Below are 56,332 nucleotides of genomic sequence, written 5' to 3' on the forward strand. Positions count from 1 at the left end.
GTCGGCGGGCGTGCCCGCCCAGCCCTCGAGCAGCACGGCACCGATGAGCGCGCCGCGGACCGGGCCGCACATGTCCGCCAGGTCGATCGGGGGGCCGGCGTGCAGGAGCGTGCGCCCGTCCCCGAGCCCGGGGACGACGTCCCGGGCGGGGCGCACACCCACGAGCTGCGGGCGCACGGCGTGCACCGCGGCGAGTGCGCGGGCGTTCGCGGCGTGGGTGACGTCGTCGTCGAGCGCGACGGCCAGGCGCGCGCACTCGACGTCGCCGAACGCCGGCGGGCGCCAGTCGAGCTGCACGACGTCCGGTGCCGCCTCGACCACCGCGGGCAGCCCGACGTTGAGGACCCGCACCCCGCCGGCGATCACGTCGACGCCCCGGCGACGACGGCGGCGGTGCGCGCCGCCCCCGCGGTGGACGGGTGCACGAGCACCCCGGCGTCCGCGAGCGCGCTGCGGGCCGCGTCGAGACCCTGCGGGTCCGCCTCCGTGCCGCACACCGAGCCGAGCACGACCAGGTCCCGGCCGTCGTCGCGCGCCGCACGGACCGCGTCCTCGACCGCCCGGGCCAGCGGGGTGACGGGGTCCGCGGCCGCACCGAACCCCAGGACGACGTCCACCAGCAGGATCCCGACGTCGCTCCGCCCGCCCGCCGCGACGACCTGCGCGGCGCGGGCCGACGGGTCGATCATCGGGTGCGGGCGGCCCACGGTGTACTCGTCGGCGCCGAGATCGAGCACCTGCCCGGCCACGCCGGCGCGCGCCAGGACCACCCGGGCCTCGGCCGCCAGGGTCCCTCCGGTGTACAGGCCGAGCACGCCGCGCGCCGCCGGTGCCCGCGGCGCGGTGACCGGCGCGGCGAGGTCGACGTCCAGGGTGGCGCCGACCAGCCGGGCGGCAGCGCGCGCGGCGCCCTCCAGCGTGCCGCGGACGGGCACGGCACCGTCGGTGTCCGCCTCGCCCAGCAGGCAGGCCACCGCCGGCTTGCCGAGGTCCGCGAGCCGGGCCAGCAGCGAGCGCGCCACATGCGGCGCGGGCGGCTTGGAGATCACGACGACCGCCTCGGTGGCCCCGTCCGCACCGAGCAGGTCCAGCGCCGGACCCGTCATCGCGCCGCCGACCTCGGCGGACAGGTCCCGCCCCCCGACGCCGACGAGCTGGGACACCCCCGTGCCCGAGCGGTGCAGCAGGCACGCGACCTCCTGCGCGCCGGTGCCCGAGGCCGCGACGATGCCGAGCGGGCCCGGCCGCACCGCGTTGGCGAACCCCAGGGGCACGCCGTCGAGGATCGCCGTGCCGCAGTCCGGGCCCATGAGCAGCAGCCCGCTGCGCACGGCCAGCCGCTTGAGGCGCACCTCGTCGGCCGTGCTCACGTTGTCCGAGAAGCACAGGACGTGCAGCCCGGCCCGCAGGGCCTGCTCCACGACGACCGGCGCGTAGCCGCCCGGGGTGGACACGACCGCGACCGTCGCGCCGTGACCCACGGCCAGCCCCTCGGCGACCGTCCGCGGCGCGTGCTCGCGCCGCGTGCCGCTGTCGTCCGCCACCGCCACGAGCCCCGCCTCGCCCGCGTCCAGCGCACCGGTGACGGAGCCCGCGTCCAGCCCGCGCACCACCAGGACGAGGTCGTCCGGTGCCGGGGCGAGCCCGTCGGGTCGCATGCCCGACCGCTCGAGCACGGCGAGGTTGCCGGGCGTTCCCATGACCGCACCGACGCGCGTCACCCCGTCGCGCCGCTCGAGCGACGACGCGAGCGCCATGAGCGTCACGGAGTCCCGGTACAGGCGCGGGAGCACCCGCGCCGCCAGCGTGCCCGTCGCCGTCGCGGTCATGCGCTCCTCCGGCGGGCGTCGGCCGGGCACGAGGACGCCTGCGCCGGGCCGGCGAGCGCACCGGCGGCGACGCCCGCGGCGAGGTCGAGACCCGACGTCGCGCCCCACGTCCGCGCCGCGGCGAGCGTCGCCGGCACGAGGCCGACTGCGGCGGTCGCCTCGACGAGGGTGTGGACGCGCTCGGCGACCTGCCAGCGGAGCGCCGCCACCAGGGTGTGGCGCGACAGGCTGGTGGTCCGGTCGAGCAGCACGGGCAGCGCACCGCGGACGACGGCGGCGGCGGCCCCCGCGGAGCGGCGGTCGAGGCCCGCCAGCACCCCGACCACCACGTCGTCACCGCTGGGGGTCGATCCCGGCCCCACCCCGACGAGGCGACGCAGCGCCGTGCGCACCCGCCGGGGGTCCTGGGCGACGGCCGCGGCGACGAGCTCGCCCGCGCGGCGCCGCGCCGGGCGCGGGTCCATGACGTCGCGCCCCGCGCGGGCCGGCTCCGCGCCGAGCGCCCCGGCCAGCAGGGCGCGGGCGGCGTGGGCGTCCACGGCACCCACCGGCACCGCGAGGTCCACCCGCGGCGCACCGTCCAGGTGCGCCGCCCACGGCCCGGGGTCGGGCGTCGTGCCCGCACGCGGTGCCAGACCCCGCAGGCCGCCGCCCAGGCACACCCCGCCGGGCACGAGCCCGTGCTCCGGGGACGTCACCGGCACCAGTGCGCCGCCCGCGGTGCGGAGCACGACCAGGCTCCGCCCGGCACGGACGACGGTCGCCCGCAGCAGCGCGTGCGGCGGGGGTGCGTCGGCCGCGAGCCGCGTCCGCCCGGCGTCCGCATTGTGGGTGTTCGGCATACTGTGACCGTAGGGATCGCGGCCCCGGCCCCGCAGCGTCCGAACCGGACGACGTCGGGCGGCCGCGTCGTCCGATGTGGACAAGGGGCAGCCCGTGGCGACACTGACCGTCCGCGACGTGCTCACCCTGGCCCCGCTGCGGGGCGCCTACGTCCTGGCGGGTGACGCCGGCGTCGACCGGCTGGTCAGCGGGGTCAACGTCATGGAGGTCCCCGACATCGAGCCCTACATCAAGCCCGGCGAGCTGCTCCTCACCACGGCGTACCCCGTGCGCGAGACCCCCGACCGCCTCGTCGAGCTGCTGCGGCTCCTGCACGCGCGCGGGCTGGCCGCCCTCGCGATCAAGCCGCTGCGCTACCTCGACCGGCTGCCGGACCGGTTCGCCGACCTCGCCGACGAGCTCGCGTTCCCCGTGCTCGTGGTCCCCGGCGACACGTCGTTCAACGAGGTGATCGCCGCGGTCCTCGCGGTGGTGCTCGCCGAGCACGACGCCGAGCCCGCGCACGACGAGGTGATCCGCGAGCGCCTCACCGGCATCGCGCTGGCGGGCGGCGGCCTCGACGAGATCGCCCGCACCCTGTCGGGCGCGCTGGCCCGTACCGTCACGGTCCTGGCCGACGACCCGCTGGCCCTGGGTCGCTCACCCCAGGTGCCCGAGCAGTCGCGCGGCGCGGGCGCCGCCGCGCCGCCTGCGGGCCGGTGGGAGTTCCCGGTGACCGTGGCGGGGGTGCGGCGGGGCCGCGTCCTGGTCGGCGGGGAGGCCGAGCCGACGCTCGCGCAGCGGCGGCTGGTCCGGCAGGCCTGCTTCGCCGCCGGGATGCACATCGCCCAGGCGCTGGCGAGCATCGAGCTCGACCGGCGCCTGCGCGTCGTCTTCCTCGAGGAGCTCGTCACCGCGCCCGGCGCGGACCCGGACGCGCTCGCGCAGCGGGCTCGTCTGTTCGGGTGGGAGCTCGCCGGCACGTCGGTGGTGGTCGTCGCCGCGTGCACCACCGCACCGTCGGAGCGGGACCTGCAGGCCGCGGCACGCCGGGCGCTCGGACCGCACGCGGTGGCCTGGCAGCGCGGCACGCAGGTGGTCGCGATCATGCCCGCCCGGGGGCAGCCGGAGGAGGCGTTCCGGCAGGCCCTCGTCCGTGCGGGCGCCGGTGCCACGGTCGTCGCGTCGGGGCGCCCCGCCCCCGCCCTGACGGCGCTGCCGGAGAGCCACGCGACGGCGCAGGAGGCCCTGCACATCGCGGGGGTCACGCGCCGCACCACGGCGCGCCACGCCGACCTCGGCTTCGAGCGGCTCGTGATGAGCCTGCCGCCCGACCGGCTGCGGGACTTCGTCGAGGACCAGATCGGCCCGCTGCTGCGGCACGACGCCCAGGTCGACGGCGACCTGTCGCGCACCCTGGAGGTCTTCCTCGGGCTGGGCAACGCCGCGGAGGCCGCACGGCGGCTGTTCGTGCACTACAACACGATGAAGCACCGCCTCCAGCGCATCGGCGACCTGCTCGACGCGGACCTCCACGACCCGCGGACGCGCACGGCCCTCGCACTGGCCCTCGAGGCGCACCGGCTCCTCGGGCCACCCTGACCCCGGCGGTCGCCGAGGCGTCCCCCTCACTCGCCGTGCAGCGAGCGCTGCCACTCGGCGTGCAGCTCCGCGAACCGACCGCCCGCGGCCACCAGCTCGTCGGGGCTGCCGTCCTCGACGACCCGCCCCGCGTCGACGACCAGCACGCGGTCCGCGTGCATGACGGTCGACAGCCGGTGCGCGATCACCACCGCGGTGCGGCCGGTCAGCAGCGTGCGCAGCCCCTCCTGCACGAGCTGCTCGCCGGGGATGTCCAGCGAGCTGGTCGCCTCGTCGAGCACGAGGACGGCGGGGTCGGCCAGGAAGGCCCGCGCGAACGACACGAGCTGCCGCTGCCCGGCGGACAGCCGGACGCCACGGGTGTCGACGTCCGTGTCGTACCCGTCCGGCAGGGCCGCGATGAGGTCGTGCACGCCGACCGCCCGCGCCGCCCGCTCGATCTGCGCGGGGCTGGCACCCGGTCGGCCCAGCGCGATGTTGGCGGCCACGGAGCCGGAGAACAGGTACGCCTCCTGGGTCACCATGACCATGGCCGCGCGCAGGTCCGTGGGTTCCGCGTCGCGCAGGTCGACCCCGTCCACGCGCACCGCCCCGCTCCGGGGGTCGTAGAACCGGGCGAGGAGCTTGGCCACGGTGGACTTGCCCGCACCCGTCTCGCCCACCAGGGCCACGGTCTGCCCGGCGGGGACGTGCAGGTCGAGGCGCGGCAGCACCGACGGCCCGTCGCCGTAGCCGAACTCGACGCCGTCGAAGCGCACGTCGCCGCGGGGCTGCTCGAGGCGCACCGGCCGGGTCGGGTCCGGGACGGTGGGCTCCTGGGCGAGCAGCCCGGACAGCTTCTCGAGGGCGGCCGTGGCGGACTGGAACGAGTTGTAGAACATCCCGATCTGCGCGAGCGGCGCGAAGAACCGCCGCGCGTACAGCACGGCCGCGACCAGCACGCCGACCTCGAGCCCGCCGTCCAGCACCCGCAGGCCACCGACCAGCAGCACCGCGGCCACGGTGACGTTGCCGATGAGGACCAGACCGGTGTCGAAGACGCCGTTGACGCGGATCGCCTCGGCGTTGGCGGCGCGGTACTCCTCCGCCTCGGCCTCGTAGACCCCCGCGACCTGCGCCTCGCGGCGGAAGGCCTGCACCGCGCGGACGCCCGTCATCGTCTCGACGAACCGGACGATGACCCGGGCCGCTGCCGTCCGCGAGCGCCGGTACTGGGCCTGCGAGCGGCGCTGGAACCAGCGCGTCAGGACGACGCCGGGCACGACGGCGACGAGCAGCACCAGCCCGCTGCGCCAGTCGAGCAGCGCGAGCCCAGCCGCGGTGAAGACCATGGCCAGCCCGCTGGCGGCGAGCGTGGTCACGCCGCCGTCGAGGAGCTCGCGCAGCGCCTCGAGGTCGGACGTCTGGCGCGAGATGATCCGCCCCGACGTGTACCGCTCGTGGAACTCCAGGCTGAGGCGCTGGGTGTGCCGGAACACCCGCCGTCGCAGGTCGAGCAGGACGGCCTGGCTGACCGTCGCGGCGAGCCGGACCGTCGCCGCGGTGAACAGCCCTGCGACCAGGGCCGTCAGTGCGTACCCGCCGGCCACGAGCAGGGCCGGTGCGGCGTCCCCGTCCCGCAGTGCCGGGATGCCACGGTCGATGCCGATCGCCACGAGGGCCGGCCCGGCGACGAGCGCGAGCTGGGCCACCACGACGACGACCGCCGTCAGCGCGGCGCGGCGCGCCACGGGCCGCAGCAGCGAGCGGAGCAGGGCCAGCGAGCGGCCGCGGACCTCCCCCGCGTCCTCGTCCGCGCCGGGTGCCGGCGCGACGGCGGTCGCCGCGGTCATCGGCGCACCTCCTCGGCCAGGCCGCGCGGATCCGGGACCGTCGGGTGAGCACCTGGCCCGGGACCGTCGGGACCGCCCTCGGCGGTCAGGACGTACCGGTAGTGCGGGTGCGTCGCCAGCAGGTCGGCGTGGCGGCCCACACCGGTGACCCGCCCGTCCTCGAGGACGGCGACACGGTCCGCCAGCGCGACGGTGGACGTGCGGTGGGCGACGACGAGCGTGGTGGTGCCGGTCAGCACGCGCCGCAGACCCGCCGTGACCTCCGCCTCGGTGGCGACGTCGAGCGCGGACAGCGGGTCGTCGAGCACGAGGACACGGGGCCGTCCGGCGATCGCACGGGCCAGCGCGACGCGCTGGCGCTGCCCGCCGGACAGGCTCATGCCCTCCTCCCCGATGACGGTGTCGAGACCCTGCGGCAGGCGGTGCACGAACCCGGCGCGGGCCACGTCGAGCGCGACGCGCACGGCCTCGTCCGCCTCCTGCGGGCTCATCGCCGCCAGCCGCTCCACCGGCACCCCCATGAGCACGTTGTCCCGCACGGACGCGGAGAACAGGATCGGGTCCTCGAACGCGACCGCCACGGCGCCGCGCACGTCGCGGCGGGTCAGGTCGCGCACGTCGACCCCGTCGAGGAGGACGGCGCCACCGGTCACGTCGTACAGCCGGGGCACGAGCTGCAGCAGGGTCGTCTTGCCGCTGCCGGTCAGACCCACCAGCGCCGTCGTCAGGCCCGGCTCGAGGACGAGGTCGACGCCCCGCAGCACCTCGCGCGTGCCGGCGCCGTGCGCGAACCGCACGTCGCGCAGCTCGACCCGCGTCCCCTCGGCGGGCACCGGCGGCAGCGCCGTGGGCGCGGCGGGGTCGCTCAGCGCCGGGGCCGTGTCCATGACCTCGAGGAACCGGTCGGTGCCGGCGCGTGCGTCGAGCGTCATGCCGAGCAGCTGCCCCAGGCTCTCGACGGGCCGGGTCATGACGGCCGCGGTGGCGAAGAACGCGACGAGCGCGCCGACGCTCACCCGGTCCGTCGCCGCCAGCCACACGCCGAGACCCAGCGCGACGGCGAGCGTCGTCTCCGGGATCCACGCCAGCGCGAACGACATGCGCGACTGCGCGCGCGCCTTGTCCAGCTCGGTGCCGCGCAGCTCGTCGGCCTGCCGCACGAAGTCCTCGAGCGCGTCCTCACCGCGCCCGAAGGCCTTGAGCACCCGGATCCCGTGCACGGACTCCTCGACGCTCGTCGCCAGGTCGCCCGCCTGGTCCCGGGCGCGCCGCGCGACGACCTTGTAGTCCTGCCGGAACCGGAAGCCGAGCCAGACCACCGGCACCGCCCCGCACAGGTAGACCGCCCCGAGCAGCGGGCTCGTCACCAGCAGCAGGACCGCCCCGACGAGCACGGTGGTGGCCGACACCACGAGCTGCACCAGCCCGAACACCATCCACCGGCGCACGGTGTGCAGGTCGCCCATCGAGCGCTGCAGCAGCTGGCCGCCGGACCACCGGTCGTGCACGGCCACCGGCAGGTCCAGCAGGTGCCGGAAGAGGTCGGTGCGCATGGTCCGCTCGACGCTCGTGCCGGGTGTGGCGATGAGGGCGCGTCGGCACCACACGAGCACCGCCTCGAGGACGCCCAGCAGCAGCACGAGGAGCGCAGCCTGGACGACCGCCGCCCGGGACCCGTCGGTCAGCAGCGGACCGTTGACCACCCAGCGCAGCACCTGCGGCACCGCGAGCGCGATGAGGCTGGCCACGAGCGTGGCGCTGCCACCGGCGACGACGCGGGGCAGGGCGGGACGCGCCCACCGGACCAGACGCAGCAGGGCACGCGTCGTCGACGCGTCGGAGGGTGGCATCCGTCCAGCGTAGGACGCACCACCGACACCGCACGCGGACCGGCGCTCAGACCCCCGTCCGGGCGATCGTGGTGTTGTTCGCCTGCGCGCGAGGGCGCACGACGAGCAGGTCGACGTTGACGTGCGGCGGGCGCGACAGGGACCAGGCGATGGTGTCCGCGACGTCCTGCGCGACCAGCGGCTGGTAGCCCTCGTAGACCTTCGCGGCCCGCTCGGCGTCCCCCGCGAACCGCACGAGCGAGAACTCCTCGGTGGCGACCGCACCGGGCGCGATCTCGATGACCCGGATCGGCTCGCCCACCAGCTCCCAGCGCAGCGTCGTCGCGAGCATCCGCTCGGCGTGCTTGGCGCCCGTGTAGCCGGCGCCCCCGGGGTACGCACCGTGCGCCGCGGTCGACGTGACGACGAGCACGTCGCCCTGCCCGCGCTCGCGCAGCAGCGGCAGCACGCCCTTGGTCACCCGCAGCGTGCCCAGCACGTTGAGCTCGTACATGGTGCGCCAGCCGTCGAGGTCGGCGTCCTCGACGGTGTCCTGGCCCAGGGCGCCGCCGGCGTTGTTCACCACCGCGTCCAGCCCGCCGGTGCCGCGCACGTGCGCGACGAGCGCCTCGACGTCCTCGTCCCGCGTCACGTCCGCGACGACGACGTCGGCGCCGGTCTCGGCGGCCAGGGCGGCGAGCCGGTCGGCGCGGCGGGCGGTGGCGACGACGTCCCAGCCGTCGGCGCGCAGGCGTCGCACCGTCGCGGCGCCGATGCCGGACGAGGCGCCGGTCACGAGGGCGCGGCGGGGACGGTCGACGGAGGTGGTCATGCGGGCTCCTGGGGTGGGTGTCGGACGAGCATGGCACGCGGGAGGGCGGCGGCAGGTGGCCCCGGGCGGGCGGTAACGGGCTGCGGTCACGGGCTGCGGTCACGGGCTGCGGTCACGGGCGGGTCGTCACAGGCCGGTGGTGACCTCGGTGAGGGCCTCGTCGAGCACGGCCAGCCCCTGACGCGCCTCGTCGGGGGTGACCACGCACGGCGGCACGACGTGCACCCGGTTGTCGGCCACGAACGGCAGCAGCCCGCGGGCCAGGCACGCCGCCTTGACCGCGGCGACGACCGAGGCGGGCACCGGGGCGCGCGTCGCGCGGTCGGCGACCAGCTCCACGGCCCAGAACACGCCGGTGCCGCGCACCTCCCCCACCAGGGGCTGCCGTGCGGCGATCGCGGCCAGGCCCGGACCGAGCACGTCGCGCCCGACGGCCTCGGCGTTCTCCACCACCCCCTCGTCGGCCATCGCCCCGAGCGTCGCGACGACCGCCGCCATGGCCAGCGGGTGGCCCGAGTACGTCAGGCCGCCCGGGAACACCCGGTCGTCGAATCCTGCGGCGATCTCGTCGGAGATGAGCACGCCCCCGGCGGGCACGTAGCCGGAGTTCACGCCCTTGGCGAAGGTCACCAGGTCGGGGACGACGTCGTGCCGGTCGAACGCGAACCACGCCCCCGTGCGCCCGAACCCTGCCATCACCTCGTCGAGGATCAGCACGATGCCGTACCGGTCGGCCACCTCGCGCACCCCCGCGAGGTACCCGGGCGGCGGCACGAGGACGCCGGCCGTCCCGGGCACCGTCTCCAGCAGGATCGCGGCGATCGACTCCGGCCCCTCGCACTGCACCACGCGCTCCAGGTGCCGCAGCGCACGCTCGCACTCCTCCTGCGGGGTGCTCGCCCAGAACTCCGAGCGGTACAGGTACGGCCCGAACACGTGGACGTGGCCGGTGGCGTACTCGTTGGGCACGCGCCGCCAGTCGCCCGTCGCCACCACGGCCGCGCCGGTGTTGCCGTGGTACGAGCGGTAGTGCGAGACCACCTTGGGGCGCCCGGTGTGCAGACGGGCCAGGCGGATCGCGTTCTCGTTGGCGTCCGCGCCGCCGTTGGTGAAGAAGACCTTGGTGAACCGGTCGGGCGCGTGCCCGAGGACGGCCTCGGCCGCCTGCCCCCGGACGAGGTGGGCCGTCGACGGCGCGACGGTCGTCAGCTGGGCGGCCTGCGTCCGGATCGCCTCGACCACACGCGGGTGCTGGTGCCCGATGTTGGTGTTGACGAGCTGGCTGGAGAAGTCGAGGTACGTGTGGCCCGCGTGGTCCCAGACCGTGGAGCCGCGCCCCCCGGCCACGACGAACGGGGCGACGTGCGCCTGCGCGGACCACGAGTGGAAGACGTGCGCGCGGTCCAGCGCGACGGCGCGCGCGTCCAGGTCCGGGACGTCGGCCCGCAGGGGTGCTGCCATCGTCGTGCCTCCTCGGGGTACGGGTGGTGCACCGCAGGCTACGGGCGGGTGCGTGCCGCAGGGCACGGGCGTGTGCGCGCCGCGCCGTCCCCGGGGCGGCGCCGCGACCGACGCCCCGGGGACCGCCGGATGCCCCTCAGCTGCCGCCCTCCTGCAGCTCGACGTCGACGGGCTCGAAGTCGGCGCCGGTCACGTCGACACCCTCGTCACGCAGCTCCGTCAGCGCCTGCTCGACGTACGTGCCGTCGTGCGCGGTGCTCGGCGGCTCGGCCGTGATGAGGGCCGCACCCGTCTCATTGTGGGTCTCCAGGGCGAGCCGGACCGTGCGGTCCCAGGCCTCGGGGTCGATGCGACCGATCCCGGCGGTCGACGGCCAGATGAGCTTGTTGACCTCGTTCGTCATCCACAGCTGGTGCGACGTGCCGAGCGTGGAGCCGGCGGCGGTGACCACGTCCGCCGCCTCCTGCGGGTTGTCCCGGGCGTACACCCAGCCCCGGATCGTCGCCTTGAGGAACCGGACCGTCGTGTCCTGGTACTCCTCGTCGTCCGCGAGACGCCTCGCGTCCGCCCAGACGGCGTCCTGCAGCATCGCGACACCCTCGTCGTTCCAGTCGATGACCGTGAAGTCGTCGGGCGTGTACAGCTCGCCGGTGTCGGGGTCCACGGTCTCCAGCAGCTGGGCGTACTCGTTGTACGTCATCGCCTGGGCGGCGTCGATGTCGCCGCTGAGCAGGCCGACCATGTCGAACGCCTGGGTCACGAGCTCGAAGTCCTCGACCCCCGCCTGGTCGAGACCGGCGAACAGCTCCCACTCGTTGCCGTAGCCCCACGACCCGATGCGCTTGCCCTCCAGGTCCGCCACGGACGAGATGCCGGCGTCCGCGAACGCCACCTGCAGGGTCGCCGAGCGCTCGAAGACCTGCGCCACGTTCGTGACCTGCGCGCCCTGCTCGATCGACCCCAGCACCTTGGGGACCCACGCGATCGCGTAGTCGACCTCGCCGGCGGCCAGCGCGTCCTGCGGCACGACGTCGCCGCCCGACGGGAGGATCTCGACCTCCAGACCCTCGTCGGCGTAGTAGCCCTGGTCCAGCGCGGCGTAGTACCCGGCGAACTGCGCCTGCGTCAGCCACTGCAGCTGCAGCCGCACGGGCGTCAGGTCGTCACCGGCGTCCGGGCCGCCCCCCGACGCCTCCGCCCCGTCCGTGCTCGAGCAGGCGGCGAGCAGCAGGCCCGCCGCCGCGGCGGCCGTGACCGCCGCCCACCGGCGCGTCGTCGTCCTCATGTGAACTCCCTCGGGTGGTGCGCACCGGCGCGGCGCGCGCATGCGGGAACAGCGGTCGGGTCGTCCTGGCGGCGTCGGCAGGAGGACGTGCGGGGGCCGGGCCTCATGCGCCGGCCCGACGGTTCACCAGGTGCTCGGCCGTCGCGGTGACGGCGTAGAACGCCAGGCCGACGGCGACGCCGCCGAGCACGTACGCCCACGCCTGCGCGTAGTGCGAGCCCGCGGCGGCGGTCGTGATGAACGACCCGATGCCGGAGCGCGGCCCGCCGAAGTACTCCGCGACGATCGCCGAGATCACCGCGAGCGACGCCGCCATGCGCAGGCCGGTGAACACGAAGGGCACCGCGGTGGGCAGCGTCACCGTGGCGGCGGCCTGCACGGGGCCCGCCGCCAGCGCCCGCATGAGGTCGCGGTGCACCGGGCGCACCTGGCGCAGGCCGCGCAGCGTCGTGACGTGCACGGGCACGAGCACCGCGAGGGCGGCCACGATGACGCGGGCCTGCTCCGAGCCGGCGCCGTACATCGCGTACAGCACGGGGGCGAGCGCCACGACGGGCACGACCGACAGGGCCGCCACCACCGGCTCCGCGAGCAGGTCGACGAGCCGCACGACCGCGGCCACGACCGCCCCGAGCACCCCGAGCACGGCACCCAGGAGCAGACCCAGGGCCGCGTTGCGCCCGGTGACGAGCGCCGCCGAGGAGATGGGGCCGGCGTACGTGACCGCCTGCTCGGCGATGGCGGCGGGTCCGGGCAGCACGAACGCGGGCACCTCGCCGAGCACCACGACCGCGTGCCAGGCCGCCACGAGCGCGACGAGCAGGACGAGCGGGGGCAGGACCTGCCGCGCTGGACCGAGCGCCCTCGCTGCCCGGGCACCGGGCACCCCGCTCACCGGACCTCCGCCCCGCGACCCGCCGCGGTGCCGCGCAGCGCGTCGCGCACCGCCGCGACGGTCCCGAAGAACGCGGGGTCCGTGCGCAGGTCGTCCCCCGCGTCGTCGTGGGGCCCGGAGCCGGGCGTGGCGGCACCCGCGCGGTCGAGCACCACCGGGACCACCGCCTGCACCCGCCCGGGACGCGGTGACATCACCACGACGCGGTCGGACAGGAACACCGCCTCGGGGATCGAGTGGGTGACGAAGACCACCGCGGCCCGCGTCTCGGCGCAGATCCGCAGCAGCTGCGCCTGCAGGTGCTCGCGCGTCATCTCGTCGAGCGCGCCGAAGGGCTCGTCCATCAGCAGCAGCGACGGCTCGTCGGCCAGCGCACGGGCGATGGCGACGCGCTGCTGCATGCCCCCGGAGAGCTGGTCGGGGTGGTGGTCAGCGAACTCCGCGAGGCCCACGAGAGCCAGCAGCTCGTCGGCCCGTTCGCGACGCCCGGCCCGCCCGGTGCCCGCGAGCGCGAGCGGCAGCTCGACGTTGGCCCGCACCGTGCGCCACGGCAGCAACCCGGCCTGCTGGAACGCGATCCCGTAGTCCCGCCCCAGGCGCGCCTCGCGCGCGCTGCGGCCGAACACCCGCACGGTGCCGGACGTCGGCTCGTCGAGGTCGGCGACGAGCCGCAGCAGCGTGGACTTGCCGCACCCGGACGGCCCGATCAGGGAGACGAACTCCCCGGCGGCCACGCGCAGGTCGACGTCCTGCAGGGCGACCACCTCGCCCGTCCGCCCGCCGAACACGCGCGTCACGCCCTCGACGTCGACCGCCGCGGCCCGGCGCGGTCCCGTGTCCGGCGGCACAGCGGGCTGCTCGCGCACGGCGCTCACGCGCTCACCTCCGCACGCCGGTACCGGCGCAGCGCGCGGCCCAGCAGGGCCACCAGCGCGGCGGTCGACAGCCCGAGCAGCACCGCGCCGAGGATCGGCGCCCACGGCTTGGGCGGGTCGCTCGCCGCGAAGTTCGCGAACTCCAGGACCATGCGGCCCAGCCCGCCGGGCAGGCCGGTCGCCACCTCGGCTACCACGGTGCCCACCACGGCGTTGGCGGCGGCCAGCCGCAGCGCCGGCAGCAGGTGCGGCACCGCGGCCGGCAACCGCAGCCGCAGCAGCGTCGCGCCCCACCCGGCGCCGTAGGCGCGCATGAGCTCCACGTGGATGGTGTCGGGCGACTGCAGCCCTCGCAGCAGGCCGACGGCGACCGGGAAGAACGCCAGGTAGCTCGCGATGACGGCCACCGACATCCACGGCTCCCACTCCAGGGCGCCGACGGCGAGCCGGGACCCCCACGAGCGCACCAGCGGCGCGAGCGCGACCAGCGGGACCGTCTGCGAGAGGACCACCAGCGGCAGCACGGCCCGCTCGGCCAGGGTCACGCGCTGCATCGCCAGGGCGAGGACCGCACCCACCAGGACGCCGATCGTCCACCCGACGACGGCGACGCCGAGACTCGCGCCCGCGGCCCGCAGCACGGCCAGCCACAGCGGGTCCGCGCCCGTGCCGCCCGAGACGGGCTCGAGGAGCCGCGCGAGGGTCTGCCAGGTGTGCGGCATGGCCAGGTCGGTGGTCCGCGGCAGCAGCCTCGTCTCCCCCAGCGCCCACCCCTGCTCGGGGCCGAGCCACTTGTACGCCTCCCACACGGTGACCAGGACGAGCACGGCGAGCACCGCGGCCAGGGGACGCGCCCGCGTCAGGCGCTGCACGGCGCCGACCCCGGGGGACGCGGCGACGGGACGGGCCGTGCCCGGCACCACCGCCGGCGGTGCGGTGGTCGCGCTCACGGCGTCACCGCTGCCGCGCTGGGTGCCGGCGCGGTGGGTACCGTCGCGGGCGCGGTCGCGACGACGGGCTCGGCCAGCGCGGGGATCACGCGCTCGCCGTACAGCCGCAGCGTCTCCTCCTTGTTGTCGTGCTGGAGGTACACCGCGAACTGGTCGCACCCGAGCGCCTCGAGCTCCCGCAGCCGCTCGACGTGCTCGTGCGGGGACCCCAGCACGCAGAAGCGCTCGACGATCTCGTCCGGGACGAACGCCGCGTGGGTGTTCCCGGCGCGCCCGTGGGCGTTGTAGTCGTAGCCCTCCCGTTCGCGGACGTAGTCCGTCAGCGCCCGCGGGATCGCCGAGTCCGTGCCGTACCTGCGCACGATGTCGGCGACGTGGTTGCCGACCATCCCGCCGAACCACCGGCACTGCTCGCGCATGTGCGCCCGCGCCGCGGGCGAGGCCCCGTCTCCGACGTAGGCGGGGGCGGCCACGCAGATCCGCACGTCGTCGGGGTCGCGGCCCGCCGCCTCGGCGGAGTCGCGCACGGCGCGGATCATCCAGCGCGCGATGTCGGGGTCGGCGAGCTGCAGGACGTACCCGTCGCCCACCTCCCCCGCGAGCCGCAGCGCCTGCGGCCCGTAGGCCGCGACCCACACGTCGAGCGTCGAGCCCCGGGACCACGGGAACCGGACCGTGCGCTCACCGAGGTCCACAGGGCGGGAGTTCGCCAGCTCCCGGATCACGTGGACCGCCTCGCGCAGCGTCGCCAGGTCCGACGGCCGGCCGTTGAGCGTGCGCACCGCGGAGTCGCCGCGCCCGATGCCGCAGACGGTGCGGTTGCCGTACATCTCGTTGAGCGTGGCGAACAGCGAGGCCAGCACCGTCCAGTCCCGCGTGGCCGGGTTGGTGACCATCGGCCCGACCACCACCCGGCGGGTAGCGGCCAGGACGGCGGAGTAGATGACGAAGGGCTCCTGCCACAGCAGGTGGGAGTCGAAGGTCCACACGTGCGAGAAGCCGTGGGTCTCCGCCTGCCGCGCCAGGTCGACCGTGCGCCAGGCGGGCGGGTCGGTCTGCAGGACGACGCCGAGGTCCATGCCGGTCCCCTCTCAGACCAGGTACTGCGACAGGTCGCGGCGCAGGTAGCGGCCGTGGCCGGGGCGGCCGTGGTACCCGTCGGCGTCCACGAGCACCTCACCGCGGGACAGGACGACGTCCACGTGCCCGTCGACCTCGAACCCCTCCCAGGCGGAGTGGTCCATGCTCATGTGGTGCGTCGCGCCGACGCCGATGGACGTGTGCCCGGCCGGGTCGTAAACGACCAGGTCGGCGTCCGCGCCCGGCGCGACCACCCCCTTGCGGCCGTACAGGCCGAACATCCGCGCGGGAGTGGTCGACGTGATCTCGACCCAGCGCTCGAGGGTGATCTCGCCGGTCACCACGCCCTGGTACATGAGGTCCATCCGGTGCTCCACGGACCCGATGCCGTTCGGTATGGCGCGGAAGTCGCCGAGGCCGAGCTCCTTCTGACCCTTCATGCAGAACGGGCAGTGGTCGGTCGAGACCATCTGCAGGTCGTTGGTGCGCAGGGCCTGCCACATGTGGTCCTGGTGGCCCTCCGCGCGGCTGCGCAGCGGCGTCGAGCACACCCACTTGGCACCCTCGAAGCCCGGGGCGCCGAGCTGCTCCTCGAGCGAGAGGTACAGGTACTGCGGGCACGTCTCGCCGAAGACGTTGCGGCCGGCGTCGCGGGCCCACGCGAGCTGCTGGACGGCCTGCTTGGCGGAGACGTGCACCACGTACAGCGGCGCCTGCGTGACGTCGGCCAGCATGATCGCGCGGTGCGTCGCCTCCTCCTCGAGCTGCCACGCCCGCGCGACGCCGTGGAAGTAGGGGGCCGTGCGGCCCTGCTCGACGAGCTGGGCCGCGAGCACGTCGATCGCCGGGCCGTTCTCGGCGTGCATCATCGTCAGCAGCCCGAGCTCGGCGGCCTTCTGCATCGCGCGCAGGATCTGGGCGTCGTCGGAGTGGAACACCCCCGGGTAGGCCATGAAGAGCTTGTAGCTGGTGATGCCCTCGTCGCCGAGCGTCTCCATCGCCTTCAGGGCGTCGTCGTCCACGCCGCCGACGATCTGGTGGAACGCGTAGTCGACCGCGCAGCGCCCGGCGGCCTTGGCGTGCCAGGCGGCCAGCCCGTCCTGCACGCGCTCACCGGCGCGCTGGACCGCGAAGTCGATGATCGTCGTCGTCCCGCCCCAGGCGGCCGCGCGGGTGCCGGTCTCGAAGGTGTCCGACGCCGCCGTCCCGCCGAACGGCAGCTCCATGTGGGTGTGGGCGTCCACGCCGCCGGGCACCACGTACTTGCCGGTGGCGTCGACGACGCGGTCGACGGACGCGGCGAGGTCGTGGCCCAGCAGCGTGGAGCCGGGGGCCAGGACGGCGGCGATCCGCTCACCGTCGACGAGCACGTCGGCCGCGGACCGGCCGGTGGCCGTCACGACGGTGCCGCCGCGCAGCAGCGTGGTGGTCATGGCAGTCCTTCCGCCGTGGGGTCAGGGGGCGACGATCGGGCCGTACGCGTCGGGGCGGCGGTCGCGGAAGAACTGCCACCGCTCGCGCACCTCGCGCACCTGCTCGAGGTCCAGGTCCCGGACCAGCAGCTGGTTCTCGCGCGACGAGCCGACCTCCCCCACGTACGCCCCGTCGGGTCCCACGGCATAGGACGATCCGTAGAACTCGACCGCCTCGTCGCCGTACTCGTCGTCCTCGCGCCCGACCCGGTTGTTGGCGACGACGAAGTACCCGTTCGCCACGGCGGCCGCCGGCTGCTCGATCTCCCACAGCCGGTTGGAGATGCCGGGGGCGGTGGCGTTGGGGTTGAAGACGATCTGCGCCCCGTGCAGCGCCAGGACGCGCCACCCCTCGGGGAAGTGCCGGTCGTAGCAGATGTTCACGCCGATGCGGCCGGCCGCGGTGTCGAAGACCGGGTACCCGAGGTTGCCGGGGCGGAAGTAGAACTTCTCCCAGAACTTGGGCAGGTGCGGGATGTGGTGCTTGCGGTACCGGCCGAGCACGGTCCCGTCGGCGTCGATGACGACCGCGGTGTTGTACAGGACGCCGGGCTGGTCCTCCTCGTAGATCGGCAGCACCACGACGATCCCGAGGGACGCCGCCAGCGCGGAGAACCGCTCGGTCGTGGGCCCCGGCACCGGTTCGGCGTAGTCGTAGTACGCCGTGTCCTGCGTGATGCCGAAGTACGGGCCGTAGAACAGCTCCTGGAACGCGATGACCTGCGCCCCGGCGGACGCGGCCTCGCGGGTCCACGCCTCGTGCAGCTGGATCATCGACTCCTTGTCGCCGGTCCAGGTGGCCTGGGTGAAGGCGACGCGCACGACGGTCATGGGTCCTCCGGGGTCACGGCGGGGCGGTCCGGCGACGACGGTGGGGCTGCGTCGCGTGGAACGTGACTGTCGACCTTGGACATTTCTGCGGCGTCACCGGGCCTTTGCCGCGGCGGAACTTCCCGGCCCGGTCCGTGAACATCCGTCGCCACGCCGTCGATGAGGGTCCGCTCATCCCCCGGACACGCGGCCGCAACACCCGCGCGCGACGATGCGCCCATGTCACCGCAGGAGCTGGCGGACCTCGTCACCGACCGCACCCCGCGCGGGATCGCCGCGACGATCGCCCGCCTCGTCCACACCGGCGACCTGCTGCCGGGGCACCGGCTGCCCACGGTGCGCCAGCTCGCCCTGGCCCTCGGCGTCAGCCCTGCCACCGTCGGGTCGGCGTGGCAGTCGCTCGCGTCGGCAGGGCTGGTCGTGTCGCGCGGCCGCGCCGGCACGTCCGTGCTGCCGGAACCTGCCGGGCGGCTGCCCCCGCGGTACCGGGACCTGGCCGACGGGCCGGCGGCACGCCTCCACCTGGCCGGCGGCACGCCGGACCCCGCCCTGCTGCCGGACCTCGCCCCCGCGCTCGCCCGGGTCGCACTGCGGGCGCCCACCCTGGCGACGAGCGGCTACCTGGACGACCCGGTGGTGCCGGAGCTCGAGCGGCTGCTGCGGGCGTCGTGGCCCTTCCTCGCCCAGCGCCTCACCGTCGTCGACGGCGCCGTGGACGCGATCAGCCGGGTGCTCGAGCAGGTCTCGCGGTTCGGCGACCGGGTCGCGGTCGAGGACCCCGGCTTCCCGCCGGTGCTCGACCTGCTCGACCACCTGGGGCTCGAGCGCGTCGCAGTAGCGCTCGACTCCCACGGCCCCCGCCCCGACGCCCTGGCCGAGGCCGTGCGCGCCGGGGTGCGGGTGGTGCTGCTGCAGCCGCGCGCGCAGAACCCCACCGGGGTGTCCACCTCGCCCACCCGGGTGCGGGAGCTGGCCGCGGTCCTGCGCCCGGCCGCGTCCCGGCTGTGGGTCGTGGAGGACGACCACTCCGGGGAGATCGCGTCGTCGCGCGACGTGAGCCTGGGCCCGCTGCTGGCCGACCGCGTGGTGCACGTGCGCTCGTACTCCAAGTCGCACGGCCCGGACCTGCGGATCGCCGCCGTCGGCGGCCCGGCCCTCGTGCTCGACGGACTCGTGGCCCGGCGCATGCTCGGCCCGGGCTGGACGAGTCGCCTGCTGCAGCACGTGCTGGCCGACCTGCTGACCGACGCCCAGGCCGTGGAGGCCGTGGCTCACGCGCGCCGGGTCTACCACGGACGACGCCGTGCGCTGAGCGCCGCCCTGGCGCACCACGGCGTGCACGTGCCGCCCGGCGACGGCATCAACGTCTGGATCCCGGTGCACGACGAGCAGACGGCCCTGGCCCGCCTGGAGGCCGCGGGCGTGCGGGTCGCACGCGGGCGGCCGTTCTTCTCCGTCCCGCCGGGGCCGCACGGGTTCGTGCGGGTGAGCGTCGGGGCGCTGCGCAGCCAGGACGTCGAGGCGGTCGCCGCCGCGCTGGCCGCGGCGGCCGCTCCCTGACGCCGGCGGCCCGCCACGCCGGCGTGGGACGGGCCGTACGGCGAGACGGGCGTGCGGCGACACCGTGCGCCCGGCCGCCCGAATGGTTTCGGCCCTGGCCGCGCCGCGAGCGGGGCCGCCATGGTGAACGTCACCACCGTGTGAGGGGAGCCACGTCATGACCAGGACGCGCAGCAGGACCGCCGCATGGCTGGGGGTGGTGGCGCTGGTCGCGGGGGGTGCGGTCGCCACGCTCGGCACCGCCGCCCAGGCCCAGACGATCACGAACATCGCCTACGCCCAGGCCGATCCGGCCGGCAGCCGCGGCCACCTGCTCGACCTGTACGTGCCGGACGGCCCCGGGCCCTGGCCGCTCGTCGTGTGGTCCACCGGGTCGGCGTGGACGTCCGACGACGGCAAGTCCGGTGCGGCGGCCATCGCCCAGCAGCTGAACCCCCGCGGCATCGCGGTGGCCGGGGTCAGCGTGCGGTCCAGCTCGCAGGCGAAGTTCCCGGCCCAGGTGCACGACGTCAAGGCCGCGATCCGGTACCTGCGCGCCTACGCCGACCGGTACCGCCTGGACCCGGACCGCTTCGCCTCCATGGGCGACTCCTCGGGCGGCTGGGTGGCCGCGATGGCTGCACTGACCGGCGGTGTCGAGTCGCTCGAGGGGCAGGTCGGCCTCTACGGCGTCTCGAGCGCCGTGCAGGCGGGCGTCGACTTCTTCGGGCCCACCGACTTCCAGCGGCTCAGGGAGCAGGACCCCGGCGGCTTCATCGACCACGACAGCCCGAGCGCCCCGGAGGCCCAGCTCCTGGGCTGCGCGATCCCCACCTGCCGCGACAAGGCGCAGCAGGCCAACCCCCTGGCGTACGTCGACGCGCAGGACCCCCCGATGCTCCTGCTGCACGGGCTCAGCGACAACGTGGTGCCCCACGCGCAGACCCAGATCCTCTACGACGCGCTCAAGGCCGCGTGCGTCGACACCCGGTTCTTCTCCGTGCCCGGCGCCGGCCACAGCCACACCGACGTCACGAGCGCCTCGCGCTACGGGCAGCAGACCGTCCGCACGGTCGAGGGCTGCCGGGAGACCGTCACGCAGGGCACCCCGAACCCGAGCTGGGACACCATCGCCGCGTTCCTGAAGGACGCGTGGGGGGACGCCGGACCGGGGCCCACGCCCTCGGTGACGCCATCGGTCACCCCATCGGTGACCCCGTCGGTCACGCCGTCGGTCACGCCCACGCCGTCGGTGACACCCTCGGTGACCCCCACGCCGTCGGTGACGCCCTCCGTGACCCCCACCCCGGGTACCGGCACCGGCTGCACCGCGACCTACCGGCTCGCCAACAGCTGGCCCGGCGGGTTCGTCGCGGACGTCACGGTGACGGCCGGCAGCGCCCCGCTCACGGGGTGGCGCGTCACCGTCACCCTCGCCACGGGGGCCGGCGCGACGCAGGTGTGGAACGGCCAGTCGACCGGCGGGTCGGCGTTCACGGTGACGAACGCCCCCTGGAACGGGCGGGTCGACGCCGGCGGGAGCACGACGTTCGGCTTCCAGGGCACCGGGAACGGTGCGGGCGCACGGGTGACCTGCTCGGCCGCCTGACCTCCCGCGAGCCACCGGCGCGAGCCGACCACGAGCGGTGTGCGTGACACGTCACGCACACCGCTCGTGGCGTGGGCGCACGGTTGCGGGGGCGGTTGCGCGGGTGGCGCCCGGAGCGCCTAGGCTTGCCCGTCGGAACCCGACCGTCGCTCTGGTCGGGTCGCACCGCCCCGTGCTGGGACGGTCCTCCGCGGCGCGACGTGCGCCCGTCCCCCTCCCTCCCGTGCCCGACGGCGTGCGCGGCAGCGACCTCCCGGAGAGACCATGCCCCGCGCCCGTCGTCACCTCGTACCCGTCCCGCGCAGCGCTGCCCGCTGTGCCGGCGACTCCCCCACCCGCACGACGTCCCCGCGCCGCGTGCCCCGCGCCGTGCTCGTCACCGGCGTCGCCGTCGGCGTGCTCGCCCTCGCCGCGTGCTCCACGGGCGCCCCGGCCGCGGCACCCTCGGCGACCCCGTCGGACGTGCCCACGACGTACGCCCCCGTCACCCTGGACAACTGCGGGACCGAGGTCACGTTCGACGCCCCGCCGCAGCGCGTCGTGACCATCAAGTCGTCGACGACCGAGATGATGCTCGCGCTCGGCCTGGCCGACGCGCTGGTCGGCACCGCGTTCGCCGACGGGCCCGTCCCGGAGCAGTGGGCCGCGGACGTCGCCGACGTCCCGGTCCTCTCGGACAAGGTGCCCGGCCAGGAGGCCCTGCTCGAGGCCGAGCCCGACCTGGTCTACGCCGGCTGGGAGTCCAACCTCAGCGCGGACGGCGCGGGCGAGCGCTCGACGCTCGACGCGCTGGGCATCGCGACGTACGTGTCGCCCAGCGCGTGCAAGGACCCCGCGTACCAGCCGGACCCGCTGACGTTCGACGACGTCCTGGGCGAGATCCGCGAGGTCGGTGAGGTGTTCGGGGTCCCCGAGGCCGCGCGGGAGGTCGTCGCCGCGCAGCAGGCGACGCTCGACGCGATCGAGCCGGTGGACGGCGCCACCGCGGTGTGGTGGTCGTCCGGCACGGACACGCCCTTCGTGGGCGCCGGGATCGGTGCACCGCAGATGCTGCTGGAGACCGCGGGGCTCACCAACGTGTTCGCGGACGTCGACGACACCTGGACGTCGGTCGGCTGGGAGCAGGTCGTGGCGGCGGACCCGGACGTGCTGGTGCTCGTGGACTCCGCGTGGAACTCGGCGCAGAAGAAGAGGGACTTCCTCGCGGCGCACCCGGCGGCCTCCCAGCTCACCGCGGTGCGCGAGCAGCGGTACGTCGTGGTCCCGTTCGCCGCGTCCGAGGCCGGCGTGCGCAACGCGCAGGCCGCCTCCGACATCGCGGACGCGGTGCGGGCGCTCGACGCCGGCACGCCGGCCGCCACGAGCGAGGGCTGACCTGCACCGATGCTGAACCGACGCCTCCGTGCCCCGCGCAGCGAGCCGCCCGCCGGCCCTCTGCTCGCGGGCGACGCCACCGGGCGGGCCCCGCTGCGCCCACCGCTGGCGCTGCTCGTCGCCGTGGGGTCGGCGGCGCTCGTCGTGACGCTGCTGGTCGCCGTGACCATCGGCCCCGCGGACGTCGCGGTGGGCGAGGTGGTCCGCTCGGTGCTCGCGCACCTGGGCCTGCGCGCGCCCGACGTGCCGCGCCTGCACGACGCGATCGTCTGGGACCTGCGCCTGCCGCGGGTCCTCACGGCGGCCGCCGTCGGCGCGGGCCTGGCGGTCGCCGGGGCGGTGATGCAGTCGATGACGCGCAACCCGCTGGCGGACCCGTACCTGCTGGGGCTCTCGTCGGGGGCGTCGCTGGGCGCCGTGGCGGTGCTGGTGCTGGGCGTGGGGCTGCTGCTGCCGGTCGCGGCGTTCGTCGGGGCGCTGGCGGCGCTGGTCGCGACGCTCACGCTGGCCCGCACGGGCGGCACGCTCACCCCGACGCGCGCCGTCCTCGCCGGTCTGGCGATCTCCCAGCTCGCGGCCGCGGCGACGTCGTTCGTCATCTTCTGGACCGCCACCGGTGACTCGTACCGCGAGATCCTCTCGTGGCTCATGGGGTCGCTGGCGGGGGCCACGTGGTCGTCGGTCGCGATCGCCGGCGGTGCGCTGGTCGTGGTCGGCACGGTCGTGCTGGTCACGGCGGGACGGCTCGACGCGTTCACCTTCGGCGACACCGCGGCCGCCGCGCTGGGCGTGGACGTGGAGCGCACCCGGTGGGCGATGATGACGCTCGTCGCCGTGCTCACGGGGGCGATGGTCGCGGTGTCGGGCGCCATCGGGTTCGTCGGCCTGGTGCTGCCGCACGCGGTGTCGGTGGTGACGGGCCCCTCGCACCGCCGGCTGCTGCCCGTCGCGGGCCTGGCCGGTGCGGTCCTGCTGGTCTGGGCGGACACCCTGGCGCGCACGGTGTTCGACCCGCGCGAGCTGCCCGTGGGGATCGTGACCGCGCTCATCGGCGTACCCGTGTTCGCGGTGCTGCTGCTGCGGGGACGGGGTGGCACATGGAGCTGACGATCGCCGGCGTCGGGACGCGCCTGGGAGGCCGCTGGGTGCTCGACGGCGTCGACGCGACCCCGCCGCCCGGGGCGCTCACCGGGCTGCTCGGCCCCAACGGTGCGGGCAAGACGACGCTCCTGCGCCTGGTGGCGGGCCTGCTGGCGCCGGACGCCGGGGCCGTGCTGGTGACCGACCCCGGTGCGGCGGACCCCACACCGGCGGTGCCGGTCCATCGCATGGATCGGCGTGTGCGCGCGCGTCACGTGGCGCTGCTGGAGCAGGACTCCGGCGCGACGGTGCCGCTCAGCGTGCGCGAGGTCGTGGCGCTGGGCCGCATCCCCTACCGCACGCTGTGGGGCACGGACGACGACGCCGGTGCGGTGGACCGGGCGCTGGACGCCGCGTCGGCGACCCACCTGTCCGACCGGGCGTGGTCGACGCTGTCGGGCGGTGAGCGTCAGCGCGTGCACATCGCCCGGGCGCTCGCCCAGGAGCCGCGGCTCCTGCTGCTCGACGAGCCGACCAACCACCTCGACGTCGCCGCACAGCTCTCGATGCTCGCGTTCGTGCGTGACCTCGGGGTCACGAGCGTGGCCGCGCTGCACGACCTCAACCTCGCGGCGGCGTTCTGCGAGCACGTGATCGTGCTGTCCGCCGGTCGCCTCGCGGCGGCCGGGCCGCCGTCCGACGTCCTGACCCCCGCGCTGCTGCGGGCCGTCTACGGCGTCGACGCCGAGGTCCTGACGCACCCAGGCACGGGCCGTCCCGTCATCGCGCTCACGGCGCCGGCCGGCACGTCCCCGCAGGCCAGGGACCCGCGGCCTGCCGGGGCGTAGGACCCGCGCTCCACGACGTGCTCCCCGCGCCGGGATCGCGACCTTGCTTGCCAGCGGCTCACTGCCAGCACATAGGGTCGAATCCGGTGGCGGTCGAGGTGGACCGCCCCCAATCCTCGGAGGCACAGGCATGAAGGCGACAACCCGTGGGCATACCCACGCACACCCCCGCACAGCGGCACTGGCAGCGGTCGCCGCGACCGTCGCTGTCGTCGTCGCCCTGGCGTCGAACGCCCAGGCCGCGGCCGTCCCGGTGCCGCTCGCCACGGCCGGGAGCTTCGCGATCCTCGCCGGTTCCGGCATCACGAACACCGGACCCACCACGGTTGCGGGTGAAATCGGCACGTTCCCCACGCCGGCCATCTCCGGGGCGGGCTCGATCACGCAGACCGGGGCGACCCACGCCGCGGACGAGGTCGCGGAGCGGGCCAAGAGTGACCTCGTGACCGCGTACGACGACGCCGCGGGGCAGGGTCCCGTGCTCGCGGCACCCGTCGAGCTCGGTGGGCTGACGCTGACGTCGGGGGTGTACTCCTCGGGCGGCGAGCTGGGGATCACGGGCACCCTGACGCTGGACGGCGAGGGCGACCCGAACGCGGTGTTCGTCTTCCAGACGCCGTCGACGCTGATCACCGCGACGGACAGCGCGGTCGAGCTGATCGGTGGCGCCCAGGCCTGCAACGTCTACTGGCAGGTGGGCAGCTCTGCGACGCTCGGCGTCCGGAGCGCTTTCACCGGCACGATCCTGGCGCTGACCTCCATCACGCTCACCACCGGGGCGACGGTCGACGGCCGGGTCCTCGCCCGCAACGGCGCGGTCACGCTGGACTCCAACACCATCACCCGTCCGCTGTGCACGTCGCCGAGCCCGAGCGCCTCGCCGAGCACGAGCACGAGCGCCTCTCCGACGCCCGGTGCGACACCCGGCCCGAGCACCGCCCCCGTCCCGGGTGGCGACCAGACCACCGCTCCCGACGCAGGTTCCGGCGACGGCCCCGACGCGGGATCGGGCGACGACCCCGGCGCGGGATCGGGCGACGGGCCCGGCGCGGGATCGGGTGAGGACGCAGCCTCCTCCCCGCAGGTCGGCCGTGTGCCGATCGGGGGTGTCGCGACCGGCGACGGCAGCAGCATCGACGCCGGGTCGACCGGGAACGCTCTCCACGGCGCCGCACTGCTCGGCGGTGCCGTCGTCGCCGGGGCGGCCGGACTGCGTGCCCGTCGTCGGCTGCCCGCCGCGTGACGGGACGGACGGGTGCGATCGCCTGGGCGGTCGCACTCGTCCTGACGACCGCCGCGTGCAGCTCCGCGCCGGCCGCGGCGCCGAAGGCCCCTGACCCGGCCACCCCCGCGACGGCCCCGGCGGTCACCGCGGTGCCCGCGACGGCTCCGGCCCGGACGGCCGGGCCGGTCAGGATGGCGGCCTCCGCCCCCGTGCGCCTGCAGATCCCCGCGATCGGCGTCGACTCCGAGCTGATGAGGCTGGGCCTGCAGGACGACGGCACCCTGGAGGTTCCCCCGGCAGGCTTCCCCGCCGGGTGGTACGACGGCGCGCCGACACCCGGTGAGCTCGGGCCCGCGGTCATCGCCGGCCATGTCGACTGGGCCTCCGGCCCCGGGGTGTTCTACGAGCTCGCGAACCTCGCCGCGGGGGACGAGATCCGGGTCACCCGCACGGACGGAACGGTCCCGGTGTTCCAGGTCACGGCTGTCGAGGAGCACCCGAAGGACCATTTCCCGACGGACGCGGTCTACGGCGACATCGACCACGCCGGGCTCCGCCTCATCACCTGCGGCGGCGAGTGGGACCGGGCCGTCCGGCACTACGAGGCGAACGTGGTCGTCTTCGCGGAGCTGGTCCGACCCGGCTGAGCGCCCGGGACGGTGCGACCACCCTGCCGCGCGGGCACGCCGTCGACGTCGACGAACCGGTCCCGCAGCTCCCCCACCGTCCACGCCGGGTGCACCGGCACGACGCGGACGTGCGTCGTGGAGACCATCGGGTCGGTGAGCCGCCCGTCGCTGTGCGGCCCGCGCCCGACGGTCGTCGTGCCGCGCGGCAGGTGCAAGGCGAGCGTCACCTGACCGGTCACGACCGTGCCGGCCACGCGCCCGGCCCGGACGGACGGGGCCGATGTCCGGTTCGTCCGGAACCGGACGGCGAGCCGGTCTCGCGCCCGCGTGACCACGCCCGCCACGATGGGCTCATGACGCCACCGACGCCGACCGACGACGCGTCGACGGACGGCTCGGTCACCGACCTCCGGGCGTGGGACCGGTCGGCGCGCGCCTACGCCGCCACCGTGGGCGGCCCCGACGACTCGTTCTGGCGGCGGTTCGAACCGTTCCTGGACCGCTGGCTGCCGACCGGCCGACCGCACGTGCTCGACCTCGGCTGCGGACACGGGTGGCTCGCCGGGCTGCTCGCCGAGCGCGGGGCCCACGTCGTCGGCGTGGACGGCAGCGCCGAGCTCGTGGCACGGGCGCGGACCGACCACCCGACGCTGAGGTTCGAGGTCGCCGACCTCACCGCGGGCGTCCCGAACGGGGCAACCGGCCCCTTCGACGCCGTGGTGAGCCACATGGTCCTCATGGACGTGCCGGTCCTCGACCGCCTGCTGGCCGACGTCGCCTCGCTCCTGACGGACGACGGGGTGCTGATCGCCACCCTCCTGCACCCCGCGTTCTTCCACCAGCAGCCCGTGTACGACGACGAGCGGCACCGGCGCGTCACGGGCTACCTGGAGCACGAGGAGCGGTGGATCGACACGTTCGGCGGCCACCGCCACTACCACCGGCCGCTCACCTGGTACGTCCAGCAGCTCCGTGCCGCCGGCCTGGTTCTCGTCGACCTGGACGAGCCGCCGTCGCTCCCCGCCCGCCGCGTCCCCGAGCACGGGTGGACCGACGACGAGCGCTGGTTCGCGACCATCCCCACCATGCTGTCGCTCGCCGCCCGCCGCGGCTGAGGCCGCTGCGTGGACAATGGCGTCATGGCCGACAGACTCTGGATGACGGGCGACGCCGCCGCCGACCGCCTGCTCGACGACGACCCGTTCGCGCTGCTCGTCGGGATGCTCCTCGACCAGCAGGTGCCCATGGAGACCGCGTTCGCCGGGCCGGCGAAGATCGCCGACCGGATGGCCGGCTGGGACGTGCACCGCATCGCCGAGGCGGACCCCGACGAGTTCACCGCGCTGTGCGCGACGCCGCCCGCGGTGCACCGGTACCCCGGGTCCATGGCGGGCCGCATCCAGGCCGTCGCGCGGGCCGTCGTGGAGGAGTACGACGGCGACGTGACGCGCATCTGGACCGACGGCGACCCCGACGGCCCGACGGTGCTGCGCCGCCTCAAGGCGCTGCCCGGCTTCGGTGACCAGAAGGCGCGGATCTTCCTCGCACTGCTGGGCAAGCAGCGCGGCGTGCAGCCCGCGGGGTGGCGCGAGGCCGCGGGTGCGTACGGCGACGACGAGTTCCGGTCGATCGCGGACGTCCGCGACGCCGCGTCGCTCGGGAGGGTCCGCGAGACCAAGCGCGCCGCCAAGGCCGCGGCGAAGGCCGCTCGCTGACCTCGCCGCCCTTCCGGACGGCGGGCCCCCAGCCGGGCCTCCGTCGCGCGACGGAGGCCCGGGCCGTCCCCGAGACCGACGCGCCGGCACCTACGGGCACGTGACGATGAGCCCATGACGACGCCGCCTCCCGCCGTGCTGCCCCACGCCGCACCGGTGACGCTCCCGCCGCCGCCCCGCCCCCGTGTCGGGCCCGTCCCGGTCGCGAGCCGGGCCGTCGCCCCCGACGTCGCGCGCGGGCTCGCGCTGCTGGGCATCGCGATCGCCAACGCCGTGGTGCACCTCGCAGGCGGTGCCGTGGGCCTGGGCCTGCGGCCCGTCGACTCCTCGACGCTGGACCGCACCGTCGACGGCGTGGTGTCGCTCCTCGTCGACCGGCGCACGATGCCGATGTTCGCGCTGCTGTACGGCTACGGCATCGGTGTCGTCGTGCGCCGCCGGGCGGCCGCGTGGGTGCCGTGGCCCGCGTGCCGCGCGGACCTGCTGCGCCGCGCCGCGCTGCTCGTCGCCTTCGGCGTGGCGCACGTCCTGCTGCTGTTCGAGGGCGACATCCTCGGCGCCTACGGGCTGACCGGCCTGCTGGCGGTGGCGTTCGTCCGGGCGTCCGACCGCGCGCTGCTCGTCACGTCCGCGACCGTGCTGGTCGCCTCCGGGGTCGTCGGTGGCGCGATGAACGGCGCGATCGTGCTCCAGGAGGTCTTCCTGGGCGAGCCGTTCGTCATCCCCGTCGAGGAGTCGCCCCTGGCGGCGCTGGCGACGCGGGCACTCAGCGGACTGTTCGGCGCACCGTTGGGCGCCTTCATCGCGCTGCCGCTCGTGCTCCTGGGCATGTGGGGTGCGCGTCGCTCGGTCCTCGAGCGTCCGGCCGACCACGTCCGGCTGCTGCGCCGCACGGCGGTCGTGGGGCTGGCCGTCAGCGTGGTCGGTGCCGTGCCGTTCGCCACCGCCGTCGCGCGGCTGCGCGACCCGTCCACCGGCGACGCGATCGGGTCGGCGATCCTGCACGAGGTCACCGGCGCCGCCGGTGGCGTCGCGTTCGCCGCGCTGGTGGGCTGGGTCGTCGCCGCCCGCGGCACGACGACCGCCACGCTCGGGCCCGCCGGCCGCGCGCTGCGGGCCGTCGGCACCCGGTCGCTGACGTGCTACCTGCTGCAGTCGGTGCTCTTCGTGCTCCCGCTCGCCGCGTGGGCCGGAGGTCTCGGACGGGACATGGGCTCGGCGCAGGTGGTCGCGTGGGCCGTCGGCGTGTGGCTCGTCACCGTCGCGGTCGCGGTCGCTCTCGAGGCCGCGGGGCGGCGCGGGCCGGCGGAGTGGCTGTACCGCAGACTGGTCTACGGCCGGGCCACGGCGTCCACCCGGCCGACCGTCACGGTTCGTCCAGGACGGTGAAGGCCACGGGGCTCGAGGCTACGGGCCGTCCGCGCCGCGGTCAGGGCCTTGACGATCCTCGGCCACCACTCCCGGCGGCGCCGGTACCGCACCGCTCGCGATGAGCAGGGCCGCGACGTAGACCGGAATCACGACGACGTTCTTGACGGCGAACGTCACGGCGACAGCCACGCGCCGCGCAGGTGCGCCGTCCGGCACCAGGGCGCTCAGCACGGTACGCACCGACGACTCCGTCACGACCGCCTCGACCCCGGCTCCTACGGCGAGCGCGGCGCCTGTGACCACGCCCAGTCGGACGAGGATGCCGAACCAGCCCACGCGGTACGCGTGGGCCACGTCGGCCCGCACCTGCCGCCACGGGTGGCCCGCGACGCCGCGCCACCGCCGGCCGACCACGACCATGGCGACGACCAGGACCACGCGCAGGAGCTCGACCACCAGCTCCAGCAGGACGTCGGGGTCGCCGCTGTACAGCTGGTAGCTGCGCAGGGCCGCCGGCACCACCGCGATCCCGAGCAGGAGCGGCGCCGTGAGGTACAACGCCGCCGCCGAGCCCAGCAGGTCCGCGACGCCGCGCACATGGCGCGACACGGCGGTCATCGCGTCGACCGGGTCATCACCCGGCCCGCCAACGTCTGCGCCCACGGCCGGTACCGGGTGTTCTGGAACGCCGTCACCACCCATCGGTCCCCGTCGCGGACGAGCACCGTCGTGTTCGCCGAGACCCGCTTCGCCGACGGCGTCGCGCGGTCGCCCTGCCACCGCATGATGATCCCGCCCTTCTGCGTGGCGACCGCGACGTCGGGCGAGACCAGCCGCACGTGACGGTCCCAGCTGACGAGCCGCGAGCCGCGCATGATCCCGCGGAACAGCGGCGCGTGCCCGCTCTCGATCTCGTGCCTCCCGATCATCAGCGTGCCGTCGAACGCGAGGTAGGTCGCCGTCGGCGCGTGCAGCGCAGCGAAGGCCCGCGCGTCCCCCGCGGACCAGGAAGCCTCGATCCCGCTCATCGTCACGTCGATCGCCTCGGTGGCATCCATGCCGAGCCCCCTGATGTACTTAGATCGGGCGTAGTGATTACTACGATTGATCTAAGTGATTGGGAGGTCCCGTGTCAAGCAGTCCCGACCTCGGCCGCGAGCTCAGCAGCGCCGTCGTCCTGTTCCACCAGGCGGTCGCCGCACGCGTCGGCCTGTCGGCGGGCGACCTGAAGACCCTCGAGCTCATCGAGCGGGAGGGACCCTTCAGCGCCACCGAGCTCGCCCGGCGGACCGGCCTCACCGGTGCGGCGATCACCAGCCTCGTCGGCCGCCTGGCCGCGGGCGGGCACGTGCTGCGCGAGACGGACCCGGCAGACCGGCGGCGGGCGATCATCCGCGCCGTGCCCTCGACCAACCCGGCGCTCGCCGAGGCCTTCACGCGTCTCGGCGGAGCGCTCGGCGGCCTCCTCGCCGAGTACACGCCCGACCAGCAGGCTGCGATCGTCGAGTACCTCGGTCGCATGATCACCACCCTGCGCGAGCAGACGGTCCTCCTGGGCGCCACACGGCACGGGCACGGCCGACCCGACGCACGCGCAGCACCCTGAGCCGCGACGGCCGCGACCGGTTCACGACGTGACGTCGGCGCCGCATCCGCCGCCTGTCCGGTCGAGCAGCGCGAGCAACCACCCCGGACCTGCCACCGTCGCGTCGCCGAGCCGTGCGCGCAGTCCGCGGTCAGCGCTCACGACGAGCGCCGCCGGTACGGCAGCCGCAGCCCGTGCGACGACCTCGGTGTCGCCGTCGCGCCGGGCGAGGTGGACGACGAGACCGGGCACACCCGGGTCCGACGCACCGCGCGCCTGGCCCTCGAGCACCACCTCGACGCGCAGCACGCGTACCGGATCGCCGCCCGGACCCGTCGCGCAGACCCCGACGAGTCCCGCCAGCCGCCCCAGCAGTGCGGTCGCCGCGCCGGCGCGGTCCCGCCACCAGCCGTCCGGGCGCGAGCCGACGACGTTCGCGGCGTCGACGACGAGCACGACCTCGTCGGCCACGGGCCCGGTCATCGTCCCGGCCGCTCGAGCGCGTCCTTCCACCCCTGGGCGTACGCCTCGGCCGACCCCTGGTGGAACATGTCGTCGGGGCCGGTGCGCACCAGCACGCGCGCGCCCGGCCCGTCGTCGTCGGTCACGACGTGACCGACACCGCGCACGACGGCAACAGGCCGCCCCGACGCCTTGCCCTTGACGAGCTCGGCGGCGCTCGCGATCTCGTCGGCGACGGCCGCGACGGTCATGGTCAGCGGCCGGCCGAACGTGTCGAGCTGCCCGCGCAGGTCGTCGAGCACGTCGACGCCCGCCGCACCGATGGCGAGGTCCGTGACGCCCTGCCGCCAGGGCCGGCCCGCCGTGTCGGTGACGATCACCCCGAGGCGCACGCCGAACACCGCGACCAGCCCGGCCCGCAGCGCACGGGCGGACGCGTCGGGGTCGGCCGGCAGCAGCAGCACGGTGCCCTCGGGCGTGTTCGACGCGTCGACGCCCGCCGCGGCCATCACCAGGCCGAGCCGGTTCTCGACGATCCGGGTGACGCCCCCGGCGTGCTCGCGGGTCGCCACGACCCGCACGGTCTCGTCCGTGATGGCCTGCTCGCGGTCGTCGGCGGCGACCACGCGCCCCTCCGCCTTGGAGACGACCTTGCTGGTGACGACCACGACGTCACCGTCGGCGAGCGCGTGCCCCGGCTCGTCGAGCGCGTCGGCGCGCAGCACCGCCACGAGCAGCGCGACGAGGTCGTCGCCCGGGACGACCTCCGGGACGCCGTCGGGCGCCCAGACGCGCAGCTCGCCCGCGCTCACCGCGACAGCTTCGGCAGCACGTCGCGACCGAAGACCTCGATCCACTCGCGCTGGTTGCGGCCGACGTTGTGCAGGTAGATGCGGTCGAACCCGAGGTCCACGTACTTCTGGATCTCGGCGCGGTGCACGTCGGGGTCGGCGGAGATCACCATGCGGCCGGCGAAGTCCTCGGGACGCACCAGCTTGGCCATCTGCTCGAGGTCGAACGGGGAGCGGATGTCGGCCTTGGGGAACTTCATGCCGCCGTTGGGCCACTCGTGCATCGCGTTGGCGAGCGCCTGCTCGTCCGTCTCGGCCCACGACATGTGGAGCTGGAGGACCTTCGGCATCGCGTCCGGGTCCTTGCCCGCCTCGCGCGCGCCCTCGGCGAACTTGCCGAACAGGCCGCTGATCTTCTCCAGCGGCGCACCGACGGTGATGATCCCGTCCGCGTGCTTCCCGGTGCGCTTGGCGGTGACCGGGCCGGCGGTGGCGACGAGGATCTCCGGGGCGACCTCGGGCATGGTCCACAGGCGCGTCGACTCGAGCTTGTAGAACGGACCGGCGTGCTTGACGTCCTTGCCCGCCAGCGAGGCCGCGAAGAGCTTCTTGATGATGTCGATCGCCTCGAACATCCGGTTGATGCGCTCGGGCGCCTCGGGCCAGTAGCCCGCCACGACGTGCTCGTTCAGCGCCTCGCCGGAGCCCAGACCCAGCCAGTGCCGGCCGGGGTACATCGCGGCGAGCGTCGCCGACGCCTGCGCGACCATCGCGGGGTGCCAGCGGAACGTCGGCGCCGTCACGCCGGGGCCCATGTCCCCCGTCGTGCGCTCCCCGACGGCCGTGAGCACGTTCCAGACGAACGAGGACTGCCCCTGCGCGGGCACCCACGGCTGGAAGTGGTCGGCGGCCATGACGCCGGAGAACCCGTGCTGCTCGGCGTACGCGGACAGCTCCACCGCCTCACGCGGGTGGAACTGCTCCAGCATCGCCGCGTACCCGATCGTCAGCCCTGCCACCTGGTGCGCCTCCTGGTGCTCGTCCCCTGTGCCGTCGAGCCTAGCCCGCACCCGGTGGTCCGCCGCGGGGTGCACGACGGGCGCAGCGGGCTCAGCGGGCTCAGCGCACGACGAGTGCCGGGTGCCGCGGGTCGTCCACCCGCACCACCACGTCCGCGACGTCCTGCGGGGCGACCTCCTGCTCGTACCGCGCGAACGCGGGCAGCATCCAGGCGTCCTGCGGGCCCAGCCGCCGCGCCAGCGTCGCCGGGCGCACGGTGAGGTGGACCGTCAGCTCGGCGTCGAGCCACCTGCCGAGCAGCAGCTCGCCGTCCACGACGAGCACGGCCCCCGGTGGCGCCTGCCGGCGTGCCGCCCGGGTGGCGCGGTCCCGCACCGCGTCCCACAACGAGGGCAGGTACGTGCCGTCGGCGGCGAACGGGTCGAGCACCTCGCGCGCGAGCGCGCCCACGTCCAGCCGGTCCTCGAGGTACGCGTCCGGGTCCTGCCGGCCGTGCTCGTACCGCAGCGACGCGGGCCGCAGGAAGTCGTCGGCGTGCACGCGGACGACCGGCCGGCCCGCGGCCCGCAGCGCGTCGACGAGCGCGTCGGCCGGGTCCTGCGGGCGCAGCGGCGCGGCCCCGTCGAGGAGCACGCGGCACCGACCGGGGACCGCGGCCGCGAGGTCGGCCACGTGCGCGACCAGCGCCCCGGGCGTCGTCGGCCGCACCCGCGCGGGCACGGCGCTCACGTCCGAACCGTTTCGGCCGTGCGCCCTGCCCTGGCGCGACTCGTCCGGATCGGGCAGATTCGTCCCAGCGTCGGCGATTGGAACCCCATGACTCGCACCCGTCCTGCCCTCGTCCTGGTCCTGGTGGCGGCGCTGGCCGTGACCCTCGCACCCGCGGCGACGGCCGCCCCCGTGGCCCCGCACGCGGTGGCCGCCGACACCACCGCCCCGACACCACCGTCCGGCCTGCGGACCAGCGAGCTGAGCTGCACCGCCGTGCGGCTCACGTGGTCCGCGTCGAGCGACGACGTGGGCGTCGTGGCGTACGACGTCTACCACGACGGGCAGCACATGACGACCGTCGCGGGCACCACCACGCAGGCGCTCCTCACCCTCGTGCCCGGCGTCACCTGGGGCCTGTACGTCAACGCCCGGGACGCCGCGGGCAACGTGTCGCAGGCGAGCGGCACGCTCGATCTGCGCGTGCCGGCGTGCCAGGTCGACACCACCGCGCCGACCGCGCCGTCGGGCGTCGCCGTGCGGGCCACGGGCACCACGGTCACGGTCACGTGGCAGGCCGCGACCGACGCCGTCGGCGTCACCGCCTACGACATCCTGCGCAACGGCTCCGTGGTCGGCAGCACCTCCGGCTCGGTCCTCACGTTCGTCGACTCGGGGCTGCGCGAGCGCTACACCTACGCGTACCGCGTCCGGGCGCGCGACCAGGCCGGCAACCGGTCCCCCAACTCCGACGCCGTGCGCGTCACCACGGGCGGCACCTGCACGGACGCCATCTGCTCCGTCACCCAGGCGGCCACCGAGCGAGACCTGCCGTGGGGGCTGGTCGAGCTGCCGGACGGCTCGGTGCTCTACGGGCGGCGCGACACGTTCCAGGTGGTGCGGCTGGACCCCGCGACGGGCGCGACCCGCGTGGTCGGCACGGTGCCCGGGGTCGCCGGCACGGACGGTGAGGGCGGGCTGCTGGGCCTGGAGGTCGCCGACGACTTCACGACGTCGCCCTGGCTGTACGTCATGCACACCACGACCACCGACAACCGGGTCGTGCGCATCCGCTACTCCGACGGCGCGCTGTCCGGCACCCCGCAGGTGCTGGTCAGCGGCATCCCGCGCAACAAGTACCACAACGGCGGGCGGCTGCGGTTCGGGCCCGACGGCATGCTCTACGTCGCGACCGGCGACGGGCAGAACCCGCAGTGGGCGCAGGACACGTCGAACCTGGCGGGCAAGGTGCTGCGGATCGCACCCGACGGGTCGGTCCCCGCCGACAACCCGTTCGGCAACGCGGTGTGGAGCTACGGGCACCGCAACCCGCAGGGCCTGGCGTTCGACGCCCAGGGCCGGCTGTGGCAGCAGGAGTTCGGAAACTCCGTGATGGACGAGACCAACGTGGTGGTCCGCGGCGGCAACTACGGGTGGCCGCAGTGCGAGGGCACCAGCGGCGACTGCTCCGGTCCCGGGCTCGTCGCGCCGCGCCTCACCCTGCCCGTGGCGTCCGCGTCGTGCAGCGGTCTGGCCGTGACGGGGAACTCGCTGTGGATCGCGTGCCTGCGCGGCACCCGCCTGTACCGCGCGACGATCACGGCGGACGGGCAGCTCACGGACCTGCGGACCCTGCTGTCGGGGACCTACGGCCGGCTGCGCACGGTCGAGCCGTCGGCCGACGGCTCGCTGTGGCTGACGACGAGCACGCGCGGTGACAAGGACTCCGTCGCGAACAACAGCAACGAGCGGATCCTGCGGGTCCGGCCCGGCGGATGACGCCCGCCGGGCCGCCGGCTCAGCCGGGCCCGGACGTCGCCTGCACGTCGACGGCCGGCGGCGGGGCCGCGCCCCGCCGCACGTCACGGTCCGCCCCGGTGCGCACCAGTGCGACACCGGCGACCACCAGGACCGCACCGAGCCCCTGCACGACCAGCGGCTGCTCGCCCAGCAGCACCCAGGCCAGCAGCACGGCCAGCAGCACCTCCGACAGCGCGAGGAACGACGCGAGCCGCTCCCCCAGCAACCGCACCGACACGGCCGACACCCCGTACGCGAACGCCGTGGGCACCGCGGCCACCACGAGCAGCGGGACCGCCCAGTGCATCCGGGTCCCCAGCACCTCGACGCGGACGTCGGGCGCCTCGACCGGCAGCACGCCGACGGCCGCCAGCAGCCCCACGACGGCCGCGCCCACGGCCATCGCGGCCCCCGCCAGGCTCACGGGCGGCAGCGTGACGGGTCGCGCGGTGAGGGCGAAGTACGCGGCGTTGCCGACCGCCGCCCCGGCGGCGAACAGCAGGCCGAGCGGATCGAGCCGCAGGGTGCCGGTGAGGTCGAGCACGAGGACGAGCCCGCCCATGGCCAGTGCGGCACCCGCCAGGGTCGCCGGGGCGGGTGCGCGCCGCGTGCGCACCCACGACCAGAGCACCAGGAGCAGCGGGCCGGTGTACTCGACGAGCAGCGCGACCGCGACCGGCAGCCGGTCGACCGCGAGGAAGTACAGCGTCGACGCCCCGGCGACGCCCAGCAGGCCGAGCCCGACGACGGTGGCCCAGTCGGCACGCAGCGCGACCCAGCGACCCCGTAGCGCCCACAGCGCCGGGCCGGCCAGGAGCAGCGCGCCCGCGGTGAGCCGGACGACGATGGCGGCTCCGGGGCTCCAGCCCGCCGCCAGCAGCGGCTTGACCACCGGCCCGCTGGTGGCGAACGCGAGGGCGGCGACGAGCCCCGTGACGATCCCGATGCTGCGCGCGCCGGAGCCCTGCACCGTGCCTCCCGCTGGTCGGCCCGCAGGCTCCTCGGAGGGTCACGCTAGCCGCGGCCGACGACCCGGTCGAGAGCGTGGTGCGGGCGGGGTGCGGCCGGCGCACCGCGAGGCACCCCCGCACCTTGGTTGACGGTTCAACTTCGCGTAGCCTGACCGACCACGCCCCCGACCGACCACAGCCGCACCGGCCCACCGAGACGGAGACCCCGCATGAGCACGTCCTCCCAGCGCGAGGAGCGGGCCGCACGGCTCGCGCAGATCCAGGCGGCGCAGCGCCGCTCCTCCCGTCGGCAGACCGCGATCGTCCTCGGCGTCATCGGCACGCTCGTCACGGGGCTGATCGCGGCGACCGCGGTCGTGCTGGTGGGCGAGTCCCGCCGGACCTCGCAGCTCGAGGCCCAGGCGGGACAGGAGATCGAGGGCGTCGAGACGTTCGACGGCCTGTCGTTCGACCACGTGACGACCGAGGTCGACTACCCGCAGACGCCCCCGGTGGGCGGTGAGCACAACGCCGTGTGGCAGAACTGCGGCGTGTACGACGCCCCGGTGGTCGACGAGCACGCCGTGCACTCCCTCGAGCACGGCGCCGTCTGGCTCACGCACTCCCCCGACCTGCCGGCCGACCAGGTCGCGGCGCTGCACGCGCTCGCCGACGGCCGCCCCTACGTGATGGTCTCCCCGTACGAGGGCCAGCCGTCACCCGTCGTCGCGACCGCGTGGGGCGTCCAGCTCCAGCTCGACGACGCCGAGGACGAGCGGCTGCCGGTCTTCGTCCGCAAGTACCTGCTGAACCCCGAGCTGCCCGAGGCCGGTGCGCTGTGCAGCAACGGCGTGGGGTCGCCCGCGTGACGGACGTCCCGGCGCCGGCGCCTGCCCCGGCGGACCGCACCCGGTCCGCACTGGGGCAGGCGTTCGTCGGGCTGTCCGGGACCGGCCGCGCCGTCGTGGCGCTGCTGGTCCTGCTGGCACTGGTGGTCGGCACGGCCGTCGGGGCGACGCTCGTCGCGCGCCCCGACGCCGCGACCCCGTCCGACGGCTCGGTCGAGGCCGGGTTCGCCCGCGACATGCAGGCGCACCACGCGCAGGCCGTCGAGCTCGCGGTGCTGGTCCGCGACCGGTCGGACGACGAGACGCTGCGCGCGATCGCCCTCGACATCCTCACGATCCAGCAGCAGCAGATCGGGCAGATGGCGGCCTGGCTGCGCCTGTGGGGCCTGCCGGCGGCGTCCCCCGACGGCCCGATGGCCTGGATGAGCGAGGACGGGGAGCACGCGCACGCGGCGGGGGCGGGAGGCACGGGCGGGCTGCCCGCGATGCCCGGGTGGGTGCAGGCGGCCGACATGGCGGCGCTGCGCGACGCCGACGGCACCGACGCCGAGCGCCTGTTCCTGTCGCTGATGATCGACCACCACGTCGGCGGGGTGGAGATGGCCGGGTACGCCGCCGAGCACGCGCGGCATCCCGAGGTGACGCGCCTCGCGCAGGGCATCGTCGACTCCCAGAGCCGCGAGCAGGTCGTGCTGCAGGACCTCCTCGACGCCCGCGGCGGACCGCTCGACGACTGACGCCCCGGCACCGGCAGGGCTGCCGGCGCCCCCGGTGCGGCGTCGACCGCGTGCACGGCCGGGTGCCTCGATCTGGGAGGATGGGTGACATGAGCGACCTGACCCCCAGCCCCGAGACCCCGACGAGCGCACGCGCCGCCCGCCAGGTACCGGACAAGGTCACGGTGGACGGCCTCGAGGAGCGCTGGTCACGCACGTGGGCGGACGACGGCACCTACACGTTCGACCGGACGGCCGAGCGCGAGCAGGTGTACTCGATCGACACCCCGCCCCCGACCGTGTCCGGGTCGCTGCACGTGGGCCACGTCTTCTCGTACACCCACACCGACGTCGTCGCCCGCTTCCAGCGCATGCGCGGCCGCGCGGTCATGTACCCGATGGGCTGGGACGACAACGGCCTGCCCACCGAGCGCCGGGTGCAGAACTACTACGGCGTGCGCTGCGACCCGTCCCTGCCGTACGTCGAGGGCTTCGTGCCCCCGCACGAGGGCACGGACGGCAAGGCCGTGAAGCCGGGCGACCAGGTGCCGGTCTCGCGCCGCAACTTCATCGAGCTGTGCGAGCGGCTGTCGGCCGAGGACGAGGTGCAGTTCGAGGCGCTGTGGCGCCGGCTCGGACTGTCCGTCGACTGGTCGATGACCTACCAGACGATCGGCGCGACGGCCCGCGCGGTGTCCCAGCGCGCGTTCCTGCGCAACCTGCAGCGCGGCGAGGCCTACCAGGCCGAGGCGCCCGGCCTGTGGGACGTGACGTTCCAGACGGCCGTCGCCCAGGCCGAGCTCGAGGCCCGCGACTACCCCGGGGCGTTCCACAAGGTCGCGTTCCACCGCCCCGACGGTGAGCCGGTCGTCATCGAGACCACCCGTCCGGAGCTGCTGCCGGCCTGCGTCGCCCTCATCGCGCACCCCGACGACGAGCGGTACCAGCACCTGTTCGGCACCACCGTGACCAGCCCGCTGTTCGGCGTCGAGGTGCCCGTGCTGGCCCACCCGGCGGCCGAGCCGGACAAGGGCGCCGGCATCGCCATGTGCTGCACCTTCGGCGACCTGACCGACGTGCAGTGGTGGCGCGAGCTGCGCCTGCCGACGCGATCGGTCGTCGGGCGTGACGGCCGCATCCTGCGTGACACCCCGCAGTGGCTGACGTCCGACACGGGCCGCGCGCTGTACGGCGAGCTGGCCGGCAAGACGACGTTCAGCGCGCGCGAGGCCGTCGTGGCGGGTCTGCGGGAGTCCGGCGACCTGCTCGCCGACCCGGTCCCGACCCAGCGCAAGGCCAACTTCTACGAGCGGGGCGACAAGCCCCTCGAGATCGTCACGAGCCGCCAGTGGTACATCCGCAACGGCGGCCGCGACGAGGGCCTGCGCGAGGAGCTGCTGGCGCGCGGCCAGGAGCTCGCGTTCCACCCCGACTTCATGCAGGTGCGGTACGAGAACTGGGTGGGTGGCCTCAACGGCGACTGGCTCGTGTCGCGTCAGCGCTTCTTCGGTGTGCCGATCCCCGTGTGGTACCCGCTCGACGCCGACGGCGAGCCCCGGTACGACGCGCCGATCGTCCCCGACGAGTCCGCGCTGCCGGTCGACCCGTCGAGCGACGTGCCTGCCGGCTACACCACCGACCAGCGCGGCGTGCCGGGCGGGTTCGTCGGCGATCCCGACGTCATGGACACCTGGGCGACGAGCTCGCTGACCCCGCAGATCGTGTGCGGGTGGCTCGACGACCCCGACCTGTTCTCCCGGACGTTCCCGATGGACCTGCGCCCGCAGGGGCAGGACATCATCCGCACCTGGCTGTTCTCGTCCGTGGTGCGCGCCCACCTGGAGTCGGACTCGCTGCCGTGGAAGCACGCGGCGATCAGCGGGTGGATCCTCGACCCCGACCGCAAGAAGATGAGCAAGTCCAAGGGCAACGTCGTCACGCCGATGGGGCTGCTCGAGGAGCACGGGACGGACGCCGTGCGCTACTGGGCGGCCAGCGCCCGGCTCGGGACGGACGCCGCGTTCGAGGTCGGCCAGATGAAGATCGGCCGTCGCCTGGCCATCAAGGTCCTCAACGCCTCGAAGTTCGTCCTGTCCTTCGGGCCGGCCGACGAGCCCGTGTCGCTGGACGCCGCGCTGGTCACGCAGCCGCTGGACCGGGCGATGCTCGCCGGGCTGGCCGACGTCGTCGACCAGGCGACGGCCGCCCTCGAGGCGTACGACCACACGCGCGCCCTGGAGCTCACCGAGACGTTCTTCTGGACGTTCTGCGACGACTACCTCGAGCTGGTCAAGGACCGCGCGTACGGTGCGGGCGCCTCGGCGGCCGAGGTGACGCCCGGCACGGCGTCCGCGCGCGCCGCCCTGGGGCTCGCGCTCGACACGCTGCTGCGGCTGTTCGCCCCCGTGCTGCCGTACGCGACCGAGGAGGTCTGGTCGTGGTGGCGCGAGGGCACGGTGCACCGCGCGCCGTGGCCGACCAGCGACGCGCTGCGCGCCGCCGCGGGCGACACCACGCCCGGTCTGGTGGCCGGTGCGGGCGCCGCGCTCGCCGCGCTGCGCAAGGTCAAGTCCGAGGCGAAGGTCTCCATGCGCACGCCGGTCGAGCACGCGGTCCTCGAGGTGCCGGACGCCCTGCGTGCCGGCGTCGAGGCCGCCCTCGAGGACGTGCGCAACGCGGGCCGGGCCACCGGCACGCTGGAGCTCGTCACCGGCACCGGCGAGACCGTGGTCGCCCGTGAGGCGCTGCTCGGCGAGGCGGTCGCCCGCTGAGGCACCCGCTCGTGCGCCCGCCGGCGCCCTCGGGGCGGCGGCGGGCGCTCCCGTGCCGCCGCCCGGCCGGGGACGGAGGTCCCTGGCGCCGGCGTGACGGATAGGAATGATGTGAGGCGTATAGTTATGCGCGCACAGATCCGTTCGGAAGGACCCCCCATGCGCCACCACCTGCCCGCCGCCGCGCTCGCGGCCGCCGCCCTGCTCGCCCTGAGCGCCTGCTCGGGCTCCGGCGACGACACCGCCGCGGCGGCCGACGGCGAGCTCGCGCTCGTCACGCCCGGCACGCTCACCGTCTGCACCAACCCCCCGTTCGAGCCGTTCGAGTTCGAGGACGAGAACGGTGAGATCGTCGGGCTCGACATCGACATCACGCGTGAGGTGGCCGAGGACCTCGGCCTCGAGCTCGAGGTCGTCGTCTCGCCGTTCGACACGCTGGAGTCCGGCGCGTCGCTCAACACCGGCGCCTGCGACATCAGCGCGTCCGGCCTGACGATCACCGACGAGCGCGCCGCGAAGTTCGACTTCTCGCAGCCGTACTTCGACGCCGACCAGGGTCTGCTCGTGGCCGCGGGCTCGGGCATCGACGACGTCGACTCGCTCGCCGGCAAGAAGATCGCCGTGCAGATGGCGACCACGGGCGAGACCTGGGTCGAGGAGCAGGGGCTGACCCCGGTGCAGTTCGAGGACCTGGGGCTGCAGATCCAGGCGCTGCAGACCGGCCAGGTCGACGCCGTCGTCAACGACATCGCGGTCCTGGGGGCGTTCGTCTCCGAGGGCCTCGAGGTCACGAGCACCTTCCCGACCGGAGAGCAGTACGGGCTCGGCGTGAAGAAGGGGAACACCGCCCTCCTCGAGGCCGTCGACGCGACGCTCGAGCGCATCCACGAGGACGGCACGTACGACGCCATCTACACCGAGCGCATCGGTACCGCGCCCCTCGCCGACTGACGCCCGCGTGGTGCGGGGCCGGCCGGCGCCTGCCCCGCACCACCACGACCCGGGAGTGCGCATGACCACCGCCCCGCAGACCTTGCAGATGCCACCCGGCCGCCGCCGGACGAGCCCACGCACCCGCGCCCGGATCACCCGGGTCGTGCAGTACGTGGTGCTCGCCGCCGCGGTCCTCGCCGTCGTCACGCTGACGGACTGGGCCAACGTCACCACGCAGCTGTTCGACCCCGCGGTCGCGGCCGAGCTCGCCGACCGCATGCCGCGCGGGCTGTGGAACACCGTGAAGTACACCCTCGGCGCCTTCGCCGTGGGCCTGCCGCTCGGCGCGCTGCTCGCGTTCATGAAGCTGTCGTCCGTCGCGGCGTACCGGTGGATCGCGACCGCCTACATCGAGTTCTTCCGGGGCATCCCCGCGCTGCTCGTCGTGCTGTCGGTCGGCTTCGCCGTGCCGATCGCGTTCGGCGTCAGCATCCCGTCGATGCTCGCGAAGGCGTCGATCGCGCTCGGCGTGGTCTCGTCCGCGTACATCGCCGAGACGCTGCGCGCGGGCATCCAGGCGGTCCCCCGGGGCCAGATCGAGGCGGCGCGCTCGCTGGGCATGTCCCACGGGCGCACCCTCGTCCAGGTGGTCATGCCGCAGGCGTTCCGCATCGTGCTGCCGCCGCTGACCAACGAGATCATCCTGCTGACCAAGGACACCTCGCTCGTGTTCCTGCTGGGCATGCAGGTCGCCGAGTACGAGCTGACGAAGATCGGCCGCGACGCGCTGAGCACCGCCCAGGGCGGGCTGACGGCGCTGTTCGTCGCCGGCGCGTGCTACCTCATCATCACCCTGCCGCTGGGCCAGCTGACACGTTGGCTGGAACGGCGCACGGCAGCGAAGGGACGCGGCAAGTGAGCGAGAGCCCCACCGACGGCACGGTCGTCGTCTCGGTCAAGGACCTGCACAAGTCGTTCGGCGAGCGTGAGGTGCTGCGCGGCATCGACCTCGAGGTCGCCGCCGGCGAGGTCGTGTGCGTCATCGGGCCGTCCGGGTCCGGCAAGTCCACCCTGCTGCGCTGCGTGAACCTGCTCGAGCAGCCGACCTCCGGGCGGATCGACGTGCTCGGCGTCGAGGTGACCGACCCCGACGTCGACATCGACCGCGTCCGCACGCACGTCGGGATGGTGTTCCAGCAGTTCAACCTCTTCGGGCACAGGTCGGTGCTCGAGAACTGCACGATGGCCCAGCGCGGCGTGCTGCGCCGCTCGCGCGAGGACGCGGAGCGCGTCGCGCTGGCGAACCTCGAGCGCGTCGGCCTGGCCGACCGCGCCCACGCGGTGCCCGGGCAGCTGTCCGGCGGTCAGCAGCAGCGCGTGGCGATCGCCCGCGCGCTGTCGATGGACCCCCAGCTCATGCTGTTCGACGAGCCCACGTCCGCGCTCGACCCCGAGCTGGTCGGTGACGTCCTCGGCGTCATGCGCGACCTCGCCGACGCCGGCATGACCATGATCGTCGTCACCCACGAGATGGCCTTCGCCCGCGAGGTGGGCGACCGCGTCGTGTTCATGGATGACGGCCTCGTCGTCGAGTCCGGCCCGGCCGACCAGGTCATCGGCGCGCCCCGCGAGGAGCGGACCCGGTCCTTCCTCCAGCGTGTGCTCGATCCCACGCACCAGCACCCCCAGGGCTGACGGTCGCGCGCACTAGTGTCGTGATGTCGTCCGTCCGCCCTCAGGAGCCCCTCCCCATGCCCGAGTACACCTCCCCCACTCTCGTCGAGCCCGACCCGAGCGCCTCCATCTGCACGCTGCTCGCCGACCGGCTGAAGCGCGACGCGAAGGGGGTGCTCGCGGAGCGGCAGACCGGGCTGGGCGGGACGTGGCAGCCCGTCACGGTCGCCACGTTCGTCGCCGAGGTCCGCTCCATCGCGAAGGGCCTGGTCGCCATCGGCGTGCAGCCCGGCGACCGCGTCGCGATCATGTGCCGCACGCGCTACGAGTGGACGCAGCTCGACTTCGCCATCTGGACGGCGGGGGCGGTCGGGGTCCCGATCTACGAGACGTCGTCGGCCGAGCAGGTGCGGTGGATCGCGTCGGACTCCGGGGTCCGCCTCGCCCTCGTCGAGACTCCCGCGCACGCCGCCGTCGTGACGCAGGTCCGCGACGACCTGCCGGGGCTGAGCGAGGTGCTCGTCATCGACGAGGGCGCGATCGACACGCTGGTCACGCGGGGCATGGACGTGTCCGACACCGAGATCGACCGGCGCAGCGTCCTCGCCCGAGGCGCCGACCTGGCGACGATCATCTACACCTCCGGGACCACGGGCCGGCCCAAGGGTGTCGAGCTGACGCACGGCAACTTCGTCGACCTGGCCCGCAACGGTGCGATCGGCCTGGGCGAGGTCGTGTCCAAGCCCACGTCGCGCACGCTGCTGTTCATGCCGCTGGCGCACGTCTTCGCGCGGTTCATCGAGGTGCTCTGCGTCGAGTCGGGCGCGGTCATGGGTCACACCCCGGACACCCGCAACCTCCTGCCCGACCTCGCCTCCTTCCGGCCCAGCTACCTGCTCGCGGTGCCGCGCGTGTTCGAGAAGGTCTACAACTCCTCGGAGCAGAAGGCCGGCCACGGCGCGTCGCTGCGCATCTTCCGCTGGGCCGCCAAGGTCGCCATCGCGTACTCCCGCGCGCTGGACACCCCGTCGGGCCCGGGCGCGGCCCTGCGCGCCCAGCACCGCGCGGCCGACGCGCTCGTGCACCGCAAGCTGCGCGCCGCGCTCGGCGGCAACGTGGAGTACGCCGTGTCCGGCGGTGCCCCGCTCGGTGAGCGGCTGGGGCACTTCTACCGCGGCATCGGCGTGCACGTGCTCGAGGGCTACGGGCTGACCGAGACGACCGCCGCGACCACGGTGAACCGGCCCGGTCTGACGAAGATCGGCACCGTCGGCCCGCCGCTGCCCGCCACCTCGGTGAAGGTCGACGACGAGGGCCAGATCTGGATCTCCGGCCCGCACGTCTTCCGCGGCTACCGGCACATGCCCGAGGAGACCGCCGAGGCCCTGGTCGACGGCTGGTTCAGGACCGGCGACATCGGCACGCTCGACGAGGACGGGTACGTCCGGATCACCGGGCGCAGCAAGGAGATCATCGTCACCGCGGGCGGCAAGAACGTCGCACCGGCGGTCCTCGAGGACCGTCTGCGCGGCCACCCGCTGGTGAGCCAGGTCGTCGTCGTCGGCGACCAGCGCCCGTTCATCGGCGCCCTGGTGACCCTGGACGCAGAGATGCTGCCGGGGTGGCTGGCGATGCACGGCCTGCCCCCGATGGACGTGCCCACCGCTGCGGCGAACCCCCAGGTGCTCGAGGCGCTCGACCGCGCCGTCGCCCGGGCGAACGAGGCGGTCTCACGGGCCGAGTCGATCCGCAAGATCGCGGTGCTGACGACCGACTTCACCGAGGCGAACGGCTTCCTGACGCCGTCGCTCAAGGTCAAGCGGGCCGCCGTGCTGCAGAGCTTCGCACCGCAGATCGAGCAGCTCTACGTGGACACGCGCGGCGAGCACTGACGGGCGGGGCGGGTCACGCCCCCGAGCGCAGCCGACGGGTGTCCGCCGACTGCGTCGGGACCGACTCGCTGGGCGTCGACCCGTCCGCCCAGCGCAGCACGGCCCCGACACCGTCGACCAGCTCGACGTCCCCGTCACCCAGGAACGTGATGCCGGCGTCCTGGCCCAGCACCGCCCGGACCAGGGCCACGTCGGCGGGCAGCTCACGGCACTCCCCGTCGACCACGCCGATCGTCGTGAGGTCGGCCCGGGACGTCGCGAGCTGCAGCGGTTCGGGCCCCACCCACAGGGTGCGCTCCGCCAGGCCCGCGTCCAGCGCGTCGACGGAGACGACGAGCTGGTCGACCTGCCCGCGGCGCAGCACCTCGACCACGTCGTCGATGCCCGTCACGGCGCCCTCGCCACGGCCGCGCGCCTCGCGGTAGCGCTCCACCTGCGCCGCGCGGCGTCGGGCGCGCAGCGCGTCCACCGCCTCGGCGAGCCGCGCGGCGAAGGCGCCGGCCTGGATGCCCTCGCCCCGCCCGCCGCCTGCGACCTCGACGACGAGCCGCCGCGTGTGCTGGTCCAGGGCGTCGCGCACCAGCGGGACGGTGCGCACGTCACCGGTCAGGACCACGAGGCCGGGTGCCGTCTGCGTCACGCGTCGGTCGACCGCCGCGGCGACCGCCTCGGCGTTGCGCTGCCAGGAGTCCTCCGCCCGCGTCTGCCCGCGCCGCTCGATGCCGCTCTCGCGCACCTTGTGGACGTCGTCGTGACCGCCCTCGACGGTCTCGGTGGACCGGACCGGACCGACGGCGGCGTCCACGTCGAGCCACCGCAGGTCGGCGCCGCTGCGGTCCACCGCCACGACCAGGACCTGCACCGACTCCTCCGCCGCGCGCACGACGGGCGAGAGCGCCGGCACCGGTCCGTACACGCCCCGCGACGCCGGTGGTGCGACCCGCAGGACCCGGTCGACGAGCACACCCTCGGCGTCCGCCACGACGACGCGGCCGTGGGCGTCGCGGCACCCGTCCGGCCGGCCGAGCACCTCGGCCACCTGGTCGAGCACCGCAGCGGGGGCACCGTCCCGCTCGAGGTCCCGCCGCACCGACCGCCAGCGGTCCATCGGGCCGGACTCGCCGGCCACCTCCGCGGGCGACGCGTCGAGGTGGACGGTGACGAACGGCGCCGGACGGCCGAGCAGCGGCTTGAGCCAGTGCAGGTGCATGGGGTCGGACTCCTCCTGCGTGGGCACGTCCCCGGCGACGTCACCGCGCGACCGGTGCGGACCACCGGGGCTGACCCCTCTACCATCGGTCACGCTCCCGGCCCACGCCAACGGTCACCGGTCGGGACCGGAGCCGGACGGGCGTCCGTCAGGGCCGCTGCGCGTGACCCTGGGCGATGGCCTCGTGGTGGTGGATCACCTCGGCCACGATGAACGCCAGGAACTTCTCCGCGAACACGGGGTCCAGCTCCGCCTCCTGGGCGAGGCGACGCAGCCGGCCCACCTGCTCGGCCTCGCGGGCCGGGTCCGACGCGGGCAGCCCCAGCTCGGCCTTGAGGACGCCCACGCGCTGCGTCGCCTTGAACCGCTCCGCCAGGATGTGCACGAGCGCGGCGTCGATGTTGTCGATGCTGCCGCGCAGCCGCGCCAGCTCCGACGGGACGGCGGGGGCTCCGGAACCGCTCACGCGCTCTTCTCACGCGGTGCGCGCTTGTCACGCGACGCCTCGCGAGGGACCAGCGTGGGGTTGACGTTGTCCAGCACCACGTCACGCGTGATGACCACGCGGGCCACGTCGTCGCGGGACGGGACCTCGAACATCACCTGCTGCAGGACCTCCTCGAGGATGGCGCGCAGACCGCGCGCACCGGTCCCCCGCAGCAGCGCCTGCTCGGCGATGGCCTCGACCGCCGCGGTGTCGAACTCCAGCTCGACGCCGTCGATCTGGAACATGCGCTGGTACTGCTTGACGAGCGCGTTGCGGGGCTCGGTGAGGATCCGCACGAGCGCGACCCGGTCGAGCGGCGAGACGGTCGTGATGATCGGGACGCGGCCGATGAACTCGGGGATGAGCCCGAACTTCAGCAGGTCCTCCGGCATGACCTCGCCGTAGACGTCGACGTCGTCGGCCGAGTGGATGGGCGAGCCGAACCCGATGCCGCGGCGTCCTGCGCGCGAGGTGATGATCTCGTCGAGCCCGGCGAAGGCGCCGGCCACGATGAACAGGACGTTCGTCGTGTCGATCTGGATGAACTCCTGGTGCGGGTGCTTGCGCCCGCCCTGCGGCGGCACCGACGCCGTGGTGCCCTCGAGGATCTTCAGCAGGGCCTGCTGCACGCCCTCGCCCGAGACGTCGCGCGTGATCGACGGGTTCTCGCTCTTGCGGGCGATCTTGTCGATCTCGTCGATGTAGATGATGCCGGTCTCGGCCTTCTTGACGTCGTAGTCAGCGGCCTGGATCAGCTTGAGCAGGATGTTCTCGACGTCCTCGCCGACGTAGCCCGCCTCGGTCAGCGCAGTGGCGTCCGCGATGGCGAACGGGACGTTGAGCATCTTGGCGAGCGTCTGCGCGAGGTACGTCTTGCCGCAGCCGGTCGGGCCGATCAGCAGGATGTTCGACTTCGCGATCTCGACCTGCTCCTCGCCGGTGGTCGTCGCGCGCGCGGACTCCCCGGCCTGGATGCGCTTGTAGTGGTTGTACACGGCGACGGCGAGCGACCGCTTGGCGGGCTCCTGACCGACGATGTACTGCTCGAGGAAGTCGAAGATCTCCTTCGGCTTGGGCAGCTCGACCATGCCGACCTCGGTGGCCTCGGCGAGCTCCTCCTCGATGATCTCGTTGCACAGGTCGATGCACTCGTCGCAGATGTAGACGCCCGGCCCCGCGATGAGCTTCTTCACCTGCTTCTGGGACTTGCCGCAGAACGAGCACTTGAGAAGGTCCGCACCGTCCCCGATACGCGCCATGTGCGTCCCCTTCCCTCGTGTCGCCCTCCGCCGTGCCGGCGGTGCGCCGTCGTCGTGACCTCGCGGTCCGCGAGTCACGTTCCCCCATTGCACACCACCGGCGGCCCCGTGTCAGCCGAACCCGACGGGTGCGTCGCGGCGTGTCGGAGCCGACACGCCGTCCGATGCGTCCCGATTCGCGCGGATGACCCAACCATGGCCCATCGTTTGCCGCGGTCCCGCCGTCGGGCGGGACCGCGGCACCCGGACGTCAGCTGGGCTGGACCACCGTGGGGTGCACACCCTTGCGGCTCTCGAGCACCTGGTCGACGATCCCGTAGTCCTTGGCCTGCGCCGCAGTGAGGATCTTGTCGCGCTCGATGTCCTGACGCACCTGCTCGATCGGGCGTCCGGTGTGCTGCGCGAGCGCCGCCTCGAGCCACTCGCGGATGCGGATGAGCTCGTTGGCCTGGATCTCGATGTCCGACGCCTGCGCGTAGCCGCCACCCTCCATCGCGGGCTGGTGGATCAGCACGCGGGCGTTGGGCAGCGCGAGGCGCTTGCCCGGCGAGCCGGCGGCCAGCAGGATGGCCGCCGCCGAGGCCGCCTGCCCGAGGCAGACGGTCTGGATGTGCGGCTTGATGTACTGCATCGTGTCGTAGATCGCCGTGAGCGCCGTGAAGGAGCCACCGGGCGAGTTGATGTACAGCGTGATGTCGCGGTCGGGGTCCGTGGACTCCAGCACGAGCAGCTGCGCCATCACGTCGTCCGCCGAGGCGTCGTCCACCTGCACGCCGAGGAAGATGATGCGGTCCTCGAACAGCTTGGTGTACGGGTCCTGGCGCTTGAAGCCGTAGGCGGTGCGCTCCTCGAACTGCGGCAGCACGTACCGGCCCGCCGGGGACGCGGGCGCCGCGCCGCCGGCCAGCCGGCTGGCACGGGCGATGAACTGGGACTCCATGCTCACGAAGGTTCTCCTCGCTGGTTCTCTGCGCGTCGCCGGGCCGTCAGGCCGGGGTACCGGGGTCGGTGCCCCCGCCGCCGGTCACGGAGTGGCTCTGCGTCACCACGTGGTCGATGAAGCCGTACTCGAGCGCCTCGGGGGCGGTGAACCAGCGGTCACGGTCCGAGTCGGCGTTGATCTGCTCGACGCTCTTGCCCGTCTGCTCGGCGATCAGCTCGGCCAGCACCTTCTTCATGTGCAGGATCAGCTGGGCGTTGATGCGCACGTCGGTGGCGGTGCCACCGATGCCGCCGGACGGCTGGTGCATCATCACGCGGGCGTGGGGCGTCGCGTACCGCTTGCCCTTGGCCCCGGACGACAGCAGGAACTGCCCCATCGACGCCGCCATGCCCATCGCGATCGTCGCGACGTCGGGCTTGATGTACTGCATGGTGTCGTAGATCGCCATGCCGGCCGTGATCGACCCGCCCGGCGAGTTGATGTAGAGCCAGATGTCCTTGTCCGGGTCCTCGGCCGCCAGCAGCATCATCTGCGCGCAGATGGCGTTGGCGTTCTCGTCCCGGACCTCCGAGCCGAGCCAGATGATCCGCTCACGGAGCAGTCGGTTGTAGATGTGGTCGTTGAGACCGAGACCCGGAGAATCTGCCCGGGCCACGGCCGGCACCTGCTCGTTCACGAAGGCTCCCTCGTCTGGCTGCGTCCTACCCTGCGCACCGGTCCGCTCCCCTGCCGGGGGCGACGGACGGCCACGCGTTGCAGCGACCCTAACGCCCGCGTGCGCCCGCCCACGTCCCGCCCGCGCGCCGTTTCGCTGACGGCGCAGCCGTGGCGGGCGCCCCGCCCACGGCGGGACGACGACGGCCCCGCCGCACCCGCGAGGGGCACAGCGGGGCCGTCGTCGACGTGCGGGGACCTGGCCGGTGTGTCAGGCCTTCTCGTCGGCGCTGTCCTCGCCGAACGCGACGGACGACACGTCGGTCGCGGGGTCGGCGGCGACGGCGGCCTCGGCGGCGGCGTCGGCCTGGTCGGCCGCCGCGTCCTCCTCGTCCGTGCCGATGAACTCCGACAGGTCGACGGCCGCACCGGAGCCGTCGACGACGGCGACGCGGCGCAGCGCGACGGCCAGCGCCTTGGAGCGTGCGACCTCGGCCACCATCGCCGGGATCTGGCCCTGCTGGTCCAGCGTCGTGATGAACGTGTTGGGGTCCATGCCGTACTGGCGCGACGCGCTGACCAGGTAGTCGAGCAGCTCGCTCTGGCTGACCTTGATGTCGAGCTGCTCGGCCAGCGTGTCGAGCAGGATCTGGTTGCGCAGCGCGGTCTGGGCCTGCTCGGTGACCTCGGTGCGGTGCTCGTCGTCCTCCAGGCGACCCTCGGACTCGAGGTGACGGTGCACCTCGGCCTCGACGACGCCGGCGGGGACGGGGATCTCGACCTCGGCCGTCAGCTTCTCGACGAGCAGGTCGCGCGCCTGCACGGCCTGGTTCGACGCCTTGATGCGGCCCGCCTGCTCGCGCAGGTCGGCCTTGAGCTCGTCGATCGTGTCGAACTCGCTCGCGAGCTGCGCGAACTCGTCGTCGACCTCGGGCAGCTGACGCTCCTTGACGCCGGTCGCCGTGACGCTGACCAGGGCCTTCTCACCCTTGCGGTCACCACCGGCGAGCTCGGTCTCGAACGTCGTGGTCTCGCCGGACGACAGCCCGACGAGCGCCTCGTCCAGCCCCTCGAGCATGTTGCCCGAACCGATCTGGTAGCTCGTGCCGGAGACCTGGTCGATCTGCTCGCCGTCGATCGTCGCGGTGAGGTCGATGACGACGAAGTCGCCCGACTCCGCCGGACGGTCGACGCCCACGAGCGAGCCGAAGCGCTCGCGCAGCGCGTCGAGACGCGCGGCGACGTCCTCGTCCGAGACCTCGACGTCGTCGACCGTGACGCTCAGGCTGTCGAGCTCGGGCAGGGTGATCTCGGGGCGCACCTCGACCTCGGCGGTGAAGTGCAGCTCGCCCTCCTCACCGGCGGCGGCGGGGACGAGGCCGGGGACCTGCGTGACCTCGACGGCGGGCTGACCCATGGGGCGCAGCTTGTTCTCACGGACGGCCTCGGCGTAGAAGCCCGACAGGCCCTCGTTGACGGCGTGCTCGATGACGGCAGGACGACCCACCCGCTGGTCGATGATGCGCGGCGGCACCTTGCCCTTGCGGAAGCCCGGCACGGTCACCTGCTCGGCGATGTGCTGGTACGCGTGGTCGATGCTCGGCTTGAGCTCGTCGTACGTCACCTCGACGGTCAGCTTGACCTTCGTCGGGTCCAGGGTCTCGACGGCGCTCTTCACTTCGATGATCTCCAACTGGTCATGGCCGGGCGCCGGCGGGTCCGACGTGGTGGCACGCTTCGATCTCACGCTCTGGGAGGCGCTGCACGCTGCGGGCCGGGCGACGTCGTGACCGCCCCGAGGTCCAGCCCGGGGTGGCGACGTGCGAGTGCCCGACGGCGCGTACGCGCGACCCTCGATGCTACGCCACGCGTGGGACCGGCCGCCAAGGCGGGCGCCGCACGGGGCGGGCTGCACCGCGCGACGACGGGCAGGAGCACGGGTGTGGGGCGACGACCGCGGCGGAACCGGTAACCTTGCTGCGCCGCCACGGTCGGAGCCCGCTCGGGCACCCGCACCGGGCGCGTGCGGACGTAGCTCAATGGTAGAGCCCCAGTCTTCCAAACTGGCTACGCGGGTTCGATTCCCGTCGTCCGCTCTCTCCCCACCGTCCCCCCGGGCGGACGTCCGGCACGTCCCGCTCGTCACGACCACGGACGAGCCGCTCACCCGTCGGGCCCTCCGGGCCGACCGTCTCCCGCAGCCACCCGGCGAGCGGCTCCGGCAGCCCGGACGCCTGGAGCAGCGGCCTCGACGGACGCGACGGTCCCGTCGTACAGGGCGACGCCGTCGGTGGCCCCCGCGCGCGCCAGTCAGCCGGCGGCGCGACGCACGAGGTCCGCGAGCGTGCGTCCGACCCCGTCCGTCCACGCGGTCAGGGCGTACGACGTCGGCCACAGCGGGCCGTCGTCGAGCGCGGCGGGGTCCTCGAACCCGATGGTCGTGTAGCGCGACCCGAACTTCTCGGACGGCTTGAGGAAGCACAGCACCCTGCCGTCCTTCGCGTAGGCGGGCATGCCGTACCAGGTCCGCGGCGCGAGGTGCGGCGCGTGCTCGCGCACGAGCGCGTGGAACCGCTCCGCGAGCGCGCGGTCGGCCGGCGGCATCTCGGCGATCTTCGCCAGGACGTCCGCCTCGAGCCGGTCGGCCTTCGCCTGCTTCCCACCCCGTGCCGAGTCGGCCCTGAGCTCGGCCGCGCGCTCCTTCATGGCGGCGCGCTCCGCGGCGCTGAACGTGCCCTCGGTGGCCTGTGCCTTCGACGCGGTCATGACGCTCTCCTCGTCGTCGATGCGGACGACTCGACGCTAGGAGGCACCGGAGGGGTGGCGCTTCTCGGATCCTGACCGATCGGCGGATGGTGTCGGGCTGGCGGGATTCGAACCCGCGACCCCCGCGTCCCAAACGCGGTGCGCTGACCAAGCTGCGCTACAGCCCGTGCACCGCCGGCGGGCGGCACGCGCTCACCCTACCGGCGGACCCAGGGCCCCGGACGCCCCGTGGCGCCGCACCCGGCACCACGGGCCCGTCCTCGTGCGACTTCCGTCGGCCGTGCCGGTCGTGATGGGGTGGCGCCGTGACGACGACGTACCTGCAGCCCGGCGACCGCGTGCTCCTGACCGGTGACTCGATCACCGAGTGGGGGCGTGACCACGACCAGCCCGACTCGCCGTGGGGGCTGGGGCACGGGTACGCGGGCATCGTGGCGGCGCTCGCAGGGGCGCGCCGACCCGACCTGGGGCTCACGTTCCACAACCGCGGCGTCGGCGGTGACACCACGCGCATGCTCCGCGACCGCTGGCACCCCGACGCGCTGGCCCTCGAGCCGACCGTGGTGTCGGTGCTCGTCGGGGTGAACGACACCTGGCGGCGCTTCGGCTCCGGGGACGTCACGACCACCGCCGAGTACGAGGAGCACTACCGCGCGATCCTCGACGCGGCGCGCGAGCGGCTCGACCCGCGGTTCGTCCTCGTCGAGCCGTTCGTGCTGCCCGTCCCGCCCGTGAGCCCGGCGTGGCGCGAGGACCTCGACCCCCGGATCCACGTCGTGCGCCGGCTCGCGGCCGAGTACGACGCGGTGCTGGTGCCCGCCGACGGCCTGTTCGCGGCCGCCGCGTCCCGCACCGCGCCCGAGCGGTGGGCGTTCGACGGGGTCCACCCGACCCCGGCGGGCCACGGGCTGCTGGCCGAGGCGTGGCTCGCGGCGGTCGGCCTGGCGGCCCGCTGAGGGTCCGCCCCACCACCGACGTCCGCATGGCGGGACGCCCGTCTCGCGGGGAACCTTTGCGCGTGTCGTCGTGTTGGGACTACCGTCGGCTCGACCACGGGTCGACACCCGTGCCCGGCCCGCCTCTCGCGGGCCCCGGACGAGGAGAGCGATGCGCGTGCCCACCGCCGCCGTAGCCCCCGTCCTGCGCGCCTGCGTGGCGCCCACCTGTTGTCGGTGTCGGTAGAGCGCTGGCGCGCCCGCACGCACCCGTCGTGCACCGCACCGTCCCGGTGCACCCCCGGCCAGCGCTCGCCCCGTCGCCCCGTCACGGCGGGGACCCGTCACCACCGCGCCGCACCGCCGGCGCCCCCTGGCACCGCAGATCCCCCGCACCCGCCGCCCCCTCGGGGCCCGGCGCCGACCGAAGAGGAACCATGGCACGCATCTACGAGGACGCCACCGCGCTCATCGGCAACACCCCGCTCGTCCGCATCAACAAGATCACCGACGGCGCCCCCGCCCGGGTCGTCGGCAAGCTCGAGTTCTACAACCCGGCCAACTCGGTCAAGGACCGCATCGGCGTCGCGATCATCGACGCGGCCGAGAAGTCCGGCGAGCTGCAGGCCGGCGGCACGATCGTCGAGGCCACCAGCGGCAACACCGGCATCGCGCTGGCGTTCGTCGGCGCCGCGCGCGGCTACAAGGTCGTGCTGACGATGCCGGAGACGATGTCGAAGGAGCGGCGCGCGCTGCTGCGGGCCTTCGGCGCCGAGCTGATCCTCACGCCGGGCTCCGAGGGCATGAAGGGCGCGGTCAACCGCGCCAACGAGATCGTCTCCGAGCGGCCGGGCGCGATCCTGGCCCGCCAGTTCGCCAACGAGGCCAACCCCGAGATCCACCGCCGCACGACGGCCGAGGAGATCTGGGCCGACACGGACGGCGAGATCGACATCCTCGTCGCCGGCATCGGCACGGGCGGCACCATCACGGGCGTCGGTCAGGTGCTCAAGGAGCGCAAGCCGGGCGTGCAGATCGTCGGCGTCGAGCCGGCCGAGTCGCCCATCCTCAACGGCGGCGCCCCCGGCCCGCACAAGATCCAGGGCATCGGCGCCAACTTCGTCCCCGAGATCCTCGACACGGCCGTCTACGACGAGATCATCGACGTCGACGCCGAGACCGCCGTGGCGGTCGCCCGCCGCGCCGCGCGCGAGGAGGGCCTGCTCGTCGGCATCTCGTCCGGCGCCGCGCTGCACGCCGCGACGCTGCTGGCCCAGCGACCCGAGAACGCGGGCAAGCTGATCGTCGCGATCATCCCGTCGTTCGGCGAGCGGTACCTCACCTCGGTGCTCTACGCCGACCTGCTCGACTGACGACGCCGGGCCCGGTCGTCGCCCCGCGGCGACCGGGCCCGCAGCCGTCCGCCCTCCCGGCGGACGCCCACCCCTGACCGGAGCCCCACCATGCGTCCCCTGCACCAGTTCCTGCGCACGCTGCGCGACGACCTCGACGCGGCGCACCGGCACGACCCGGCCGCCCGCACCCGGCTCGAGGTGGCGCTGGCGTACCCGGGGGTGCACGCGATCTGGGTGTACCGACTGGCGCACCACATGTGGGCCGTCCCGCTGCTGCGCCTGCCCGCGCGGGTGGTGTCGCAGATGGCGCGGGCGGCCACCGGCGTGGAGATCCACCCGGGGGCCCGGCTCGGGGAGCGCCTGTTCATCGACCACGGCATGGGCGTGGTGATCGGCGAGACCGCCGAGGTCGGCGACGACGTCGTGCTGTTCCACGGTGCCACGCTCGGCGGCCGCTCCATGAAGCGCGGCAAGCGGCACCCCACGCTCGGCGACCGGGTCGTGGTCGGCGCCGGCGCCAAGATCCTCGGGCCCGTGTGGGTCGGCCACGACGCGCAGGTGGGCGCCAACGCGGTCGTCATCACGGACGTACCGGCGGGCGCGATCGCCGTGGGCGTCCCCGCGAAGATCCGCGGCCGGGGCACGCAGGTGCCGCTCGACGTCGAGGTCGACGACCCCGCGATCTACATCTGACCGCCCCGCCGGCCCACGCCCCCGCTCGCCGGGGCGCGACGTCGCCCCACCTTGTTCTAGTTGTTGGCTAACTACTAGACTGGACGCATGATCTTCCGGATCGACCCCACCTCCGGCGAGCCGATCTACGCCCAGCTCGCCGACCAGGTGCGCTCGGCCGTCGCACGCGGCGAGGTGCGCACGGGCGAGCGCCTGCCCTCGGCGCGGGAGCTGGCCACCTCCCTGGAGGTCAACCTCCACACCGTGCTGCACGCCTACCAGATGCTGCGCGACGAGGGGGTCGTCGAGCTCCGGCGCGGCCGGGGCGCCGTCGTCACCGGCACGAGCGCACCGGACCTCACCGACCTGCACGCCGCCGTCTCCGCGCTCGCCGCGACCGCGCGGCGGCTGCGGGTCGCCCCCGAGACCGTCACCACCCTCGTCAAGGAGGCCCTGCGATGACCACCCCGCGCCCGACCCCGCCGCACCGGCTCGCCACGACGCTCACGACGCTCGTGCTGCCGCTGGCCGTGACCGGCACGGCCGTCGCGGTCGGCGCGTCGTGGGCGCCGCGCCTGCCCGACCCGGTCGCGACGCACTGGGGTCCGTCCGGGGCGCCCGACGGGTTCGGCAGCCTCACCGAGATGCTGCTGCTGTCCGGCCTGGTGGTGCCGGTGCTCGCGCTCGGCATGTGGGCGCTGGCCTTCTTCGCAGGCCGGGACACGTCGACGCGGCGCCTCGCGGCAGCCGCCTCGACGTTCCTCGCCGTGATGATGTCCGGGCTGACGATCGGGTCCCTCGCGGGGCAGCTCGACCTGCCGGACGCCGCGGCGAGCCCCGACATCGACCCGACCCTCGGCGTCTCGACCGCGCTCGGCGTCCTCGCCGCCGTCGTGGTCGCGCTGCTCGTGCCCCG

At 74.6% G+C, this 56,332-nt stretch carries 54 protein-coding genes and 2 tRNA genes (2 of these 56 cut by a window edge); 26 read left to right on the plus strand and 30 right to left on the minus strand.

Translation table 11 applies throughout. The features are described from left to right. The 3 genes in view from J1G43_RS12375 to J1G43_RS12385 are tightly spaced (each overlapping or abutting the next) and all read right to left on the minus strand, a layout consistent with a single transcriptional unit that may run on beyond the window. Positions 1-366, minus strand: the 5' portion of a protein-coding gene (locus tag J1G43_RS12375; RefSeq protein WP_307859574.1) for a DUF1116 domain-containing protein. Its footprint begins 1,002 nt before the window's first position; 366 of the gene's 1,368 nt are visible here — the first part of the coding sequence; it begins with the start codon at positions 364-366; the stop codon falls past the left edge of the window. Further along, entirely contained in the window at positions 363-1,829 is a 1,467-nt protein-coding gene (locus J1G43_RS12380; protein ID WP_207378535.1) for a hypothetical protein, read from the minus strand. Before J1G43_RS12380 ends, J1G43_RS12375 begins: the two co-directional genes overlap by 4 nt. Further along, positions 1,826-2,671, minus strand: coding sequence for a DUF2877 domain-containing protein (locus tag J1G43_RS12385; RefSeq protein WP_207378536.1), 846 nt, complete (start codon positions 2,669-2,671; stop codon positions 1,826-1,828). Before J1G43_RS12385 ends, J1G43_RS12380 begins: the two co-directional genes overlap by 4 nt. 94 nt (positions 2,672-2,765) lie before the next feature. Between J1G43_RS12385 and J1G43_RS12390 the strand changes: the two genes are divergently transcribed. Continuing rightward, positions 2,766-4,253, plus strand: coding sequence for a PucR family transcriptional regulator (locus tag J1G43_RS12390; protein WP_207378537.1), 1,488 nt, complete (start codon positions 2,766-2,768; stop codon positions 4,251-4,253). Positions 4,254-4,279: 26 nt separating this feature from the next. On the opposite strand, the gene J1G43_RS12395 is transcribed toward J1G43_RS12390, so the two are convergent. From J1G43_RS12395 to J1G43_RS12445, 11 genes are all read right to left on the minus strand, one after another. Then, entirely contained in the window at positions 4,280-6,085 is a 1,806-nt protein-coding gene (locus J1G43_RS12395) for an ABC transporter ATP-binding protein (RefSeq protein ID WP_207378538.1), read from the minus strand. Continuing rightward, positions 6,082-7,935, minus strand: coding sequence for an ABC transporter ATP-binding protein (locus tag J1G43_RS12400; RefSeq protein WP_207378539.1), 1,854 nt, complete (start codon positions 7,933-7,935; stop codon positions 6,082-6,084). The genes J1G43_RS12395 and J1G43_RS12400 overlap by 4 nt, the downstream gene beginning before the upstream one ends. Positions 7,936-7,981: 46 nt before the next feature. Continuing rightward, on the minus strand, positions 7,982-8,746 hold the full coding sequence (locus J1G43_RS12405; RefSeq protein WP_207370739.1) for an SDR family oxidoreductase: 765 nt from the start codon (positions 8,744-8,746) through the stop codon (positions 7,982-7,984). A gap of 126 nt (positions 8,747-8,872) precedes the next feature. Next, complete coding sequence (locus tag J1G43_RS12410; protein WP_207378540.1) at positions 8,873-10,207, minus strand: aspartate aminotransferase family protein; 1,335 nt, start codon at positions 10,205-10,207, stop codon at positions 8,873-8,875. Between the two features lie 136 nt (positions 10,208-10,343). Then, entirely contained in the window at positions 10,344-11,492 is a 1,149-nt protein-coding gene (locus J1G43_RS12415) for an ABC transporter substrate-binding protein (RefSeq protein WP_207378541.1), read from the minus strand. Positions 11,493-11,595: 103 nt separating this feature from the next. After that, positions 11,596-12,387, minus strand: a complete 792-nt coding sequence (locus J1G43_RS12420) for an ABC transporter permease (RefSeq protein WP_249670839.1) — start codon at positions 12,385-12,387, stop codon at positions 11,596-11,598. Then, positions 12,384-13,262, minus strand: coding sequence for an ABC transporter ATP-binding protein (locus J1G43_RS12425; RefSeq protein WP_207378542.1), 879 nt, complete (start codon positions 13,260-13,262; stop codon positions 12,384-12,386). Before J1G43_RS12425 ends, J1G43_RS12420 begins: the two co-directional genes overlap by 4 nt. Next, positions 13,259-14,212, minus strand: a complete 954-nt coding sequence (locus tag J1G43_RS12430; protein WP_249670838.1) for an ABC transporter permease — start codon at positions 14,210-14,212, stop codon at positions 13,259-13,261. The genes J1G43_RS12425 and J1G43_RS12430 overlap by 4 nt, the downstream gene beginning before the upstream one ends. After that, a complete protein-coding gene (locus J1G43_RS12435; protein ID WP_207378543.1) occupies positions 14,209-15,291 on the minus strand; it encodes a TIGR03842 family LLM class F420-dependent oxidoreductase in 1,083 nt (360 codons plus the stop codon). Before J1G43_RS12435 ends, J1G43_RS12430 begins: the two co-directional genes overlap by 4 nt. 12 nt (positions 15,292-15,303) lie before the next feature. Continuing rightward, positions 15,304-16,725: a dihydropyrimidinase gene (hydA, locus tag J1G43_RS12440; RefSeq protein ID WP_207378544.1), complete on the minus strand. Its 1,422-nt coding sequence runs from the start codon at positions 16,723-16,725 to the stop codon at positions 15,304-15,306. A 21-nt stretch (positions 16,726-16,746) separates the two neighbouring features. Then, on the minus strand, positions 16,747-17,595 hold the full coding sequence (locus J1G43_RS12445; protein WP_207378545.1) for a nitrilase-related carbon-nitrogen hydrolase: 849 nt from the start codon (positions 17,593-17,595) through the stop codon (positions 16,747-16,749). Between the two features lie 219 nt (positions 17,596-17,814). On the opposite strand from J1G43_RS12445, the gene J1G43_RS12450 reads away from it, so the two are divergent. From J1G43_RS12450 to J1G43_RS12480, 7 genes are all read left to right on the plus strand, one after another. Then, a complete protein-coding gene (locus tag J1G43_RS12450) occupies positions 17,815-19,155 on the plus strand; it encodes an aminotransferase class I/II-fold pyridoxal phosphate-dependent enzyme (RefSeq protein ID WP_207341463.1) in 1,341 nt (446 codons plus the stop codon). A 157-nt stretch (positions 19,156-19,312) separates the two neighbouring features. Then, positions 19,313-20,743 carry a cellulose binding domain-containing protein gene (locus tag J1G43_RS19075; protein ID WP_242635676.1) on the plus strand — a complete coding sequence of 477 codons (1,431 nt, stop codon included), beginning with the start codon at positions 19,313-19,315 and terminating at the stop codon, positions 20,741-20,743. 357 nt (positions 20,744-21,100) lie between these two features. Then, on the plus strand, positions 21,101-22,117 hold the full coding sequence (locus J1G43_RS12460; protein ID WP_307859575.1) for a putative F420-0 ABC transporter substrate-binding protein: 1,017 nt from the start codon (positions 21,101-21,103) through the stop codon (positions 22,115-22,117). A gap of 9 nt (positions 22,118-22,126) precedes the next feature. Continuing rightward, positions 22,127-23,224 carry a putative F420-0 ABC transporter permease subunit gene (locus tag J1G43_RS12465; protein ID WP_242635677.1) on the plus strand — a complete coding sequence of 366 codons (1,098 nt, stop codon included), beginning with the start codon at positions 22,127-22,129 and terminating at the stop codon, positions 23,222-23,224. After that, the gene (locus J1G43_RS12470; RefSeq protein ID WP_207341465.1) at positions 23,215-24,045 is read left to right on the plus strand and encodes a putative F420-0 ABC transporter ATP-binding protein; all 831 of its coding nucleotides are present in this window, start codon (positions 23,215-23,217) and stop codon (positions 24,043-24,045) included. Before J1G43_RS12465 ends, J1G43_RS12470 begins: the two co-directional genes overlap by 10 nt. 130 nt (positions 24,046-24,175) lie before the next feature. Next, a complete protein-coding gene (locus J1G43_RS12475) occupies positions 24,176-25,288 on the plus strand; it encodes an ice-binding family protein (RefSeq protein WP_207341466.1) in 1,113 nt (370 codons plus the stop codon). A 173-nt stretch (positions 25,289-25,461) separates the two neighbouring features. Further along, entirely contained in the window at positions 25,462-25,917 is a 456-nt protein-coding gene (locus J1G43_RS12480; protein ID WP_207378547.1) for a class F sortase, read from the plus strand. Here J1G43_RS12480 and J1G43_RS12485 read toward each other — a convergent pair. Continuing rightward, complete coding sequence (locus J1G43_RS12485; protein ID WP_207378548.1) at positions 25,869-26,138, minus strand: hypothetical protein; 270 nt, start codon at positions 26,136-26,138, stop codon at positions 25,869-25,871. The two genes, J1G43_RS12480 and J1G43_RS12485, sit on opposite strands and share 49 nt — an antisense overlap. A gap of 114 nt (positions 26,139-26,252) precedes the next feature. Between J1G43_RS12485 and J1G43_RS12490 the strand changes: the two genes are divergently transcribed. The 3 genes from J1G43_RS12490 (at position 26,253) to J1G43_RS12500 (ending at position 29,003) form a co-directional block, all read left to right on the plus strand. Beyond that, entirely contained in the window at positions 26,253-27,014 is a 762-nt protein-coding gene (locus J1G43_RS12490; protein ID WP_207378549.1) for a bifunctional 2-polyprenyl-6-hydroxyphenol methylase/3-demethylubiquinol 3-O-methyltransferase UbiG, read from the plus strand. A 24-nt stretch (positions 27,015-27,038) separates the two neighbouring features. Next, a complete protein-coding gene (locus J1G43_RS12495) occupies positions 27,039-27,614 on the plus strand; it encodes an HhH-GPD-type base excision DNA repair protein (protein ID WP_207341470.1) in 576 nt (191 codons plus the stop codon). Positions 27,615-27,728: 114 nt separating this feature from the next. Further along, on the plus strand, positions 27,729-29,003 hold the full coding sequence (locus tag J1G43_RS12500) for a DUF418 domain-containing protein (RefSeq protein WP_207378550.1): 1,275 nt from the start codon (positions 27,729-27,731) through the stop codon (positions 29,001-29,003). Between the two features lie 18 nt (positions 29,004-29,021). Here J1G43_RS12500 and J1G43_RS12505 read toward each other — a convergent pair whose 3' ends face one another. Together J1G43_RS12505 and J1G43_RS12510 are read right to left on the minus strand one after the other, a co-directional pair. Further along, complete coding sequence (locus tag J1G43_RS12505; RefSeq protein ID WP_207378551.1) at positions 29,022-29,603, minus strand: hypothetical protein; 582 nt, start codon at positions 29,601-29,603, stop codon at positions 29,022-29,024. After that, positions 29,600-30,043, minus strand: a complete 444-nt coding sequence (locus J1G43_RS12510) for an SgcJ/EcaC family oxidoreductase (RefSeq protein ID WP_207378552.1) — start codon at positions 30,041-30,043, stop codon at positions 29,600-29,602. Before J1G43_RS12510 ends, J1G43_RS12505 begins: the two co-directional genes overlap by 4 nt. Before the next feature lie 71 nt (positions 30,044-30,114). On the opposite strand from J1G43_RS12510, the gene J1G43_RS12515 reads away from it, so the two are divergent. Further along, on the plus strand, positions 30,115-30,591 hold the full coding sequence (locus J1G43_RS12515) for a MarR family transcriptional regulator (protein ID WP_307859576.1): 477 nt from the start codon (positions 30,115-30,117) through the stop codon (positions 30,589-30,591). Positions 30,592-30,612: 21 nt separating this feature from the next. Here the strand turns inward: J1G43_RS12515 and J1G43_RS12520 are convergent, their stop codons facing one another. From J1G43_RS12520 to J1G43_RS12535, 4 genes are all read right to left on the minus strand, one after another. After that, a complete protein-coding gene (locus J1G43_RS12520; RefSeq protein ID WP_207378554.1) occupies positions 30,613-31,053 on the minus strand; it encodes a hypothetical protein in 441 nt (146 codons plus the stop codon). Then, positions 31,050-31,844, minus strand: coding sequence for a coenzyme F420-0:L-glutamate ligase (locus tag J1G43_RS12525; RefSeq protein ID WP_207378555.1), 795 nt, complete (start codon positions 31,842-31,844; stop codon positions 31,050-31,052). Before J1G43_RS12525 ends, J1G43_RS12520 begins: the two co-directional genes overlap by 4 nt. After that, positions 31,841-32,812 (minus strand): TIGR03557 family F420-dependent LLM class oxidoreductase, encoded by a 972-nt coding sequence (locus J1G43_RS12530; protein WP_207341513.1) that lies wholly within the window; start codon positions 32,810-32,812, stop codon positions 31,841-31,843. Before J1G43_RS12530 ends, J1G43_RS12525 begins: the two co-directional genes overlap by 4 nt. A 130-nt stretch (positions 32,813-32,942) precedes the next feature. Further along, on the minus strand, positions 32,943-33,572 hold the full coding sequence (locus J1G43_RS12535; RefSeq protein ID WP_249670837.1) for a uridine kinase: 630 nt from the start codon (positions 33,570-33,572) through the stop codon (positions 32,943-32,945). Positions 33,573-33,659: 87 nt separating this feature from the next. Here J1G43_RS12535 and J1G43_RS12540 point away from each other — a divergent pair, with 87 nt between their 5' ends. Then, complete coding sequence (locus J1G43_RS12540) at positions 33,660-35,330, plus strand: PQQ-dependent sugar dehydrogenase (protein WP_207378556.1); 1,671 nt, start codon at positions 33,660-33,662, stop codon at positions 35,328-35,330. Positions 35,331-35,349: 19 nt separating this feature from the next. Here the strand turns inward: J1G43_RS12540 and J1G43_RS19640 are convergent, their stop codons facing one another. Continuing rightward, the gene (locus J1G43_RS19640) at positions 35,350-36,321 is read right to left on the minus strand and encodes an EamA family transporter (protein WP_207378557.1); all 972 of its coding nucleotides are present in this window, start codon (positions 36,319-36,321) and stop codon (positions 35,350-35,352) included. Between the two features lie 210 nt (positions 36,322-36,531). Here J1G43_RS19640 and J1G43_RS12550 point away from each other — a divergent pair, with 210 nt between their 5' ends. From J1G43_RS12550 to J1G43_RS12580, 7 genes are all read left to right on the plus strand, one after another. Beyond that, entirely contained in the window at positions 36,532-37,170 is a 639-nt protein-coding gene (locus J1G43_RS12550; RefSeq protein WP_207341476.1) for a DUF3105 domain-containing protein, read from the plus strand. Further along, the gene (locus J1G43_RS12555) at positions 37,167-37,886 is read left to right on the plus strand and encodes a DUF305 domain-containing protein (RefSeq protein ID WP_207378558.1); all 720 of its coding nucleotides are present in this window, start codon (positions 37,167-37,169) and stop codon (positions 37,884-37,886) included. The genes J1G43_RS12550 and J1G43_RS12555 overlap by 4 nt, the downstream gene beginning before the upstream one ends. An 89-nt stretch (positions 37,887-37,975) precedes the next feature. Further along, positions 37,976-40,636: a valine--tRNA ligase gene (gene valS / locus J1G43_RS12560; protein WP_207370754.1), complete on the plus strand. Its 2,661-nt coding sequence runs from the start codon at positions 37,976-37,978 to the stop codon at positions 40,634-40,636. Positions 40,637-40,795: 159 nt separating this feature from the next. Then, positions 40,796-41,587 carry a basic amino acid ABC transporter substrate-binding protein gene (locus J1G43_RS12565; RefSeq protein ID WP_207341479.1) on the plus strand — a complete coding sequence of 264 codons (792 nt, stop codon included), beginning with the start codon at positions 40,796-40,798 and terminating at the stop codon, positions 41,585-41,587. Positions 41,588-41,648: 61 nt separating this feature from the next. Next, positions 41,649-42,488, plus strand: coding sequence for an amino acid ABC transporter permease (locus J1G43_RS12570; RefSeq protein WP_242635678.1), 840 nt, complete (start codon positions 41,649-41,651; stop codon positions 42,486-42,488). Next, positions 42,485-43,264 carry an amino acid ABC transporter ATP-binding protein gene (locus tag J1G43_RS12575; RefSeq protein ID WP_307859577.1) on the plus strand — a complete coding sequence of 260 codons (780 nt, stop codon included), beginning with the start codon at positions 42,485-42,487 and terminating at the stop codon, positions 43,262-43,264. The genes J1G43_RS12570 and J1G43_RS12575 overlap by 4 nt, the downstream gene beginning before the upstream one ends. 56 nt (positions 43,265-43,320) lie before the next feature. Continuing rightward, positions 43,321-45,135 (plus strand): long-chain fatty acid--CoA ligase, encoded by a 1,815-nt coding sequence (locus J1G43_RS12580; RefSeq protein WP_207378559.1) that lies wholly within the window; start codon positions 43,321-43,323, stop codon positions 45,133-45,135. 13 nt (positions 45,136-45,148) lie between these two features. Here J1G43_RS12580 and J1G43_RS12585 read toward each other — a convergent pair whose 3' ends face one another. From J1G43_RS12585 to tig, 6 genes are all read right to left on the minus strand, one after another. Continuing rightward, positions 45,149-46,372, minus strand: a complete 1,224-nt coding sequence (locus tag J1G43_RS12585; RefSeq protein ID WP_307859578.1) for a hypothetical protein — start codon at positions 46,370-46,372, stop codon at positions 45,149-45,151. Between the two features lie 121 nt (positions 46,373-46,493). Further along, the gene (locus J1G43_RS12590) at positions 46,494-46,811 is read right to left on the minus strand and encodes a chorismate mutase (RefSeq protein ID WP_207340591.1); all 318 of its coding nucleotides are present in this window, start codon (positions 46,809-46,811) and stop codon (positions 46,494-46,496) included. Continuing rightward, positions 46,808-48,091 carry an ATP-dependent Clp protease ATP-binding subunit ClpX gene (gene clpX, locus J1G43_RS12595; protein ID WP_207340592.1) on the minus strand — a complete coding sequence of 428 codons (1,284 nt, stop codon included), beginning with the start codon at positions 48,089-48,091 and terminating at the stop codon, positions 46,808-46,810. Before clpX ends, J1G43_RS12590 begins: the two co-directional genes overlap by 4 nt. A gap of 250 nt (positions 48,092-48,341) precedes the next feature. After that, positions 48,342-49,037, minus strand: a complete 696-nt coding sequence (locus J1G43_RS12600; RefSeq protein ID WP_307859579.1) for an ATP-dependent Clp protease proteolytic subunit — start codon at positions 49,035-49,037, stop codon at positions 48,342-48,344. 40 nt (positions 49,038-49,077) lie between these two features. After that, positions 49,078-49,710 (minus strand): ATP-dependent Clp protease proteolytic subunit, encoded by a 633-nt coding sequence (locus J1G43_RS12605; protein ID WP_089801679.1) that lies wholly within the window; start codon positions 49,708-49,710, stop codon positions 49,078-49,080. A 249-nt stretch (positions 49,711-49,959) separates the two neighbouring features. Then, positions 49,960-51,366: a trigger factor gene (gene tig / locus J1G43_RS12610; protein WP_207340593.1), complete on the minus strand. Its 1,407-nt coding sequence runs from the start codon at positions 51,364-51,366 to the stop codon at positions 49,960-49,962. A gap of 347 nt (positions 51,367-51,713) precedes the next feature. On the opposite strand from tig, the gene J1G43_RS12615 reads away from it, so the two are divergent. After that, positions 51,714-51,784: transfer RNA gene (locus J1G43_RS12615), tRNA-Gly, on the plus strand. 214 nt (positions 51,785-51,998) lie between these two features. Here the strand turns inward: J1G43_RS12615 and J1G43_RS12620 are convergent. Both J1G43_RS12620 and J1G43_RS12625 read right to left on the minus strand, forming a co-directional pair. Next, on the minus strand, positions 51,999-52,454 hold the full coding sequence (locus J1G43_RS12620; protein WP_207340594.1) for an iron chaperone: 456 nt from the start codon (positions 52,452-52,454) through the stop codon (positions 51,999-52,001). Between the two features lie 92 nt (positions 52,455-52,546). Then, positions 52,547-52,621 (minus strand) — tRNA-Pro (locus tag J1G43_RS12625). A gap of 138 nt (positions 52,622-52,759) precedes the next feature. Here J1G43_RS12625 and J1G43_RS12630 point away from each other — a divergent pair. The 5 genes from J1G43_RS12630 to J1G43_RS12650 form a co-directional block, all read left to right on the plus strand. Beyond that, entirely contained in the window at positions 52,760-53,410 is a 651-nt protein-coding gene (locus J1G43_RS12630) for an SGNH/GDSL hydrolase family protein (RefSeq protein WP_207340595.1), read from the plus strand. 416 nt (positions 53,411-53,826) lie between these two features. Next, positions 53,827-54,762 (plus strand): cysteine synthase A, encoded by a 936-nt coding sequence (gene cysK / locus J1G43_RS12635; protein WP_207340596.1) that lies wholly within the window; start codon positions 53,827-53,829, stop codon positions 54,760-54,762. A gap of 90 nt (positions 54,763-54,852) precedes the next feature. Beyond that, complete coding sequence (gene epsC / locus J1G43_RS12640) at positions 54,853-55,437, plus strand: serine O-acetyltransferase EpsC (RefSeq protein WP_207340597.1); 585 nt, start codon at positions 54,853-54,855, stop codon at positions 55,435-55,437. 87 nt (positions 55,438-55,524) lie between these two features. Beyond that, positions 55,525-55,878, plus strand: a complete 354-nt coding sequence (locus J1G43_RS12645; protein WP_207340598.1) for a GntR family transcriptional regulator — start codon at positions 55,525-55,527, stop codon at positions 55,876-55,878. Beyond that, on the plus strand, positions 55,875-56,332 hold the beginning of the coding sequence (locus J1G43_RS12650; protein ID WP_207340599.1) for a DUF1648 domain-containing protein. 538 nt of this gene lie beyond the right edge of the window; only the first 458 of its 996 coding nucleotides appear in the window; it begins with the start codon at positions 55,875-55,877; its stop codon lies beyond the right edge, outside the window. Before J1G43_RS12645 ends, J1G43_RS12650 begins: the two co-directional genes overlap by 4 nt.

Source organism: Cellulomonas sp. zg-ZUI22, from assembly GCF_017353535.1.
Taxonomy (GTDB): Bacteria; Actinomycetota; Actinomycetes; order Actinomycetales; family Cellulomonadaceae; genus Cellulomonas; species Cellulomonas wangleii.

Excerpts from the sequence above, each read along its gene's own strand:
- J1G43_RS12530 (WP_207341513.1), bottom strand. The coding sequence starts at position 32,812 with ATGCTGGAGCAGTTCCACCCGCGTGAGGCGGTGGAGCTGTCCGCGTAC.
- J1G43_RS12505 (WP_207378551.1), bottom strand. The coding sequence starts at position 29,603 with ATGACCGCCGTGTCGCGCCATGTGCGCGGCGTCGCGGACCTGCTGGGC.
- J1G43_RS12570 (WP_242635678.1), top strand. The coding sequence starts at position 41,649 with ATGACCACCGCCCCGCAGACCTTGCAGATGCCACCCGGCCGCCGCCGG.
- J1G43_RS12550 (WP_207341476.1), top strand. The coding sequence starts at position 36,532 with ATGAGCACGTCCTCCCAGCGCGAGGAGCGGGCCGCACGGCTCGCGCAG.
- J1G43_RS12480 (WP_207378547.1), top strand. The coding sequence starts at position 25,462 with ATGGCGGCCTCCGCCCCCGTGCGCCTGCAGATCCCCGCGATCGGCGTC.
- J1G43_RS12540 (WP_207378556.1), top strand. The coding sequence starts at position 33,660 with ATGACTCGCACCCGTCCTGCCCTCGTCCTGGTCCTGGTGGCGGCGCTG.
- J1G43_RS12520 (WP_207378554.1), bottom strand. The coding sequence starts at position 31,053 with ATGACCGGGCCCGTGGCCGACGAGGTCGTGCTCGTCGTCGACGCCGCG.
- J1G43_RS12645 (WP_207340598.1), top strand. The coding sequence starts at position 55,525 with ATGATCTTCCGGATCGACCCCACCTCCGGCGAGCCGATCTACGCCCAG.
- J1G43_RS12380 (WP_207378535.1), bottom strand. The coding sequence starts at position 1,829 with ATGACCGCGACGGCGACGGGCACGCTGGCGGCGCGGGTGCTCCCGCGC.
- J1G43_RS12450 (WP_207341463.1), top strand. The coding sequence starts at position 17,815 with ATGTCACCGCAGGAGCTGGCGGACCTCGTCACCGACCGCACCCCGCGC.
- J1G43_RS12475 (WP_207341466.1), top strand. The coding sequence starts at position 24,176 with ATGAAGGCGACAACCCGTGGGCATACCCACGCACACCCCCGCACAGCG.
- J1G43_RS12400 (WP_207378539.1), bottom strand. The coding sequence starts at position 7,935 with ATGCCACCCTCCGACGCGTCGACGACGCGTGCCCTGCTGCGTCTGGTC.
- epsC (WP_207340597.1), top strand. The coding sequence starts at position 54,853 with ATGCGTCCCCTGCACCAGTTCCTGCGCACGCTGCGCGACGACCTCGAC.
- J1G43_RS12445 (WP_207378545.1), bottom strand. The coding sequence starts at position 17,595 with ATGACCGTCGTGCGCGTCGCCTTCACCCAGGCCACCTGGACCGGCGAC.
- J1G43_RS12620 (WP_207340594.1), bottom strand. The coding sequence starts at position 52,454 with ATGACCGCGTCGAAGGCACAGGCCACCGAGGGCACGTTCAGCGCCGCG.
- J1G43_RS12510 (WP_207378552.1), bottom strand. The coding sequence starts at position 30,043 with ATGGATGCCACCGAGGCGATCGACGTGACGATGAGCGGGATCGAGGCT.
- clpX (WP_207340592.1), bottom strand. The coding sequence starts at position 48,091 with ATGGCGCGTATCGGGGACGGTGCGGACCTTCTCAAGTGCTCGTTCTGC.
- J1G43_RS12565 (WP_207341479.1), top strand. The coding sequence starts at position 40,796 with ATGCGCCACCACCTGCCCGCCGCCGCGCTCGCGGCCGCCGCCCTGCTC.
- J1G43_RS12495 (WP_207341470.1), top strand. The coding sequence starts at position 27,039 with ATGGCCGACAGACTCTGGATGACGGGCGACGCCGCCGCCGACCGCCTG.
- J1G43_RS12490 (WP_207378549.1), top strand. The coding sequence starts at position 26,253 with ATGACGCCACCGACGCCGACCGACGACGCGTCGACGGACGGCTCGGTC.
- hydA (WP_207378544.1), bottom strand. The coding sequence starts at position 16,725 with ATGACCACCACGCTGCTGCGCGGCGGCACCGTCGTGACGGCCACCGGC.
- J1G43_RS12405 (WP_207370739.1), bottom strand. The coding sequence starts at position 8,746 with ATGACCACCTCCGTCGACCGTCCCCGCCGCGCCCTCGTGACCGGCGCC.
- J1G43_RS12385 (WP_207378536.1), bottom strand. The coding sequence starts at position 2,671 with ATGCCGAACACCCACAATGCGGACGCCGGGCGGACGCGGCTCGCGGCC.
- J1G43_RS12580 (WP_207378559.1), top strand. The coding sequence starts at position 43,321 with ATGCCCGAGTACACCTCCCCCACTCTCGTCGAGCCCGACCCGAGCGCC.
- J1G43_RS12435 (WP_207378543.1), bottom strand. The coding sequence starts at position 15,291 with ATGGACCTCGGCGTCGTCCTGCAGACCGACCCGCCCGCCTGGCGCACG.
- valS (WP_207370754.1), top strand. The coding sequence starts at position 37,976 with ATGAGCGACCTGACCCCCAGCCCCGAGACCCCGACGAGCGCACGCGCC.
- J1G43_RS19075 (WP_242635676.1), top strand. The coding sequence starts at position 19,313 with ATGACCAGGACGCGCAGCAGGACCGCCGCATGGCTGGGGGTGGTGGCG.
- J1G43_RS12500 (WP_207378550.1), top strand. The coding sequence starts at position 27,729 with ATGACGACGCCGCCTCCCGCCGTGCTGCCCCACGCCGCACCGGTGACG.
- J1G43_RS12415 (WP_207378541.1), bottom strand. The coding sequence starts at position 11,492 with ATGAGGACGACGACGCGCCGGTGGGCGGCGGTCACGGCCGCCGCGGCG.
- J1G43_RS12410 (WP_207378540.1), bottom strand. The coding sequence starts at position 10,207 with ATGGCAGCACCCCTGCGGGCCGACGTCCCGGACCTGGACGCGCGCGCC.
- cysK (WP_207340596.1), top strand. The coding sequence starts at position 53,827 with ATGGCACGCATCTACGAGGACGCCACCGCGCTCATCGGCAACACCCCG.
- J1G43_RS12470 (WP_207341465.1), top strand. The coding sequence starts at position 23,215 with ATGGAGCTGACGATCGCCGGCGTCGGGACGCGCCTGGGAGGCCGCTGG.
- J1G43_RS12465 (WP_242635677.1), top strand. The coding sequence starts at position 22,127 with ATGCTGAACCGACGCCTCCGTGCCCCGCGCAGCGAGCCGCCCGCCGGC.
- J1G43_RS12395 (WP_207378538.1), bottom strand. The coding sequence starts at position 6,085 with ATGACCGCGGCGACCGCCGTCGCGCCGGCACCCGGCGCGGACGAGGAC.